The following is a 57,671-nucleotide window of genomic DNA, read 5'->3' as shown; positions in this document are numbered from 1 at the left end:
AGAGCTTGACGACATCCGCACCGGCCGCGATCTGGCGGCGAACCGCACGCACGACGTCCTCACCGCTCGCCTCTTCCGCACCTTGCGGAATGTGGACACCCGGCTCGAAGCCCTTCGGCCCATACGCGCCAGTCGCCACGATCGCGAGCGTCGCTACCAGCATGCGCGGTCCGGGCACGATGCCCTCATCGATCGCCTGCTTCAAACCGACGTCTGCATACCCAGCCCCTTCAGTCCCCAGATCGCGCACGGTCGTGAATCCGGCCAGGAGCGTTGCGCGAGCGGCTGTCACGGCACGCACGGTTCGTAAGGCGAGTGACTCCCGCAGCACCTGATCATCCCAACTGCGCTCGTTGTACGGATGCAGGAACAGATGGCTGTGGCCTTCGATCAAACCGGGCAGCAGCGTCTGATTGGCAAGGTTCACCTCACGCGCCCCGGTTGGTGCAGTCACATCGGCACCCGCGGCGACGATGCGATCCCCTTGGACGAGTACCCGCCAGCCTTCGTGCAGCGTGGTCCCGTCGAACACGCGGGCGGGTCGCAGCAGGAGGGTGGTATCGGAGGATTCAGCCGCCGCCGCGTTCAGGCAGAACATCGTGGCGACGAAAACAAAAGGCAATGTCAGCAGCTTCATAGCGGCGAATCCTGCAGCAGATACACCTCATCATGCAACGGCCGAGCCATCGATCGCTCCCGCCGATCGCACCACAGTAAATATAACGATGGGATCATCCGCACTGTTCAGGTGCGCAGGCTTCGACTGACACTTGGCGGTTTTGTAAATATACAAATCGATTGCCTGCGCACCGTTGTATACCGGCCGTTGCCAGCAAATGTTTGTTAGCTGTCGTTGACTTCCAAACGCGAAGCGGCTCACAGTTGCCGACAACGCACGGCCTGTGCGCCAACAACAAGAGAGGCAGGGAAATGTGTAAAGCGTCGCGCCAGCCTCGCCGCTGGCTGATCCCCGTATATTCAGTTTGTTTCGGGCTTGCCGCATCGACAGCACTGGCGCAGACGGCAGTCGAGCCCGTCCTGAAAGCGCCAGGCGAGCCGGCGCTGGCGGGCTTCACAGTAAAGGGCCGCGCCAACAGCGACGACGTGCCGCATCCGGCCGGCGAAAGGCGTCGCGAGATGCGCAAGGCGGGCCTGGAAGAAAAGGTCCGCTCCGAAGCGCAGTCCTCGAGTCAGATTTCGGGCCAGACGTTCGGGCAGGGCTCGCGCCGGGTGCACAAGATCGGCCGCGGCAAGTACCAGGGAAAATATATCGAGCTGGAGCGCGAGAGTGAGGACCTGATCTTCACCGTGCTGGGAGAATTCGGCACCCAGATTCATCCCGCGCTCGGCGGCCAGCCCGGCCCGCTGCACAATCAGATTCCCCAGCCCGACCGCACCGTGGATAACAGCACCATCTGGGCGCCGGATTTTTCGCGCCCCTATTTCGAAGAGCTGTTGTTTTCGGAAAAGCCGGGCGCGGTCTCGATGCGCAACTTCTACATCGAGCTGTCTTCGAACCGCTATACGGTCAACGGCGCGGTCACGGACTGGGTCACCGTGCCTTACAACGCCAACCGCTATGACGACGATGTCACTTACAACTGTTCATTCCCCGGCCTGCCAGGGGCTTATCCCTGCGCCGGCGTGTGGCTGTTCCTGCGTGACGCGCTGAACGGCTGGTACAACGCGCAGATCGCTGCGGGCAAGACGCCCGCGCAGATCAATGCCGAGCTGGCCAAGTTCGACGTGTGGGACCGCAATGACTACGACGGCGACGGCAATTTCAACGAGCCGGACGGCTACATCGATCACTTTCAGATCGTGCACGCCGGCATGGGCGAGGAAGTGGGTGGCGGTGCGCAGGGCGGCGCCGCAATCTGGAGCCACCGCTGGTTCGCGTACTACAACATGGAAGGCCTGCTCGGCCCTGACAACAACAGAGCCGGCGGCGTGCGCATCGGCAACAGCAATTACTGGGTCGGCGACTACACCGTCGAGCCGGAAAATGGCGGTGTCGGCGTGTTCGCGCACGAGTTCGGTCACGACCTCGATCTGCCCGATCTTTACGACACCAACGGCGGCGACAACTCGACCGGCTTCTGGACGCTGATGTCTTCGGGTTCTTATGGCAACGACGGCAAGACCGACATCGGCAGCAAGCCCGTGCACATGGGCGCGTGGGAAAAACTGCAACTCGGCTGGCTGAAGTATGAGGTGGCGCACGCGGGCAAGAAGTCGCAGCACAAGCTCGGCCCGGCGACCTACAACACCAAGCAAGCCCAAGCGCTGATCACCGTGCTGCCCGATAACGTGGTGGGACCGTATGCAGGCAACGCGTTCTATTACAGCGGCAGCGGCCCGCAGCTCGACACGACGATGTTACGCACCGTGACGCTGCCGACCGGCACGGCCACACTCAGCGCCCAGGTTCAATATGACATCGAGGCCGATTGGGACTACGCCTATCTGGTAGTCGTCGATGGTGGCACCACCACCCTCGTGCCCACGAGTCTGTCCACGACGACCAATCCCAACGGGCAGAACTTCGGCAATGGCATCACCGGTCACACCGGCTTCGAATGGGTGCCGCTCACCGCAAATCTTTCTGCCTTCGCGGGCAGGACGGTGCAGATCGGCTTCCGCTACTGGACCGACAGCTATACCAATGGCCTGGGCCTGCTGATCGATGACATTCAGATCACCGGACAGCAGACGGATGGCGGCGAAGTCACTGTGCCGTGGGTCTACAGCCCACCGGGCGGCGGCTTCCGTGCCGTGCAGGGCGACCTTGGCAGCTTCTTCAACGCCTATGTTGCCGAGTTCCGCCAATATAAGGGCTACGACAAGGGCCTACGCACCGGTCCCTATGTTTTCGGCGACCTGAATTCGCCGCAGCTGCAGGACTGGGTGACGCACTTCCCGTATCAGGAAGGCCTGCTCATTTCCTATTGGGACACCCGCTTGGGGGACAACAACACCAGCGCTCATCCTGGTGTGGGATTGATCCTGCCCATCGACGCGCATCCCACGCCGCTGACCCGCACGGACGGCGCCGCCTGGTCTTCGCGATATCAAAGCTTCGACTCGCCGTTCGGGCTCGAGAAAACCGACAAGCTGACACTGCGCCGGCTCGGCGTGGACTACGTGTATCGGTCACAACCCGGCACGGCGGTGTTCGACGATCGCGTGCAGTACTGGCGCGCCGCCACTCCGGCCGCCGGCGTGAAGAACCCCAACACCGAGACGCTGATCCGAGTGAAGTCGGTGACCGGGAACGGCGCCATGATGGAGGTCGAAGTCAAACCCGCTCGCTCTGGCCACCGCCCCAAGGAATGGTACTGGGACCACAAGCGCTGGAACTGGTGGGATTGATATAACGAGACGCTTCGATGACCAGACCCCGCACGAGCCAGGCCCGTGCGGGGTTTTCTTTTTAGTTGGGGATCGAACGCGAAACTAGCGCTCGGCCATGGTCGGCGCCACGTAACCGGCGCTGGCCAATTCGCGCTCCGCTTGTTTGAATCCGTAGGCCGGAACGATTTCGTCGGTGCGATCGCTGACCTGTTCCCACTGAGCGATCACGCGCTCGCCCGCATCGGCATCACCGCCCACATGCGCACCTTTCGTGAGCGTGACATACGCACGCGCGAAATTACCGGCGCCTGCGCACATGATCGCGCGATTCGGCGCCTGCTCTGCGACAAGTGCGAGCAATCCAGGACTGACGAGCTTTGGCTCCAGCCGCTGCAGAGCTTCCTCTGCGAGCACACCGTGCGTCATCTGCGTCGCGGCCGTGGGCGCGAGGCAGTTGACACGAATGTTGTGCTTCTCGCCTTCCAATCCCAACGTTTGCATCAGCCCGACCAGCGCCAGCTTGGCCGCGCCGTAGTTCGATTGACCAAAGTTTCCGTAGAGACCTGACGAGGACGTGGTCATCACCACGCGGCCGTACTGTTGCTGACGCATGATGTCCCACACCGCCTTGGTGCAGATGACCGAGCCCATCAAATGAACGTCCAGCACCAGGCGGAAGTCCGCGAGGCTCATCTTCGCGAACGTCTTGTCGCGCAGGATGCCGGCGTTATTGATGAGAATGTCGACGCGGCCCCAGTGCGACATCACCCCGCCGATCATGGCGGCCACCGCCGCCTCGTCGGTGACCGAAGCGGCCACGGGAATCGCATCGCCGCCCGCGGCGACGATTTCATCGGCAACCCGCTTTGCGGCCGACTGATCCATGTCGTTCACGACGACTTTGGCACCATAGCGCGCCAACAGCAGCGCATGTGCACGGCCCAGTCCACCGCCGGCTCCAGTAACGATCGCGACCCGCGACTCCAGTCTCATACCATTCCCCTTCAGATCATGAACTGCCACACACGGCCAGAAAGCCTCCGGCCATGAATCTGGCCATGCGTTTCTTCACGGCCTCGAAATCTTCCGACTGGCACAGGCCGCCGGACAACTTGTCGATACGCCCGGTGCGCGCCAGCGTCAGCAACAGCGCGCCGGTCACGAAGTGATATCCCCAAAAGATATCCTCATCGCGACAGTGCGGCAGCGCCCGCTTCAACAGCCCGATCAGCTTCAGCACCACCGGATCGAAGTGCTTGTCCATCAACTGGGCGCCCCACTCCGGGGTATTGGCGACCTGGGCGCCGAGCCGGCCATAGTTCTTCCAGCGCTTGCCGCCCTGGATATAGAGATCCAGGTCGGTGTCGAGGAACGCGTGCAGCGCACCCTCTACCGTCGGCTTGCCGTTGGTGGAAGCCTCGTACGCGTCGAGCGCATCCATTCGTCGGGTGCTGGTGACCACGGCACGCCGCCCGAACACCTCATCGAACAATTTCTTCTTGTCCTTGAAGTAATAGTTCATGAGCGTGTGATGCACGCCGATCTGCTTGGCCACGTCCTTGAGCGTGACGCCATACAAGCCGTGCTTGGAGAACAAATCCTCGGACACGTCCAGGATCTGCTCCATCATTTCGGCGCGCTGTTCGGCCTTGGTCGGGCGCTTGCCGCGCGCCTTGGCGGATTTGGCGCTGGGCGTCTTCGCCTTGCTCGACGGCTTACGCCGGCCATTCACTTTTTTCGAGGGCACATTTGCAGGCACTGTTCTCAAGCCTCCATCGTCTAGCGCACAGGCGAAGACGCTCCGGAGGCCCTCCGGGTTCGACGCTTCGCCTCAACCACCGCCGTATTCTAATCTGAGGCGCATCTTGTCGATCTTTCCAGTGGCTGCCAGCGGCATGCGCGGCAGGCGAAGCACGGCATCGGGAATCCACCAGGGCGCCACCTGGCCACGCAATGTCGTGAGCAGCGCCTCATCGGTGATTGCCCCAGGCTCCCGCAGCTCCACCAGCAGGATAGGGCGCTCGCCCCACTTCGGGTCGGTGCGGCCGATCACTGCTGCAAGCGCGACTTCGGGCAAGCGACCGACGATGGCCTCGATCTCGGCAGGGTTGATCCACTCGCCGCCCGACTTGATCAGATCCTTGGCCCGGCCGGTGATAATCAACTGACCGTCGCCATCGATACGCGCCAGGTCGCCCGTGTTGAACCAGCCGTTGGCGTCGGTTGCAGGGCGGTCGTCGCCAAAATAACGCTCGATGACGCTGGCACCGCGCACACGCAAGTACCCTTCCACACCGCGTTGCTCGGGCAGCGGGTGGCCATCGGCGTCGGTCAGCATCAGATCGACTCCCACCGCGGGGCGCCCCGAAACGGCTGCCGAGCGCTTCGGATCATTCGGCGCCGACACCGTGCCCGAGGGCGACAGCTCGGTCATGCCCCAGCTGGTTTGCAACGAAGCCCCAAGGCGTCGCTCGATCCGTTCCATCAATGCAGGCGGCAACGGCGCACCACCGACCAGGATGCGCTTCAGCGTTGGCACCTCGCCGCCTGTGGCTTCGAGATGTTCGACCAGTCCCAGCCAGACTGTCGGCACGCCCACGGCAATCGTTACACCCTCGGCTGCGATCAAACGCGCCAGACTCGCTCCGTCTGCATAGCGACCTGGCAGCACCAGCTTCGCCCCCGCTGCCGGCACTGCGAATGGCAAGCCCCACGCATTGGCATGAAACATCGGCACGACGGTGAGCACGCTATCGGCGCCAGTGATGCCGAAGACATCCGCCTGCAGCAGACGCAACGTATGGAGAAAGCTCGATCGATGGGTGTATGTCACACCTTTCGGTGCGCCCGTCGTACCCGAGGTGAAACACAGCCCGCAGGCGGATCGTTCGTCGAAGTGCCCCCACTCGACCGGGTCTTCGTTCGCGGCAATCTCGTCCTCGAGCGCGACCACCGACGGCCCATACCGCTCGCCTCGCCACGCATCCAACGGCCCATCGATGATGACGACCTTTGCGACCGTCGATGTGCGCTCGACGATCTGCTGTGCGAGCGGCGCGAGATCCGCGCTCACAATCATCACTCGGCAGGCCGACTGCGCCAGCATCGAAGCAAGCTGCGCAGCGGTGAGTCGAGGATTGAGCGTGTGACAGACCGCGCCCATGCCCATGATCGCGTACCAGGCCTCGACATGTGCTTGCGTATTCCACGCCAGCGTGGCCACGCGGTCGCCGAATCCGATGCCGAAATTCCGCAGCATCGCGGAGACACGCTGACTGCGTAATCGCAAATCCGCGTAGTCCACGCGATCGGACTTGCCGCCTTCGCGCGCCGTCACCACCTGCGCTCGCGGGTGCCACTTGGCGGCGTGATAGAGAAACTTGTCGAGAGTCAGGGGGAACTCTTGCATGGACCCTTCGATCATCGACAAGACTCCGCAGCCGGCGGCAGTCGCGGCGAGACGATTCCAAAGTTCCAGTTCCAGGATTGCCCACCGTCGGCTCGACGCCGGCACACGATCTCCTCGTTCAATTCATACATGCCCGGCATCAGATGCGTCGCTGCTCGCGGCTCGCCGGCAAAAGTCATGTACGCGCGAGTCGAACCGTAAGCCGGCCAGTTCGCCTGACCGGCAGCAGTCGGTTCGGCGGAGCGAATGAAGCTGGCCCAGTAGTCGATCATCGCGTCGGATAGTTTTGTCTCCACCGGCGTTGACGGCACTTTCGGCCAGAGCGGTGGCGTTCGCGCCGCCGTGCCGAACATATAGGGCAGCTCAGCCGCGTGAAAGGCGTGAAGGCCCGCAGCCTCCGCGGCCGGATAACCGTGATCGAACAGATAGAGAAAGCCCGCCTGACCCTGCGCAGTTTGTTTGCTCACCAGCCGCTCGGCCGTCCAGCCGTACAACGCGTCGCGGGTTGTTGCCAGGATGCTCTGCTCGAGCTGATTGCTCGGATAGAGCTTCAAGAAGCGGTCTGCCAGATCGGCATATTTGTCGCGAATCGACGCCTCGTACACGGCCGCATTGGCCGGCACCGGCGGCGCGAGGAAGCGCAACGAGCGGATCTCACCGCTGTTGAAGCCTGCAATGATGGGGACAGGCGCCTGATCCCCACGGTCGAACGCTTCGACCAGTTGGCGCGGCAAAACGCGGCCATCCACCGTGCCCAGCGGGAAGTAGCCAGTTTGCGCACCGGCCTCCATCAACTTCTGCGGATCGACCGCCCGCAGCGACGCCAGGTCCTTCGCCCCGAGCGCCGACACGAGCCGCGCCCCGATCGCCTCAGCCGGCTGCTCGCCGAAGCGCGACTCCTTCAGCTCGGGCGTGGAAATCATGTAGGCGCTCTGCGCGATTGCCTTGTGAAACAAGCCGCGCGCCGGCGGCGATGTCATCAAGTACATCACGCTCAGAGCACCGGCCGACTCACCTGCGATCGTCACATTCGACGCATCGCCGCCGAATGCGCCGATGTTTCGCTTCACCCAGCGCAGCGCCTCGATCTGGTCGAGCAGACCGTAGTTGCCCGAGAGGTTGCCGTTGGACTCGGCGCTCAGCAAAGGATGCGCGAGATAGCCGAGGACGCCGAGGCGATAGTTGATCGACACCACGACGACGCCGCGTTCGGCGAATTTCGAGCCGTCATACATCGGCTCGCTGCCAGAGCCGGTCGTGAGCGAGCCGCCATGAATCCAAACCATCACTGGCGCATTGCTGACGCCCGGCTTCGCCCACACGTTGAGGAACAGGCAGTCTTCACTCACTGCGCCGAGATCCCAAGCGTAGATGCTTCCCGAACGCGCCTTGGGTTGAATGCACGCCGCGCCGAACTTGGTTGCGTCACGCACGCCGCTCCACGTTGGCATCTCGACCGGCGGTTTCCAACGTGCAGCGCCCACCGGGGGCTGCGCGTATGGCAGTCCTTTGAACATGTTGATCCCGCCTTCGGCCTGCCCTTTCACTGCGCCGGCGGGCGCACGAACGACGGGATCCTGTGCAGCTGCAGGCACGGTAAACAAAGCTGCCGCACTCCACGCAACAAGGCGCAAACGAAATGACATCAAGGGTTGCCTCCAGTCGAGACCGACTCGCGCTTCAGCTTCCGGGCCAAGCTGAAAAACAGGAGCACCGCGAGCACGTAGAAAGGGACCAGCGTGTAAAAGGCAATTTGCAGCGAATTGCTCGGATGACTGTCGCGCAACAGATCGCTCATGGCGCCGAGATACGTCGGTCCGAGTCCCAGCCCGATGAGATTCATGACGAGCAACAACAGAGCTCCCGCCAGCACACGTTCCTGCGGCCGTACTTCCTCCTGCACGAGCGCGACGGCCGGCGAGAGATAGAAGTAGTTGAAGAAGGTCGGTCCGATGAGAAACAGCAGCGCCAGCTGCCAGGTCGGCGCCCACACGAAGCCGATGAAGAACGGAATTGCGAGCGCCAGCCCTACCGCTGGCACCATTGCATACGCCTGCTTGCCACGCGGCGCGAACTTGTCGACCAGACGGCCGGATGCATACATGCCGGCGCTGACACCGATGCCGATGAGCAGCGCGTAGTACACGGCGATCTCGCTCAGCGTCATTCCCTTCTCGCGCATCAGAAAGAGTGTCGTGAAGTTCAATGACGCATAGGTGACAAACTGCGTGGCGCCACTGGCGAGCGACACGAGTACCAACACGGGCCGCGAAAAGAACATTGCGATCGTCGGGTAGAAACCCGCCTTCTCCGTCGCCGCAGACGACGGCGCGACGGTCGGCTTGATGTCGAGACGACCCCGCTCAGGCTCTCTGACAAGCAGATAGACCAGCAGCGCTGTAACGATGCCAACGGTGCCGAGCACCACGAAGGCGCTTCGCCAGCTGTAGGCGGCTGCAATCGATGCACCGAATGCCACACCAAGCGCTTGCCCTAGCGGCGGACCCAGATTGAACAAGCCCAGCGCCGTGCCGCGCGTGCCCGGCCCGAAGTAGTCGGAAATGATTGCGTACGACGGCGGCACGCCGCCCGCCTCGCCTACGCCGACGGCCATGCGGGCGGCGACGAGCTGCGGATACGTCGAAGAGAATCCGCAGGCAACGGTCGCCGCACTCCAAAGCGCACACGCGAACGACAGCACTCGCACCCTATTGGTCCGATCCGCCAGCCAACCGACGGGGATCGAGATCAGGCAATAGAACAGCGCGAAATACAGCCCGCTGATCAGCCCGAGCTGACCATCGGTGACTCCCAGATCGTCCTGGATGGGCTTGGCCAGGATCGACAGCAACTGCCGATCCAGGAAGTTCAGCACATAGACGAAGCACAACATGCCGAGCACGAACCAGGCTCGTGCGTCGGGCCGCGCAGCTACCGTGGTCGCTACCACATTATCTCCTTAGAGATCGTAGTTGATGCGCAAGCCGATCGTCCGCGGCCGCATGGTGCCAAAGCGATTCGCCAGGAACGCCTCGGGATGGATGTACGTGACCGAATCGTCGTTCAACAGGTTCTCGACGTACGTCGTCACGATCAACTTCCCGAAGATTGCACCCAGCGTGAGATTCACGTTGCTGTAGCTATCCGTGTACCCATACGTCGCCAGGGTTTGATTCGGCGCGCCCGGGACGCGTGGGAACGAGCTCGGGAACGAGTCGACATGCTGGAACGCTGCCGAGAAGAAGCCTCGCGCGCTGTCTGTGACATCGAAGCCGTAGTTCAGATACGCCGCGCCCTGGAACTTCGGCGCCGCCAATCTGGCATCGGGCACCGCGCCGGAGATCGCCGCTTCCTGCGGAGTCAGCTTGGTTACATGCGCTCGATTGAACGAGCCACTCACGCCGATCTGCAGGTCGCGGACCGGCAGCGCCACGATCTCGAATTCGAGGCCCTTGCTGCGCGCTTCACCGATGTTGGTCGCGAACTGCACCGAGTCCGACACTCGGTTCGCCTGCACCTGAATGTCGCTCCAATCGATCAAGTAGGCAGCGAGATTGGAGGTCAGTCGGCCACCGAACCACGTCGCCTTCATGCCCAGCTCATAGTTCTGCAGCTTGTCCGTGGCGGCGCCATTCGGAATGATCAGGTCGTTGGGATCGACCAGGCTGGCACGGCCGGCAAAGCCATTGACCACCGGCGCGCGAAAACCGGTCGACACCGTCGCATAGGTAGTCACTTCCGGAATCGGCTGGAACGACGCGCTCAGCTTGTACGAGGGCCGGCGCTCCTGCGCTTTGACACCTTTGACGGGCGCAATCGGAATCATCGCCAATGGACCGGAGATGCCCAGCAGCGCATTCGTGAGATACGCGCTGTTATAGCCGCCTTCAACGTAGGCTCGAGAATCCAGGCTGGCGTAACGCAGGCCGGCGGTCAGCCAGAAACGATCATTGACGTGATAGGTCAGCTCGCCGAAGCCGGCGATTTCGTGCGAGAGCGTGTGGTTGTACTGCCGCTGATAGTACTCATCCGGCAGCCCGGTGATGCCGCGCGCCGCCAGGAACTCGGGCGACGAACGATAGAAATAATCGACATCCAGGCGCCGGTCGAGGAAGAAGCCGCCGATCACCCAGTCGAACTTGCCGCCGCCCTCCGAAGCAAGCCGCAGCTCCTCGACGAACGTGTCCTGATAGGCGTACGCATCCAGGCCGAACGCGATCGCACTGTTGAACGTGCCCGCCAGATCGACAAAGAACTTTTGATCGAACGTCGAATAGGTCGAGGAGCTGGTGAGCAAGGCACCGTCGAACTGGTACTCGATGGTGGCATTGAACGTGGTGAGCTCGCCGACGAACAGATCCGGACGATCCGAGTTGCGCTTGAAGTCGCCCAGCCTCGGATCGATCAGCGCCGAATCCTTCGGAGTGCTGTCTTCGTACGAAGCCAGCACTCGCACCGACAATGCATCGGTAGGCTTCCACAACAGGATGGCGCGACCGCCCCAATCGATCAGTGTGTTGGAGTCCTTGATGCCGGTGCCGATGTTGTCGACATAACCCTCTTCATCGCGATAGAAACCGACCAGGCGCAACGCCAGCTTGTCGTCGACCAGCGGCGTGTTGAGCATGCCGTTATAACGCTGCCGCAGCCCCCCGCCGTCGGTCACGCCAGTATCGGTCATGACCGCAGCGTCGAACGCATTCAGATCCGGACTCTTGGTGAGAATTCGCAGCGCGCCGGACAACGAGCCCGACCCGAACAGCGTGCCCTGCGGCCCGCGCAGGAACTCGATGCGCTCTACGTCGAACAGATTTGGATCGAGCACGGTGGTGTTGCCGATGGTGGAGATCGGCAACTCGTCGATGTAAATCGCCACCGTATTCTGCAGATTCGCGCCGTAGCCATTGGTGGCGATACCGCGCGCGGTGAAATTGTTGAAATTGGCCGTGGGCTTGTTGAGCACGATACCCGGCGTTTCACGCGCCAACCCTTCGTAACCGACGATGCCCTTGGCGGTCAGATCGTCCTGCGAGAACGCGGTGATGCTGAGCGGAACGTCCTGCAGCCGTTCACTACGGCGCGTAGCACTGACGATGATTTCTTCGAGCTGGGCATTGCCCTCCCCCGAAGCCTGAGCCGCCGCAATGGTGGGTAACACGAACAGTGCGACCGCCGAGGCGGACGCCAGCAAACCAGACGCCATAACTCCTCCCCCTGCAAGAAACGCCGGTCTTGGAGCCAGCGCGTGGCCGGATCATGCTATCGGCCGTGCCCCGCGTCAATACTCACTCACTTGCGTGTGAATATCTTAGAGGACAATGAGCATCCGGTGCGACCGGTGACTATCATTGGAGGATATTTACCGGGACGCCAGGGCCGGCGTCGGGCTGACGATTATTTGCCAGCTGGCTGCAGCCAGAACAAAGCTGACATCTACTTCTCAACAAGCCGCCGGGCAACCGCCTTCGCCAACGTTGCCTGATCGTCGCCCATCTCCATTCGCACTTGGATCAAATCCCCACCTTGCAAGCACAAGAGCTTCAGATCGATGTTCTTGATCTCGGACACTTCCTCCCAGCGGGAAAATTGCCGCCGCTGCAGCGTGATCCAATTCTCCTGCAAACGGCTCAGTGCAGTCATCGCGTCCTGCTCGAGTTGCAAAGGCCCAGCATCGGCAACGAGGCGGGCGATTTCTTCGTTGATAGGCTCGTACAGATCTCGCATTCTGGCCGGGTCGCAAGCAACGGCCGGCGATGCGCCACGTACCTCGATGGCATCTCTCAGTGAGTCGAGGCGAGTGATGTATGCGGTCATTCGCGTTTGCGTATCGACCAGCTTCTGGAACCAAAGACCTAGGTCCGGCTCCGCAGCCTGCGCAAACGGGGCAGAACTGATGAGTGCGGCAGCGACGAGCATCGAGCCCCCCAACAACCTCATTCTTTGCATGCTCAGCATCCTGTTATGGCCGATCGAGAATCTGGTTTACAGCGTTCCTGAACGAATTCTGATGGCCGGGGTCTCTCGAATACATGCCCGGCGTAAGATGGATGGCCTCATGTAGCATCACTCCGGACTGCGTGCGGTTATGCGCTGGCGTATCCGGCAGATTCAACGCCCTGTTCACTACACTGATCATCGCCAGGTTCAAATATTCGACCCCGTAATCATTGCGCAGATAGGCGCCAGCGTACCCTCCGGCAGTCTCTGTGGATTGGTAAGGTTTGCCATCGGACGCGTTTCCCTCCCTTGTTTCGATGTTGACTTTGGTTTCGCGCATCTTCTGCGCGAGCCGGTTACCCGACACTTCCCGCTCCGGTGCGTTCGCGAACGCTTTGACCTTGACGGTGTCGTCTCCCATTTTCATCGCTTTTTTATAGCCTTCCGTTGCGCTCTTGTCATACCTGTCGATCTTCCCCTGCATCCGATTGGAAATCATGCCGGCTTCTTTCGCCTTATCCATTGGGATACCGTTGAAATAATCGGAGGTACATCGGGCATCCACCTGCGTGTCGCCGGTGCAGATCGTGCCGGTCGGATCCGACTTGTTGACCGGATCGTTGCGCACATAGGCATACATGTTCAGATCGTCCTGCGCCCCCACCGGATCGGTCTGTAAGAAACGCCCGAAAACGGGGTCATAAACGCGAGCCTTGTAATAGTACAGCTTGGCCTCGGGCAGGATGAGTTGGCCGGTGTAACGCAAGCGGAAGCCATCCCACGATTCGTTGTTGCTCGCATCCTTGGGCTCGCCGTACGGGCCGTATTTGTAAACGGCCTGGCGGTTCCCTGCCGCATCGGCGTATGCGATCACACTGCCCTGATGGTTGGCGTACAGATAGCGTCGATCGCTATTGCCCGCCCCCTCCAGCCACAGAATCGGATCATCGGTGCCCGAACCGTGCACATATCGGCGCAGCATGACGCCACCGCTGCTGTACTCGGCCACCAGATCGGCGCCATCATAGACGAATGTGATTTCGTTCGTGCCAGAGCGATACTTGGAGATGCGCCCCTCCGGATCATAGGTCAGCGTCAGATTTGCCGACCCTCCGGTTGCGGTGAGAAGCTTGTTCTCGATGTCGTATGTAAACGAACGCACTCCGTCATTGCGCAAGTTGCCGCGCGCGTCGTAGCCATTGGCAAGCGCGGCAATCGCAGCGTCACGATTCAAACCATCGTAGCTTTTGCCGGTCGTGAGCACCGCGGACTCGACGTAGTCATATAGATCTGACGAGGTGTTCTGAGCAACCATCTGTCCAACGGGGTTATACGTCGGGAATAACCATGTGATGTCGTTCACGCTGCCCGCAAAGTTATTGACCATGCTGGACACGTAGCCGACCGGGTGATAGTCGAAGCTCGTGGTGCCGCTGCCCTTGGTCATGGTCGACAGACGCCCGAGAGCGTCAAAGCTTTGGGAATACAAGCCGGTGAGAGCATTCCAGCCGAAATTGGTAATGCGATTGGCATAATCGAGCTGATAACCAATGTAGTTGTTATCTGGATAGGTCACGCGCACCCGTCCGGATGCCTCGTTATATCCGTAGCCGAGCGTGCGACCGTTCATATCGGTGGTCGACGTTACCCGCCCCATGGCATCAGTAACGTAGGTGATGCCCGGCCCGCTGCGCGACGTGAAGCGCCGTGATGTGACGTTGCCGAGCAAATCGTAGTCAGTGTAAACGTCCTGGTCGGAGCCGCCCGGTAGATCTCTGGAAATTTGCCGGTTCTGCCCATCGTAGGCGTAGCCGATCACAGCACCATCGCGGCGGCGCCAGGTGCGACGATTGCCGCCGGGGTAGTACTCGAACTTCTCGTAGTCACCGGTGTTGTAGGCATTGGCGCTGGCGAGGGCGGATTCAGGAGTTGCTGGATTGAACGCCGAGGCCCGAGTGGGCGACGGAAAATACGTCGTATCGAGGCGATCGAAACCATCGTAGGTCAGATGCGTGCGATTGCCATTGGCATCAACCCAATCCTGCGGCAGGCCGTTATCGGTGTATTTGTACGTGGCATACGTGCGCCGCAATGGAGTGCCGACACCTTGAATGACCTGTGTCAGTTCACCCGCCGCGTTGTAAACGTTCTGGGTAATCCGATCCGGCCCATAGACTCCTGCAATCGACGGTGCGCATGCATCGGTCGGCAGCGAACCATAGACCGACGGATTCATTCGAACAGCCGTGCAAAGGACCTTGCCGCGAAAGTCATGGCTGTACTGGGTGATACGCTGAGTCACGCCACCCGCGACTACAGTCTCAATGTTGGCGCGGCCGAGGTCATCGTATTGCGTGTGGATATAGCGAACGACACTCATCGCATTGAGATCCGCGAGCGTCGTGCCATTCGTCGTGCCCGCATAGACGTAGGTTGGCTGCCCATCGTCGTTATAGCTCGTCCTGGTTGCCGGACGCGGCAGGGGGCCGGCGCCGTCCGGATCGATGCCAATTTCACCGATTTTCTGACGCGCATCGTCATAGAACGAGTAAACCTTGTCGACCGCCCCAGGCAACGGCCCGTCGACTTCGATGAGGTTGCCGACCGAATCGTAGGTTTTAGTGTTCGACGAGAACACCGCTCCGGCGCCGTCTCTGATCGTCTCGGTAGTGAGCAGCAGGTTGTCATCGTACCCGTAGGTCACGATGACCTCATTGGCGGTGCCTGCGCAGCTCGTCCCCTGCTTGCATCGGGAGAATCTTGTGAGCTTCCAGATCGGCGCACCGTTGATGAAAGTGCTCGGCCCATTCTTGTATCGAGCCGATTTTTGCTCGTATGTATAGGTGAGCACTGCACGCACGCCGTCCACATCGGGAGGCAGCGTCTTGGTGTTCACGCCACCATGCTCGGCGTAGTACGTGTAATCGGTGCGATTGCCATTGGCATCGATCGTATATTCGGGTTGGTTGCAGATCTTGGTCGTGGTCGCCGTGCAAGCCGAAGTAGGCCCGTAAACTGCCCGGGCCAAGATCGTGTCGCCGCCGGATTTGGCCGTTGCGGTCGTCTGCGTCAGATTCCGGCGCTCATCGCGACCGAAAGCAAACCGATTGCCTTCCGGCTTGACGATGGTGCCGACGTCGAGTTCGATAGGACCGAAGATCGTATTGACCGACCCGGTCACATACGAGGTATCACGCCCCAGCTGATCTGTATGCAGGCCGGTCTGGAAGCGTTCGGACGCACCGTCCGGACTCGTCGAAACCACGCCGTAAACCCGCGTGTAATGACAGTCGTCGCTGCCGGGGAATGTGTAATTCCACTGCCCTGCGGCTGTTTTCGCCCACTGCAAAACGCTGCGCGTCGAGCAAGTCGTCCCGTCGGAAGTCGGAAATCTATAGGACGTAACCAGGCGCTGAAATTCGACCCAGCGGCCTTGAGGCGTCACAAAGCGAGACATCGTCGTGAATCTGTCGATGCCAGCGCCCGACGGCACCGTAGTGGTGGTCTCCGCGCTGGAAGACTCGCGATTCAAGTTATCTTTGGCTACGGTGGTCCTGGTGTTGTTGCTACTGGTGGTCGTAAATGTCGCCGACGGCCAGTTAACGGTCAGCCCCGTGCAGCTGGCGGCAAGCGGCGCGCAGTAATCCGTCTTCAGATTGATGAGCGTGACCTTGGACGGCATTCCACCGAGGTAGGGCTTGAAACTCTGAAAATGAATCATGTAGCCGGCATTGCTGGTGACGGAGCGCAACTCTCCATTGGAATAGTTGTGGGTCAACTTTTCGCCATTGGGGTAAGTCACGGATGCCACTACGCCTGTCACCCCCGGGGGCAGCGTCGCACCGCCGCCATCGCCAAACGCCCAGACCGTACCGTCCTGACGTATCAGACTCGTGCCCGACACCTTGGAGCCCTGCTCGGTATAAGGCCGCGGTGCGGTCGTCGAGGCCGGCGAGAGGAGGAAGGTTTCCGATTTGCCCTGCATCGTCCAGGTTTGGTTGTGATAAGCGCAGTTCGGCGTGCCCGCGCACTGACTGGAACTGACGCCGTAGACAGGCGTCGAACCGGAGAAAATAAAAGACGTCGACAGGATCGGAAAATCGAGCTTAGGCGCATCGACCGGACCGAGGGTCACTGTCCCGATCTGTCGAACGATCGAGCCACTCTTCAGATCGACGCCCACGTGGTCGAGCACGCTCACGGCGGGGCTCGGAGCCATATCGAGCACTTGTGCGTACGCACCGGCCGGACAGACGGCAATCACGCTCAGAGCGACCAGCACATACCGTTTCGAGGAAGCGAAATAGCGCGCCATAGAAATGCTCGCGAAGGATGAAAGACAGAGGGTTGAACGAACGACGAGCGAGTCGTGTTATCGCAGGATCAGATCCAGCACTGCCGGCAACCAGGACAGGTTCAGAATCTTGACGTTGAACTCGCTCGTGGCCGAGTCATAGTGGCCGTCGCTGTCGTAAACGGCGCGCACCGTATAAGAACCGAGCTGCATGCCCTGGAACACGATTTGCGCCATGCCGTTGATGACCGGCGCGCTGCCGGCGTACTGGCCATTGAAATAGAACGAGATCATCCCGCCAGCGAGCGGCCCTCCGACGCTGACACTGAGTGTCACGCTGTCGCCGACCTTGTTCAGGCTGGTTCCGACCGGAATGATGCCGGCGGATGCCGTGACGGTGGAGCGTTTCGTGCCGATGCGATTGTCAGCCGCATCATACTGATAAGACTGCCGCATGCTCGTTTGAGCGTTGACCACATCGACTCTGACGAGCCGACCGAGCGCATCGTAAGAGTAGTTGGTGGATGCAGCTTGCACGACACCAACGAACAGCAAAGGCATCGCCAAAAGACGTTTTCTATTGCTCAACTTGACCCCCAGAATTCCGTTTTCCTGCTTCCGGCGCGCGCAACAATTCTGCCAACGCGACCGTGCTCGGCTCACTCAAAAATATGGATGGCTAAAGGCGAAGTGCACGCGCTGCGAAAAACCGCAGATGCACTATCTCGCTCCTCGAGGGCTGTTTGTTATTTTCGCCGCTAAGCTACTCCCTGTGTCCCATCCGTGTAGGCTCGTTGCAAACGCAGGTTGCCGTTGCGCTGCAGATTCGTCAACTGTCTACAAATCCGGCGATCGTGAATCAGGGTTTTGCTGTATCCGCCGAGCAGCAGTAATGTATGCGTACGGAGTTCCGCATGGCTAAAGTCTTCATCACCGGCTCGTCTCAAGGCCTCGGCCTGATGACCGGCCAGCTGTTGGCCGAGCAAGGACACTCGGTCGTACTACACGCGCGTAATGAAGTGCGGGCGAAAGACGCACAGGCCAAGGTGCCACGGGCAGCGGGAGTTGTGATTGGCGACGTTGCGACGCTAGATGCGATGCGCGACGTTGCGGATCAGGCGAACAAACTCGGCCCGTTCGATGCAGTGATCCACAATGTCGGTATCGGCTATCGCGAACCGCGTCGGGTCGAAACGGTCGATGGGCTTTCTCAGCTGTGGGCGGTTAACGTGCTCGCCCCGTATGTGCTTACTGCGCTCATGCCGAAACCGCAGCGCCTGGTGTATCTCAGCTCAGGCATGCATCTGGGTGCCAATTCCAGTCTTGATGATATTCAATGGGCGAAGCGCCGCTGGGATGGCAGCCAGGCGTATGCCGACACCAAGCTTCAAGATGTATTGCTCACGTTCGCAGTGGCGCGGCACTGGCCCGATGTTTTTACGAACGCGGTGTCACCGGGATGGGTGCAGACGCGCATGGGCGGGCCCGGCGCAAACGATGATCTCGATCAGGCGCATCTCACTCAAGCGTGGCTCGCCGTCAGCGACGATAAAGATGCGCGCGTCAGCGGCGGATTCTTCTATCACAAGCAGCCAGGACGGTTGAATCCGGCGACGAAGGACCTCTCACTTCAAGATCGACTGCTCGAGTACTGCCGCGACGTTTCCAATGTGACTCTGCAATAGCCTCACTCGGAATCGGGCGGCCCTGGCGGAGGTTGGTCCGGAGCGCTGTCATCTGCGTACGGACGCTCCTTATCCGGGGTCGTCTCGGGCAACCGTTTGCGCTCGGACGAACTCGAGTCCATCGGGCGCCCTTCTGCGGGGCCTTCGTTATTTTTCGTCGGCTCATCCCCGGTCAGATGTCCGCCTTTGTTGCATGCAGCGAGAGCGAGGAATGCGACGGAGATGCAAAGAACCTTACGCATGCAACTGCTCTCGAGTTGGATGCGTATTCAACCGCGTGCATCAACACAAGTTCCGTGCGTTCTACGGCCGGCGCGTAGGACAGCGCCACTGCTCCGCGGCCTGAGTCTCCAACTCGATCAACGGCTCACCCGTCGCGGTCCACTTGAGTTCATCAATATGCATCGCCCGGCAGCGATCGCGATGCCCGTCCGGCAGCACATTCCAAGCGTGATATGCGATGACCATGCGGCCCTTGAATTCCAGAATCGACTGATGCCCTGGCCCAAACCAGCCAACGGGCTGCGCAGGTGTCCGCAGCAGCGGCTGCGTGCTTGCATCCTTGCACGGTCCAAGCGGGCCCTCGCAACGCGCGTAGCCGACTGAATAGCTCGGCTTGTCATAGGCATTGGCGGAATAAAACAAATAATACTTGCCGTCGCGTTTGATCATGGTCGGCGCTTCGATCACATCGCCTTCCCAAGGTTGATCGTTGCTCACGCCGAGTCGTTTCGTCTCGCCGACGGTGGCGAGTCCCGTCGAGTCCAACTCACGCGCGAAGATCCACGTGGTTCGTTTGCAGCAATTGCCGTCGTTCTTGTAGTAGAGATAAAGACGCTCGCCATCGCGAAAGGGACTCACGTCGATCACGCCTTCCGCGAACTCATCGCAGATCAGCGGCGTGTCGCTCGGAACAAAATCGCGATCGGGCCGTTCACTGACGGCTGTGCCGATGCACAAGCGGCCGGCGCCATCCGGACGCGTAACCGACGCGGAACGAGCGCTGAAGTACAGCACGTAACGCGCATTGACCTGCAGGACTTCGGGCGCCCAGACATCGGGCTTGTTGCGATCTACCCACATCGGCAGGCGCGCAAGAGCTTCGGTCGGCGATGACCAGCGCTGCAGATCGTCCGATGACGACACCTGCACACGCAGGCCGTTGGAATTGGTCGCGTACGCATAGACGCGGCCTTCGGCCTCCAACAGGAACGGATCCGGAAAGTTCTGGCGCAGCACGGGGTTACGTGCGGTCGGCGCGTCTGCGGCGGCGTTCAGCCAGAGCCCCAGCGAAATCAGGCCGGTCAGCAGCGCGGCGCCTGACCGGCGGCGATTGTATGCTCTATCCATCTTATTGATACTATAAATACGCTAAACCCGTTCTCTTTTATCATACTAATCATTATATTCACGCTAGCAGTCACCGTAGCTGCGAATAGACGGATTCAAGGGGGGCATAGTGAAACGGAAACTGGCTTTTTACACGGCGTCGGCGCTTGGTTTGCTTGGAGCGCAACTCGCGCACGCGCAATCCACCGGACCTGCACAGACCGGCGAACTGGAAGAAATCGTCGTGACGGGTATCCGCGCCAGTCTCGAGGCCGCGGCTGATATCAAGCGTTCGGCGGTACAAGTCGTCGACTCCATCGTCGCCGAGGACATCGGCAAGTTTCCTGATCCCACCACGGCCGCCGCGCTCCAGCGCGTGCCTGGCGTGCAGGTCTCGATCGGCAACAACAACGAAATCATTGGCGTGCTGATCCGCGGCCTGAACGACATCCAAACCACGCTCGACGGCCGCGAGCTGTTCTCGACCACCAGCCGCAACTTCCAGTTCCAGGATCTGCCGGCGGACGCGCTCGCGCGTGTCGACGTGATCAAGTCCACGACCGCGGATCTGATCGAAGGCGGCATCGCAGGCGTCACCGATCTGCGACTCCACAAGCCGTTCGACTTCAATGAGCCGGCAGTCGTGATCGGCGCGCGCGCCAACTACGCGACCAACGCTGAAGAAGTGAATCCGCAGCTGAGCGTGCTGCTGACGAATCGCTGGAACACGGGCATCGGCGAGCTCGGCGCGCTGCTCAACGTGTCGTGGAGCGAGACCGACTACAGCCGTCCGGTGACTTATGCGCCGATTCGCCGTTCCACCGAATTCCGCTTCAATCAGCCGGGCTTCATGGTTCAGAACGTCGCGGGCGGCGTGAACCACTATGGTCAGTTCGAACGTCCGCAGGCCAACGCGGCGTTCCAGCTGCAGGCAACCGACGAGCTGCAGTTCTACGCGGATGCAGTGTTCACCGGCTACCGTTCCAAGAATCAGTCGGCATTCGTCGAAACGCAGTTCTTCAATCCCGGCACGGGGCTGTCCGACCTGGGCGATCCAAGCGACTGCTTCCTCGCGCGCGTTTCACCGAGCGGCCTCAACCCGAATGCGGTCGAGCTCGCCAACGGCAACTTCACCGTTCAGAACCTTTGCAATGTCACGAACGCGACGTTCACCAACGCCACCGCGTTCGCCAGCGCGCAATCGCGGGATCAGGAGACCAACAACTATCTTGGCGCGCTGGGCACTCGCTATGAGGGCGAGCGCCTGAGCCTGAAAGGCGAAGTGTCGTTCCAGGACTCGACGTATGAGGAGGAAGTTTTCATCGTCGACATCGGCAAGCGGATTCCTGTCACGAACGCGAACTCCAACTTCAACCAGGGCGGCCTTTACGACGCGCCGGGCAATCCGCTGGGCTCGGCGGACGGCATGTACCTGCGCAACGGCTTGAACCAGAACTTCAACAAGTCCAATGGTGATCTGCTCGCGGTGGCACTCGACGGCGCTTACCAGCTCGATTCGTTCATCACCAAGTTGCAGGCCGGTGTGCGCTATGCGGACCGCGGCGCCGAGTACGATCAAGCACAAGTCAACCGCGCGGCTCCCGGCGGCGATCTGGCGACCTTGGTCAGCGCCACAGGTCTCGGTAACGAGTTCTATGCATCGATGCCGGGCATTCCGCGCATCAACGGTGGCCAATCGGTGTTGATCCCGAACCCGGACTATTTGCGCACGGCGGCCGGCCGCGACCGGCTGCGACAGATCTATGGCTTCGGCCCCGGCGACCCGGCGTATGCTCCGGAGCGTCACTTCGAGGCGACCGAAAAAACTTATGCGGCCTATGTGCAAGCCACCTACGAAGCTCACATCGGCGGCGCGCTCATCGATGGCGTGTTCGGCGCCCGTCCGACGCGTACGGAACGTACGATCAGCGGCGCAGGCGTCATCAGCAGCGTGCTCACGCCGGTGACCGCAGACACGACCGACACCGAAGTGTTGCCGAACTTCAGTGCGCGCTGGGTGATCAGCGAGGACTGGCAGGCTCGCTTCAACTATGCGAAGACCATGCGGCGCCCGGGCTTCGATGCGCTCAACCCCGGCATCAACTACATCGTCTCGACCAACCCGAACGTCATCAACTCGGGCAACGCCGGCAATCCGAACCTGAAGCCGCAGATCTCCGACAGCTTCGATGCCACGCTGGAGTACTACTTCAAATCGGGCTTCCTGTCGGGCGGCGTGTACTACCGCGACATCAAGGACCGTGTCATCAACGGCGTGACCGCCGAAGTGATCGACGGCATCACCTACAACATCTCGCGTCCCCGCAACGTGTCGGCAGCCCAGCTGCAGGGCGTCGAGCTGAGCGGACAGATGTTCTTCGACTTCCTGCCGGGCGCCTGGGCCGGCTTCGGCATGTTCGGCAACTACACATGGGCCGACACGGAAGTGCAAGGGTCGGATCCGCTCAAGGGCTATGCGCTGCAGGGTGTTTCCGAACACAACTTCAACGCGGGACTGTTGTATGAGCGTTCTGGCCTGTCGGCGCGCATGGTGTACACGTATCGCTCGAAGTACTACGACGAAGACATCACTGGCGGCAACGCGCTTCGCCCCATCGAAGCGGATCGAGTGAACGATCTGACTTACAACCCGGTGTGGCTCAGCTATGTCCGCGCCGCGGGCCGCCTCGATCTCAGCGTCGGCTACGACATCACCGACACGGTGCGCGTGGATGTTGGCGGCACCAACGTGCTGGGCTCGAAGTACCGAAGCTACATGGGCGCGTCGTTCTTCAACCGCGACTACCGGTATGATGATTCGATCTACACGGTCGGCATGAGGGTGCGCTTCTGAAGCACGCTCGCTAGGAGAGAGTCCTTGGCCCTCCTCCGCTCGCGCGGCGGAGGGCTTTTTCGTTTGTGAGATGTATCCATGATTGACAACGTTTCAGCGCTTGCGCGGCGCGCTTTTGCCCTCGCCGCGCTGTTTGTTTGCAGTGTCGCTGCCGCACAGGACCGCCCGAACGTGGTGCTGTTCATCGCCGACGACCTCGGCTGGCATGACATGGGCACCTATGGGAATCGCGACGTTCGCACGCCAAACATCGACAAGTTGGCCACCGAAGGCACCAAATTCAATCGAGCTTTCGCGGCATCGCCGACCTGCGCCCCCTCTCGTTCGGCGCTGTTCACCGGCCTGTACCCGATGCGCAACGGCGCACATGCCAACCACAGCATCATCGAACCGAACGTTCGCACCTGGCCGCAGTATTTGTCCGAGCTCGGCTACCGGACCGTGATCGCCGGTAAGACGCATATCGGCCCGCGTGAGCAGTACCCATTCGAATATCTGCCGAACTCCAACGTCAGTCCCCCAGGCAAGCCGGAGGAGCTGTACACCGATCTCGGCGTGCCGGCTATCGAGAACCTGCTGAAGACGCACGATCGCAAGAAACCGCTGGCGCTGATAGTCGCTGCGCATTCACCGCACGTGTATTGGCTCGAAAACCAGGGCTACGATCCTGCGAGCTTCACGGTGCCGCCGTATCTCGTCGACACGCCGGCCACGCGCGAGGCGATGGCGCGCTACTACACCGATGTCTCGCAGGCCGACAAGGAAGTTGGGCAAGTGCGCGCCGCCCTCGAACGTTATGGATATGCGAAGAACACGCTCTTCATGTTCACCTCCGATCAGGGCCCGCAGTTCCCGTTCGGCAAGTGGTCGCTCTATGACGCAGGCATGGGCGTACCGCTGATCGCGGTGTGGCCAGGCAAGACGCCGCGCAACGCCACCAACGACGCCATTGTGTCGCTGGTCGATGTGCTACCGACAGTGATCGAGGTGGCCGGCGGCACAGCCCCGGACAACATTGACGGTCGCAGCTTCGTAGGAGTACTGCAGGGTCGCGCCACGCGTCATCTCGATGCGGCGTTCGCGGCTCACACGGGCGACGGCAAGATGAATCGTGCGCCGATGCGTGCGATCCGCACCGAGCGATTCAAGTACATCGTCAACCTCAGCCCCGAGATTCCCTACGGCAATCACATCAGCAATGCGAACGGCAAGGACGGCCGTGATTACTGGGATACCTGGGTCGAGCTCGCCAAGACCGATCCGGCGGCCGCGCGCACGGTCCAGCGCTTCCGCGAACATCCGGCAGAGGAGTTATACGATCTCGCGCACGATCCGTTCGAGCTCGTCAATCTGGCAAGCGATCACAACTACGCTCGCACACTGCTGGATCTGCGCGGCAAGCTCGACACCTGGCGCGTGCAGCAGAGCGAACGTCTGGATTTCGTGCCGATGCCAGAAAACGCTCGCAAGGGTGAGCTGAAGTATCGGGAATGACGAATCGGGCGCGGAGCGGAATATCCCGCTCCGCGCCGGTTACTCATTGCGGCAGTGTCTTGCGCCAGCGCACCACCTTTTCGGTGAGCGACTCGGCGATCTGTGGATTGTCCTGCGCGACGTTGCGCGACTCCGACGGGTCTGTCGCGAGATTGTAGAGCTCGGCATTCGTTCCATCGCCGCGCGCCAGCAACTTCCACTCACCCGAGCGAACCGCAAACGGCGGGCTCACATCACGGTCCAGATACGGACGCGGTGACTTACCGGGCACGCCAAAACCGCCATACGCATAGTAAATATCAGGCCGGGACGCGAGCGGCTGGCCGCTCCAGGCCGACGCGAGACTGACGCCATCGATCGCTTCCGGCAGTTTCGCGCCACCGAGCTGCGCGAGTGTTGGAAACAGATCGACGCCATTCGCGATGGTCGTCGCATCTTGTTGGCCCGGCGCGATGCGCTTCGGCCAATGCACGATCAACGGCTCTCGCACACCGCCTTCGTAAAGACTGCCTTTTCGGCCGCGGAAGTGGATTGCATCGCCCGGCGGCGTAGCACCGTTCTGATAGTACTGCCCCGCTCCACTCGGGCCATTGTCGCCGGTCAGCACGATCAGCGTGTCATCCAGCTTTCCGGTTGCGCGCAATCTCTCGATGAGGCGGCCGATCTGCGCGTCCATACCCACCAGTACGGCGAAGAAACGCTCCTCATCCGCGTCGTCGCCCTTGCCAGGCGCCGCCTGCAACTGCGCTTCGTCGGGATGCCATGGATCGTGCACGTCGTCGAGCCACAGCTGCACGAACCAGGGACGGTCGGCGCTACGCTCGATGAAATCGAGCGTCTTCGAGACGTAGCGCTCGGTCAGACTGGACTTCGGCAGCCACTCGATCGGACCACGCCCGAGCGCGGCGCTCTGGGACGCGAGCTTGGCGGTGTCCTCTTTCATCAGCACGCGCGGGCCGAGCCCCTCGAACTGCGTGTAGCTTTCATCGAAGCCGTACTCGGCGGGCAGCGGTGCCTCGCCGATGTCGCGACCTCCGCCGAGATGCCATTTGCCGATGTGGGCTGTCGCATACCCCGCATCGTGAAGCGCGCGAGGCAGCGTCGGCAGCTTTGGATCGAGCCAGTTCGCCTGACCCATCTGCTCATTGTGCTTGCGGTTGCTGATGAAGCTGACGATGCGCGTCTCGGCGGAGAACTTACCGGTCATCAATGCGGCGCGCGATGCCGAACAGATCGGCGACGCCACCGTGAACTGCGTCATGAGCATGCCTTGCTGCGCGAGGCTGTCGATGTTCGGTGTCTGGACTTTTCGGTTGCCAGTGACGGAAAAATCCGCATAGCCCAGATCATCGACCAGGATGAACAGGATGTTCTTGGGCCGCTGTGCCTGCGAACTCGCCTCGGGCGTGGCGCAACTGGCCAACACCAGGCAACAGCACGCCAGCAGCGTGCCGGCCAGCGCGGATTTTCGTCCAATCATCTACGTCCCCCAGTGAATGCCAGGAACTTATCCTTGCACATTCCGGTCTTAATTATAAGATAAATACGTCTTATCAGCGGTCAGAAGGGTCGAGCGATGCCAGGGTGTAGTTGGTCCAAGGTTGCGGGCGTCGTTGCGCTATCAGCCGTCTTCGCGGGTTGCTCAGAGCCCAAAGGTGCAGCTTCCGCGCAGAGCGCGCCCACGTATACGAATCCGCTGCTGCCTTCCGGTCCCGATCCGTGGATCACGCAGGTCGATGGCGTTTATTACTACACGCACACGCTGGGCGATCGCATCGCTCTGTGGCGGACGGACAATATCGCCAAGCTGGCGCAAGCCGAGCGAGTCGATGTCTGGACCGCGCCGGAGACGGGCCCCAACGGCCATTCCATCTGGGCGCCCGAGCTCCATCGCATCGACGGCAAGTGGTTCCTCTACTACTCCGCCACCGCGAGCGGCTTCACCGATGACGCCCATCGCGGCGTGTTCGTGCTGGAGAACGCGGGCCCCGATCCCTTGCAGGGCGAGTGGATCGATCGTGGCCGCATCAACACGGCTCACGCGGGAATCGACGGCACCGTGTTCGCTTACGGCGGCAAGCGCTATTTCGCCTATTCGCCGTACACCGAAACGGATACCTCATTGGCCATCGCGCAGATGCAGGATCCCTGGACGCTGACCGGCGACGAAACGGTGATAGCACGCCCCGATCAACCCTGGGAGCAGCAAGGCGGCCGCAAAATCGTCGAAGGCCCGGAATTTCTTGCGGGACCGAAAGGCGATTTGTTTCTGACCTATTCGGCCAGCGCCTGCTGGTCGGACGACTATTCGCTCGGGCTGCTGCATGCGGCACCCGGTGCGGACCCGCTGGACGCATCAGCCTGGAAGAAATCTCCACAGCCCGTGCTCAAGAGCGCCAACGGCGTCTATGCGACTGGACACAATGGATTCTTCGTGTCGCCCGACGGCAAGGAGAATTGGATCATCTATCACGCCAATTCGGGCCCCGACATGAAATGCACCCAGAAGCGCGCGCCGCGTATTCAACGCTTCGACTGGAGCGAAGATGGCTGGCCGCAGTTCGGGGAGCCGGTGGCCACTGGGGTCGAGCTGCCCGTGCCGTCGGGCTCCCGGTAACGCGAATTACATCTGACGAAACAGGTGGAGGTAGCTGCGGCTGACTGGCAGCACCTCCTCGCGTCCCTTCAAATGAATGTCGGCGGTTTCGTTCGGGCCGCGTGTGACATGACTGATGGCGCGCAGGTTGACGACAACCGAGCGATGCACCTGCGCAAACTGCTCTGAATCGAGCTGCGTAATCAACTCCCTGAGCGGCGTGCGGATCACGGCATCACGAGGCTGCCCCGCATCGTCGCGCCACGCGACCTGCGTGTACTTCTCTTCCGAACGCAGATAGTCGATATCGTCCACCGCGATCAAGCGGACGGTCTGGCCCACGGAGGCTCGAACCCACCGCAGAGCCACCGACTGTTTGTTTCGATCGAGGCTCGCGGCGAGCTGCTGAAGCAATGCTTCGGTGTTCATTGCAGGTTGTGCGGCTCGCAGCCGTTCCTTCAGGCGAGCGACAGTTTCGGCCAGACGCGCCGGCTCGACCGGCTTCACCAGATAATCGAGCACTCCCTGCGCGAATGCCTGCACGGCGTACTGATCGTAAGCAGTAACAAACACCAGATGCGCGCGACGGCCGATATGTTGAGCAGCTTCCACGCCAGTCTTTCCCGGCATCTGCACGTCCAGAAAACAGATGTCCGGGTGATGCGCTTCGAACTGATCGATCGCTTCGCGGCCATTGCGCGCCTGAGCCACGATCTTCAGCTCGGACCATAGTTGCAAGAGCATGCGTTCGAGCGCTTCCCGCAGCAGTGGCTCGTCATCGGCAATGAGCGCCGTTGGTTGCTGAGTGCTCATGCAGACCGGCCCGGGAAGCTCAGTTCAACGCAGACGCCCTGCGGCTCGATCTCGGCAAGATTCAATTGCACGTCTCCGCCGAACGCGAGCTGCATTCGCTCGCGCAGCGTGGAAAGACCTGTACCCAGGCCGCTACCTGGCGTCTTCAGACCAACGCCCGTATCGATGACGCGCACGAGACAGCGTCCGTCACGCATCCAAACATCGACATCGATGCGTCCGCCCTGCTCACTCGGATCGATGCCATGATGTACGGCGTTCTCGACGAGTGTGAGCAGCGTCATCGGCGGACATTGCAGCTTCGCGGCAGCTGGATCGATACGCAAAGCAAACTGCAATCGATCGGGCATGCGCATCTGCATGAGTTCCAGATAGGCACGCACCAGCTCCAATTCCTGATCCAACGTCGCGGTCGCCGTCTGCATGCGTGGCACGGCGGCGCGAAGATACGCAATCAGATTTGTCAGCACCTGCGATGCCCGAGGCGAACCCGCATTCACCAGCGCCTGCACATTGGCCAGCGTGTTGAACAGGAAGTGAGGTTTCACCTGGGCTTGCAACAGACGCAGCCGCGCGTCGAGCGCCTTGCGCTCGAACTCACTGCGCTCCAGCTCGAAGGCGAGCGCCTGATCGCGGGCAAAGATATCCCGCTGTTGAAGCATTGCGCCAACCGCGATCCATGGAGCAACCAACAGGCCCTCGACCATGAGGATCATGAGCCCCCTCATTTGGGGATCCTCGTGCGCCGAGTGGATATCGATCGCCATCGAGACCGAGTGTGCGAGCAGCGCCCCGACCGGAACAGCGATCATGACCCCGATCACCTGCAACACCCACCGCGGCAGCCAAGGCGGCAACCGTACCGGCCGCTGTTCAAACAACCCGAAGGCAAGCACGGCCGTCAAAGCCACGACCACCGCATGACCGATCGTGACAAGCACCGGCGGCGACGAGGACGGCAGGCTGTTCGCCGCACCAAACACGATCGACACACTTAGCGCCAGCAGCAATCGCCGCCAGCCGAATGCGAGCGCCACGCCTCGCGGCCGAGCCTGCATGATGTGTTGCTGTCCTAGCGCTGAAGACATGGGACCACTATAGATCTTGATCGCGGCGCTCGCCCGCACTTTTCCCCGCCCGGGCACCCCACCGTCTGCCATTCGTCCGCACAGATCGTCACTCGCCGGCTCCGAATCGTCGCCCGTCGCATGCGACTCGTTTTATCTCCAGTCCGCTTTCATAGTCCGCCCGAAATCGACAGGGAGAACTCTCGTGACGACAAGAAAGCGGATCCTCCTCGGCCTGGCCGGCCTGCTCACAGTGACCATCGTATCGTTCGCAATCGTGCTGAGCCACAACGCCGCCTGCCCCGCCCCGGCGCCTTCCGTCCGAGGCACGGAAGCTACGATGCAAGCGGTCCTGCAGCGTTGTTATGGCTCGCCCGAGGTGCTCACCCTCGAAGAAATAGCCAAGCCGACCCCAGCCGATAACGAAGTGCTCGTCCGAGTGCACGCGGCCGCGGTCAATCCGCTGGACTGGCACAGCGTCGCCGGGTGGCCTTACATCATGCGCCTTGGCAGCGGAGTGGGATCGCCCAACGACCCGAGCACGGGCGTCGACTTCGCGGGAACAGTCGAATCCGTGGGCAAGCAGGTCACGCGCTTCAAGCCCGGCGATGAAGTATTCGGCGGACGCGGCGGCGCTTTTGCCGAGTACGTCGTTGTTCGAGAAGACCGCGCCATCGCACTCAAGCCCACCAATCTCACTTTCGACCAGGCAGCCGCGATTCCCCTCGCTGCCGTGACCGCCTTGCAGGCGCTTCGAAATCAAGGACACATTCAGGCGGGCCAAAAGGTACTGATCAACGGCGCCTCGGGCGGTGTCGGCACCTTCGCGGTACAGATCGCGAAATCACTGGGTGCAGAAGTCACCGGTGTTTGCAGCACGCGAAATGTGGATCTCGTGCGCTCGCTCGGCGCGGATCATGTCGTCGACTACAAGGAGGAGGACTTCACGACCTCGGACCGGCGTTATGCCGTCATCATCGACAACGTCGGCAATCATTCCCCCCTGGCGCTACGCCAGGTTCTCGAACCAAACGGCATCGTGGTCATCGTGGGCGCCCCGAAACGCGGCCCTTGGATCGGCATGCTCGGGGGCGTCATCAAAGGCATGGTGTTGTCCCGGCTGGTCGACGAGCAATTCGTGTTCTTCGTCGCGCATCTGAACCCGGACGATCTGACGTTCCTCGCCACGCTCGCCAGCGAAGGCAAGATGACACCCGTGCTCGATCGGATCTTTACGCTGCCCGAAGTGCCGGCGGCAATCGAGTATCTGGCGGGATGGCACGCTCGAGGCAAAGTCGTCGTGCGCGTCCCACCAGACCTCACTCACTCTCAGAACTTGAAGCCGACGCCGAACGTGGTCTCGAACGTGTTCAACGAATCGTCAAAGCGATCGATGACCTTGTCCAGATAGCGATAGCGCGCGTCCAGGCGCAGCGAGACAGTGTCGGTGAGGAAATATTTCGCACCGACGCCAGCGTTCAGCGTGAAGCCGCTGTCGTCATCGATGCGCGCCGGGCCCACCCCACTGACCGTTCCGACGATCGGCCGATCGAGATCTGCACTGGCGTAACCAACGCCCGCGAGCACATACGGCACGAAGCGGCTGCCGGGATTGAAGTGATAGACCGCATCGACGTCGAACGTAGTCAGGTCGAGGTCGACATCGCGCCCGGGCAAGCCCGTGACCGCGGTATTGGTCCGACCCAGCGACAATTCAAGGCCCCACGCCTCGGTAAAGTTGTAGCCATAGCGCAGGCCATAGGTCACATCGTCATCGAGCTTGGGAGTGCGCCCATTGATGCGCCGATCGCTCAAATCATCGCCGAACGCCTCACCGACATACGCATGAACTTCCTGGCTGCCCGCAGTTACCTGCGCCATCGCCGGTACGGCGGTAACAGCAAGTGCGCCCACGGTGGTCCAGCCAATCAGACTCTTCTTCAACATCATCATCTCCTGAACTCTTGTTCACCATCGCATCGTTGCGACGTGCGAGAAGAGTGCGCCCACGTGCAGGCGCGATAAATCACCCGACGCTGCACAACGTGTTGCTCGGGATTCAGCAATCTGTGGGGAACTTGCACCAGGATTCGCACTCCGCGACTGGCGCATGCAAAAACGACACGGAAGGTCGCTGGCAAGGCGCGCACGACTCTCGTGCGCGCCGAACCTCAGCCTGCCTGCTTGCCGTCCAAGGCAAGATTCAACAACAACACATTCACGCGAGGCTCGCCGAGAATTCCAAGCGTCCGGCCTTCCGTCGCCTGCTTCACCAGCGCGCGGATCTCGCTCTCCGGCCGATCGCGCACCCGAGCGACGCGAGGGACCTGATATTCAGCAGCGGCTGGAGAAATGTGAGGATCGAGGCCGCTGCCCGAGGCGGTCACCAGATCGATCGGCACGGGCGCCTCGTTGCCCGGATCCAAGGCACGCAGCGCCGTGACTCGATGGGTGATCGCCGTCGCCAGCGCCGGATTGGTTGGACCCTGATTCGAACCGCTCGACGCTGCGCCGTTATATGGCTGCGGCACGGTGGCCGAAGGACGGCCAAAGAAGTATTTCGGATCTGAGAATGGCTGGCCGATGAGACGCGAGCCGATCAAGCTATCCCCGTCGTGAATCAGACTGCCGTTGGCAGCGTTTGAGAACACGGCCTGACCAATCCCAGTGACGACCAGTGGATACACCACACCCGTCACGATCGTCAGCAACAGGAACAAAACCAATGCAGGACGAAGCTCGCTCATAGCTGCCTCAAACCAAACGGAACGCAACCAGCAGCAGATCGATGATCTTGATGCCGATGAACGGCACGACCAGACCACCGGCGCCGTAGATCAACAGATTCCGCCGCAGCAACTGCGCTGCGGACGTTGCGCGAGTCTTCACGCCTCGCAAAGCCAGCGGCACGAGAAAGACGATGACGATGGCGTTGAAGATCACTGCCGACAGAATCGCGCTTTCGGGACTTTCCAAGCGCATGACGTTGAGCGTATTCAACGCCGGATATGTCGCCGCGAACGCCGCCGGAATGATGGCGAAATACTTGGCGACGTCGTTGGCGATGGAGAACGTCGTCAACGCGCCGCGCGTGACCAGCATCTGTTTGCCGACATCGACGATCTCGATCAGCTTGGTCGGATTCGAGTCCAGATCGACCATGTTGCCCGCCTCTTTCGCGGCCTGCGTGCCCGTGTTCATGGCCACCGCCACGTCGGCCTGCGCCAGCGCGGGAGCATCGTTGGTGCCGTCGCCGCACATCGCGACCAGCCGGCCCTCGCTTTGATTGCTGCGAATCAGCGCGAGCTTGTTCTCCGGCGTCGCCTCAGCCAGAAAATCGTCGACGCCCGCTTCAGCGGCAATCGCAGCGGCCGTGAGTCGATTGTCGCCGGTCACCATGATGGTCTTGATACCCATCTGGCGCAGCTCGGCGAAGCGCTCCCGAATGCCGCCCTTCACCACGTCTCGCAGCTCGATGACGACCAACACTCGCGGCCCATCGGCCACTACGATCGGAGTAGCGCCCAGACGCGCAATCGAATCCACCGATTCGCTCAGCTTGGTCGGCCACGTGCCGCCCTGTTCTTCGACAACCTTGCGAATGGCGTCCGCTGCGCCTTTGCGCAAGGTGCGTCCTTCGATGTCGACGCCGCTCATGCGCGTTTGCGCCGAGAACTTGTGAAAGTTGTGTGAGACGGTCGCAAGATCCCGTGCACGCAACTGAAACCTCTGCTTTGCGAGCACCACGATAGAACGACCTTCCGGTGTCTCATCCGCGAGCGAGGCCAGCTGGGCCACATCCGCCAACTCTTGCTCCGTGACTCCGGGTGCCGGCACGAACGCCGACGCTTGCCGATCGCCCAAGGTGATCGTGCCCGTCTTGTCCAACAGCAGCACATCGACATCGCCGGCTGCTTCCACCGCGCGACCTGACGTCGCGATCACGTTCGCACGCACCATGCGATCCATGCCGGCAATGCCGATTGCAGACAGCAGTGCGCCAATCGTCGTCGGGATCAAGCACACCAACAGTGCGACCAGCACAGTGAGTGTCACGACCGAGCCTTTCCCGGCAGCATCCACGGCGAACTGCGAGAACGGCGCGAGCGTGCCGGTCGCAAGCAGAAACACCAAGGTGAGCATCGCCAGCAGAATCGAGAGTGCGATCTCGTTCGGCGTCTTGCCGCGCTTCGCACCTTCGACCATCGCGATCATACGATCGAGAAAGCCCTCACCTTCCCGTGCCGTGACGCGCACGATGATCCAATCGGACAGCACGCGCGTGCCGCCCGTCACCGAGGAAAAGTCGCCGCCCGCCTCGCGAAGCACGGGCGCGGATTCACCCGTGACCGCGCTCTCGTTCACCGAGGCGACGCCTTCGATGATTTCGCCGTCGGCGGGAATCGTGTCGCCAGTCTCGACCAACACCAGATCGCCACGACCCAACGTGCTCGCCTCTACTGATTTGTAGTCGGTGCGATGGGCGGCCGTGATCTTTTTGGCGTAGGTGTTCCTGCGCATCGATCGCAACGTCGCGGCCTGAGCCTTGCCGCGTCCCTCCGCCAGCGCTTCGGCGAAGTTCGCGAACAGCACGGTCAACCACAACCACACCGCGATCGCCAGCACGAATGCCGGACGCCCGGCGCCTTCGATCTGTCCAGCGGCTGCGCCGATGCCGATGATGGTCGTGAAGATGCTGCCGATGAACACCACGAACATCACAGGATTTCGTATCTGCACCCGCGGATCGAGCTTGCGAAACGAATCGATGATGGCCGAGCGCAAGATCGCACGCCGCGCGTACTTTGCCGCTGGCCGCGGCACGCCGCCACTGACTTCCCCCGCCGCTGCAGTGGCGACTGGATCCGATTTCTTTTCAGCAACGCTTGCTTGCGTAACCATGCGGCTCAACCCTTGCCAATCATCTGCAAGTGCTCGACGATGGGACCGAGCGCGAGCGAAGGCAGGAACGTCAATGCGCCAACCATCAACACCACGCCGATCAGCATCGCGACGAATAGCGGCGTGTGAGTCGGCAACGTGCCAGCGGTAATGGCTACATGGCGTTTGGCTGCGAGACTGCCGGCAATGGCGAGCACCGGAATCATCAGCCAGAAGCGCGAGATCCACATCGCCACACCGAGTGCGATGTTGTAGAACGGCGTGTTCGCGGACAACCCGCCGAACGCACTGCCGTTGTTATTTCCAGCCGAGCTGAACGCATACAGAATCTCTGAGAAGCCATGCGCACCGGGGTTGGCGACACTGCCAGTGCCCGCCGGAATCGCGCTTCCTATCGCCGTGCCGATCAGGACCACCACACAAGGCACCAGCAGCACGAGCGAAGCCATCTTCACTTCGTAGGCTTCGATCTTCTTGCCCAGATACTCCGGCGTGCGCCCCACCATCAATCCGGCGATGAACACTGCGACGATGGCGAACATCAACATTCCATACAAACCACTTCCAGCGCCGCCGAACACGACTTCACCCAATTGCATGAGCCACATCGGCACGAGGCCGCCGAGCGGCGTGTAGGAGTCATGCATCGAGTTCACGGAGCCGTTTGACGCCGCCGTGGTAGCAGCTGCCCATAACGCGGAGCTCGCGATGCCGAAGCGCGCCTCCTTGCCTTCCATGTTTCCGCCGGAGTGTGTCTCCGTGCTCACTTGATCCACACCCAAGGCGTCGAAGCGCGGATTTCCGGCCTGCTCGGCACTGAACACACCCAACGCGAGTGGTAGGAATATAATCATCATCGCCGCGTATACCGCCCATCCCTGGCGCGTATCCTTCACCATGCGGCCAAACGTATAACAGAGCGCGGCCGGAATCAGCAGGATGGCCAGGACCTCGAGGAAGTTCGTCAGCGGGGTCGGGTTCTCGAAAGGGTGCGCCGAATTCACATTGAAGAATCCGCCGCCATTGGTGCCCAATTGCTTGATCGCAATCTGGCTCGCGGCCGGGCCCAGCGGAATGGTCTGCTGCGTGACCGGCTCTTTCGCTGGCGTTTGAATGGTGAGCGGCTCGACCAGCTCCGCCGTCTTGTACTCGGAGAAATTCTGCACGACGCCCTGCGACACGAGCACCAGCGCCAACAACAGTGACAGCGGCAACAGCACGTACAGCGTGCCGCGAGTCATATCGACGTAGAAGTTACCGATCTGCTGCGCCTGACGACGTGCGAAGCCGCGAATCAATGCCACCAGCACCGCCATGCCGGATGCGGCAGATAAAAAGTTCTGCACGGTCAACGCCAGCATTTGGGTGAAGTAGCTCAGCGTCGACTCGCCGCCATAGCCCTGCCAGTTGGTGTTGCTGACAAAGCTGACGGCAGTGTTGAACGCCGACTTCGCTTCCACACCGGCGAACCCCTGGGGATTCAACGGCAGCACGCCTTGCGCAAGCTGGATGACATACACCGCGAGCAAGCCAATCAGATTGAACAGCAGCACGGCGAGCGCATAACGTTGCCACGAGGTCTCCGAGCCGGCATCGATACCGCACAACCGGTAGATGCCGTGCTCCATCGGCCCGAGCACGGGCGTGAGCCAGACGCGCTCGCCCTGAAACACTTTCGCCATGAAATTGCCCAGCGGCTTGACCAGCGCAGTGAGCAAGATCGCAAAGATCACGATCTGGATGGCGCCAGGCAGGTTCATTCGAACTTCTCCGGAAACAACAGCGCCAGGATCAGGTACACGCCCAGCGCGGCGACCAGGATCAGACCGATCCCGCTCATGACGCTCACTTGCGCAACCTCTCGTGAATCAGCTTGTGATGGACGTTGCCGCCGGCCGGTGCCGGAGCTGCAGGCTTATCGCCACGTGGCTCGAGGAATACGATCAGTTTGTAGAGCAGCCAGGTGAAGCCGACCAGCAGCAACACGGTGAGAGCGACGACTCTGTCCATGGGTGTCTCCGGGTGTTCTTGTGCAAAGGTGAACACCACGTTGCCCAGGTTAGTCAGGGCCGTGTGAGCATGACGTTAGGATTTAGGTCCGGAATCAGCGGATGGGGAAAGCGAGGTGACTTTCGCTGGCGGTTGAGCGCAGGATAGGCCTTTCACCGCGCAGCGACGGGAGACCGCCATGATCAAAGTCAGCGTGATGTACCCGAACCGGCCAGGCGCTCGTTTCGACCATGCATACTACAAAGACAAGCACATGCCTTTGGTGCAGGCCCGCATGGGGGCTGCGTGTCGGTTCTATACCGTGGACAAAGGGCTGGGCGGTGGCGCTCCCGGCGAGCCGCCAACCTACATCGGCATGTGCCACATCTATTGCGATTCGGTCGAAGCATTCCAGTCGGGCTTCGGTCCGCATGCCGAGGAAATCCTGGCGGATATTCCCAATTACACCGATCTGCAGCCGATCGTGCAGCTCAGCGAGGTCGTGGTCGGCCAGCCCTGAGCTGAGCTGGCCGCCTCGCTTCGACGATTACCAGCCCCGCACCTTGGTCCGCACGCGCACCAGGTTCTTATCCGCGGTGATATACAACGTGCTGCCGTCGTCGCCGAATGTGAGATTCGCAGTCGGCACGCCGGTAGCGAGCGTACCGAGGTGTTTGCCGGCCGGCGAATAAACGAGTATGCCGCCCGGCGCAGTGGCCCACAGCGTGCCATCACGACTGACCTTCATGCCGTCGGGCAGTCCGGGCTTCTTTTCCTTGGCCGCCTGGGTGGCGTCGAAGAACACTTTGCCCGCGCCGAGCGTGCCATCGCTCTTCACCGGATACGCCATCACGATCGCCTTGTCTGGATCGGAGTTCGCCACGTAGAGCGTCTGCTCGTCCGGTGAGAACGCGAGTCCGTTGGGCCGACTCAACTCACGCGTCAGCAGCGTAAGCTCGCCGCGGGCGTTCAATCGATACACACCCTGAAAATCCAGCTCTTTCGCCGGATCGTCCGCGCCCTTCGGCAAGCCATACGGCGGATCGGTGAAATAAAGATCGCCGTTCGACTTGAACACCAGGTCGTTCGGGCTGTTGAGCCGCTTGCCCTGATACTTGTCCGCGAGCGTGACGAACTTGTCGCCACTGAGCTTGGCGATACGACGATCGCCGTGCTGACACATGACGAGCTCGCCGGCTTTGCTGAACGTCAATCCATTCGAGCCGGGCTCGCGGCCCGTGAATGGCACGCTGCCGGTATAGCCCGACGGCTGCAGGAATTTCTTCAGCCCGCCGCTCTCCGACCATTCCCAGATCATGTTGCGTGGGATATCGGAGAACAGCAGTCGCTTGTGGGGTGCGTCCCAGATCGGGCCTTCCGACCACTCGAACTTTTTCTCGGCCAGCAGCTCGATGACGGCATTCGGCTCCAGCAGCGCGTCCAGCGCCGGATCGAGGCGCTCGATCTTGCCGAGCACTGCAACCTCTTTTGCCATCACCCCTCCTGCCGACACCAAGACGCCCAGCGCCAAGGGTAACGCAAGCCACATGCGACGGATCATCGGATCGCCCCCTCCTGGTTTGAACGGCAATGATACCGCTACCTGGAGTACTCGGTGCAATGTTAATTGCGGCCGTCAGTGCAGATTGATCGCCGGCCACTCCTGCGGCGCTGTTGGCCGGAGCGCTCCGCTGAACAGCCTGAAAAATGGTCGGCCCGTGCTGATTTCACGTAACGAGCGTCGGAACCGCGGCGACTCTGCGTCGTTTCGAATGCGGAGGTGCGCGTTTAGCAGTGAAGACCACCGTCTGGACCCTCGGTCATTCCACTCATTCATGGGATGAGTTCGTCAGCCTGTTGCACTCGTATGAGCTGCAAGCAGTTGCGGACGTGCGCCGTTTGCCTGGCTCACGGCGGCTGCCGCAATTCGACCAGGACACGATGGCGGATCAGCTGGAGCAGCTCGGCATTGCCTATCGCTGGTTTCCGAAGCTGGGCGGACGACGACGCGCTCAGAAAGATTCGCCCAACACCGGCTGGCGCAACGCCTCGTTCCGCGGCTACGCGGATCACCTGGCATCCGAGGAATTTGCAGAAGGACTCGAAGCGCTGATCGACCTCGCAAAACAAGAGCGTACGACGCTGATGTGTGCGGAAGCTGTCTGGTGGCGCTGTCACCGCCGACTCATTGCCGATGTATTGATCCTGCGCGGCTTCGAGGTCATTCACATCCTCGACGCAACGCATGCAACGCCTCACAGCCTCACGCCGCCCGCGCGCGTCGTGAATGGCAAGCTCACTTACCCAGGCTAACTGGCTTTATCCCACTGCATCGAAGTGGAGCTACCCCGCGAGCGGCTCGCGTATGCAAACTTTGCGCGCGCCAGGAATGGATACCATCGGAGGTTGCTCATGAAGAAGTCAGGAGAATGGTCGCGCCGCTATCTCATCCAGGTAGCGGCGGGAATCTGTATGGGGCTTGCGAGTTTTGCATCAGCTCGCGCGCAGACTGCCGACACAGCGACGGCGGATTTCGGCGGCCCGCAATGGATCGCGACGTGGAGTGCTCCGCCGATGCCGCAGGGCTCGACCGGAGGCAGCTCACGGTCATTCGATAACCAGACGGTCCGGCAGATTATTCCAATCACGGTCGGCGGCAGCCGGGTGCGGATCAAACTATCGAACGAATACGGTGTCGGCGCGCTCATCGTGGGTGCCGCGCACGTTGCGGTTCAGTCCACTGGAGCTTCGATCGTACGGGGGACGGATCGAACGCTTACCTTCCGTGGCCAGGCATCCGTCGTTATTCCACAAGGCGCGGTCGCACTGAGCGATCCCGTCAACTTCGCGGTGCCATCCAATACACGTCTGGCAATCAGCCTGTATCTCCCGCAGAACACCGGCTTCGCGACTTATCACGAGAACGGCAATCAAACTGTGTATACCTCCACGCCGGGCAACTTCAGCGATGCAGCCGATCTGCCGATCCTGGATACCGATTCGACGTCACGCTACTGGCTGACGTTCGTCGAAGTCCTGGCGCCGCGTAAGATCGACTCCCTGGCCATCTTCGGCGACTCCATCAGTGAAGGCGCGACTACGACGCTGAACGCAAATCGCCGCGTCAGCGATGTTCTGTCCCGCTGGTTCAACCCGCCAGTGGGCCCGGGACGCCTGGCCGTGCTGAATCAAGCCACCGGCTGCGGTCGACTGCTGTTCGATGTTTGCGGCCCGAAAGGCCTGTCGCGCTTCGACCGTGAGGTCCTGAATGCCACGGGCGTCAATCAAGTGCTGATCGAGCTCGGTTACGTCGATATCATCTTTCCGACGGCCACCGGCGCCCTCGATCAGATCGTCAGCGCCGACCAGATCATCAACGGTTTGAAACAACTGATCCGCCGCGCGCGAGCGGCCGGTCTGCGCGTTTATGGCGCGACGCTTCAGCCCAACGGCAGCAGCCCCTTCCCCGGCGTTTACACGCCCGAGAACGAAGCCAAGCGTCAGGCCGTCAATCGCTGGATCAGAACCAGCCGGCAATACGACGCCGTGGTCGATTACGATCTGGCACTGCGCGATCCGAGCAATCCCTTGCAACTGCTGCCTGCGTATGACGCGGGCGACGGCATTCACCCGAACGACGCGGGACACGAAGCACTGGCGCGGGCGATTGCGCTTTCCCTGCGCTGATTTCAAGATGGCCGCATAGCAAACGCACCAGCTCCCCGAACGGAGCCGGTGCGCCTGTGTGAGCCAACGCCAAGGAAAGCGCGTCATGGTCAAGACGGTCACACTGCCCATCCGCATCGAGCCGTCTGCCGGCCAGACGCTGCAAGAACAGATCTATTTCTGCATTCGTCGCTCCATCATCGAGGGGCTCATTCCCGCCGACAGCCGCCTGCCTTCGACCCGGGCGCTGGCGGTCGACCTGGGCGTCTCACGCACCACCGTACTGCTCGCGTTCGAGCAACTGAAGGCCGAGGGCTACATCGTGCCGAGGCAAGGCTCCGGCATTTACATTGCGAAGGAGCTGCCGGACCGGCGACCCGATCTGCGCGTCGTAACGACGGCGTCGACAATGAAACATCCACTGCTTTCAACGCGCGGCCGGTCACTGGCGCGCACCCGTTCTCTCGATCGACGTTCGCTCTTTCCGCCTCGGCCCTTTCGAGTCGGCACGCCGGCCGTCGATTTGTTTCCTGTGCGACTCTGGTCGCAGATCGCGCGTCAGTGCATACGTTCGTTGTCGCCCGCGCGACTGGATTACTCGCGCCTCGCCGGCTTGCGCCGGTTGCGCGAAGCCATCGCCGAACAAATGCGCTCGCGAGGGACGAGCTGCGATCCGGATCAAGTGCTGGTCGTCGCCGGCGCTCAACGCGGCATCGATCTGGTGTTTCACCTGCTGCTCGACGTTGGCGACGCCGTGTGGCTCGAAGACCCGGGCTACCCAGGCGCACACAGCGCCCTGCTCTCCGCCGGCGGCAAAGCCGTGTGCATGCCGGTAGATGGCGAGGGCATGATCGTCGATCGCTCAACGGCTGACAGTGGCCGCGTCCGCCTGGCGTATGTGACACCCTCGCATCAATTTCCGCTCGGCATGCCGATGAGCCTCGCGCGACGCCATGCCCTGCTCGCCTGGGCCAGCGAGTCGCTCGCGTGGATCGTGGAGGACGACTACGACTGCGTCTTCCACTACGACACTCGGCCTTTGCCCTGCCTGCACGCACTCGATCCCGACGGTCGCGTCATCTACGCGGGCTCGTTCAGCAAGACTTTGTTTCCAGCGCTGCGGCTCGGCTTCCTGATCGTGCCGAGCGATGTGGTGGACGGATTCACGACGGCGCGAGTGGCGAGCGATGTCCACCCGCCGCTGCTGGAACAGTTGATCCTCTCGGAGTTCATCACCCGCGGCCACTATCAGCGACATGTCCGTCGCATGCAGCAGGAGTACGCGGAGCGATTGCACGCACTGCGCACGTCGATCGATCGCACTGGGGCGGCTCTGCGTCTTCGACCGGTGCACTCCGGGTTGCACGCCGTTGCGGATCTGGACGGAGTGGATGCCGAGCGCGTCTGCACTGAAGCGGCCGCACGCAAGGTTGAGGTCATGCCGCTTTCCGCTTACCACTACGGCGGTGGCCCGCGTCAGAACGGATTGCTTCTGGGCTTCGGCGCATGCCGGCCCGCGGCCATTCGAGCGAGCATGTGGCAACTTGCCGCTGCGATCGACGCGGCTCAACGAGCGTGACCGCAGCGGCCCCCGACTTCAACGGGTCTTACTTGCGAATGAATTCCAGCAGGTCCGGGTTGACGATCTCCGGATGGGTCGTGCACATGCCGTGCGGCAGGCCCGGGTACACCTTCAGGGTGCCGTTCTTCACCAGCTTGGATGACAACATCGCCGAGTCCGCGATCGGCACGATCTGGTCATCGTCACCGTGCAAGATGAGCACGGGACACTCGATCTTGCGCAGGTCCTCGGTGAAGTCCGTCTCCGAGAATGCTTTGATGCAGTCATACTGCGGCTTGATGCCGCCTATCATGCCCTGACGCCACCAGTTGCCGATCACGCCCTCAATCGCTTTGACGCCGGGGCGATTGAAACCGTAGAACGGCCCGGACGGCAGTTCTCGATAGTACTGCGCACGATTCGCCGCGAGGGCGGTGCGAAAACCATCGAACACTTCCATCGGCAGTCCGCCCGGATTCTTGTCCGACTTCAGCATGACCGGCGGAACTGCACCGATCAGAACTGCCTTCGCCACCCGTCCGCCGCCGCCATAGCGCGCCACGTAGCGCGTGACTTCGCCACCGCCAGTCGAGTGGCCGATATGAATCGCACCTTTGATGCCGAGATGATCGATCAACGCAGCAACGTCGGCTGCGTATGTATCCATCTCGTTGCCTTCGTCAGTTTGCGATGACCGTCCATGACCGCGCCGGTCGTGCGCAATCACTCGATATCCCTTGTCGAGAAAGAACATCATCTGGTTGTCCCAGTCGTCCGCGCTCAGCGGCCAGCCGTGATGGAAGACCAGAGGCTGTCCTTTGCCCCAGTCCTTGTAAAAAATCGTCGTGCCGTCTTTGACCGTGAAAGTGCTCATGACGTGACTACCTTGGGCAGTGGATGGGAATAGAGGAAGCGGCGTTAGTCTGACGACCCCACCTGTGGAATTTCTTCCGATTCAGCGCAGTGCCAGCGTCGCCGCGCCAGCGACCGCGCCCTGATTCTTACGCTGCAGAATCACGGCCACCACATTAGCATCGCGTGGCAGCTCCGCGAGCGACGCGACCATCCGTTGCGGCTTCCCATTCCACGTACCCAGGCGCTGGAATGAACGAACTACATTGAAGTGCTTGAGCGTGCGATGCGCGTTCTCGCCGCCCTCGATGGTGGCAGTCGCTTCCTTCAGGTAGCTGACCAGATACACGTCCATGGATTCGCGCCAGGCCTCCAGGAAATAAATGTGCAGACTGCCGCCTTCGCGGGACAGTGACATTCGCAAGGCATCCCGATCGCCTGCCAGCGCCTGCTCCACTTTTGCTCGATTCGAGCCGACCAGACTGGTGTCGCCACTGATGACCATTTGCGGCGTGAACGCGCCCGACTTCTCCAGGCGCCGCACGTAGCCGCGCTGTCGTTGCGTGGCCTCAGGGATCGAGAACCGATCTTTCCAGCCCTGGTCGTCCCAGTAGTCCACGTGATAAGCCAACGCGATGATGTTCGGCCTGCGAGCCAGCTCGCCGAGCAGCGCCTCCGCAGGCGGACAGGAACTACAGCCTTCGGAGGTGAACAGCTCAACCACCACGGGCTGCGCGGGCACGCCGGCCGACGCGAACAGGCTCAGAAGTGCCAACCATTTGATTGCGACCTTCATGGCTCCAGTCCTACCGTTCCCAGGGCGCTCAATCGACGGCCCGGTGCCGTCGAGTACTCTACAATGCGCAGCTTGTCACCAATCGTGGCAGTTGTCCGCAGATGGCGACGGGGAACTTATCTGCCACGCCGACAACTTAAACTACTGCCTGAAATTTCGCGGAGCGCGCTGCGCGTGAAGTCGACCCAGCATCAATACAGTGCACTAGCCTCGAGGTCCGTGGAGCCTGCATCGAGCAAGCTCATTCTGGCCGCAGCGGCACTGGTAGCGTTCGGCTACGCACTGCTGGTCAGCTATCTCGACCCCGCCCTGCCCTGGCCGGTCACGTTCTCCCGCTCCGAGCCCTGGGCGTTGGTACTGCTCAATCTGGTCCCGGTCCTCATCCTGCATGTGGCGCTGCTGCTGGTGACGAGGCGGCTGCTGCTGTCGTGCTGGCTCACGGTGCTCGCGCTCGCCGCGCTGTACTTCATCAACTATATAAAGCTTCGGGAGCTGGCGACGCCGCTGCTGCCGGATGACTTTCACTTCCTGAAGGCCATCGGCGTCCACTACGCCTTTTTTGCTCAGTACCTCGCGTCGTCGCGCTTGCAGTTGCTGTTCGCGATCGGTGCCCTCGCGATCACGTTGCTGTTGTACCGCGAGCGGCCGATCGGCTCGATCAAGGGCGGCATTCGCTGGGGCGCCGCCGTGTGCACGATCGCCCTGTGGAGCACCCTGGTTCAAGGCAGCGCTCCTTGGAAAACGGTCTACTACCCCGGACAGGCGCAATTCGAGCCGTGGGCACCTCGCGATAGCGCGGCGCGCACCGGCCTGATCGCGAACATGATTCTGTTGCACTGGGAGCTGCGCGGTGGCCCGCGTCTCGAGCCAAGCATCGACACCTCGATGCAGATGCTTCGTGACTACAACCTGACTTCGCCTCGTCCAGCCGCGCCAGCGCGCGCACCGCTGCCCGACATCATCGTCGTGCAAAGCGAATCGCTGTTCGATGTCACGCGCTTGAAAGGCATCGACATCGATGTCATGCCAGTGTGGCGTGCCGCCGCAAGCCGCGGCTGGTCCGGCGAGCTGCACGTGCCGACCTTCGGCGGCGGCACGATCCGCACTGAGTTCGAGTTTCTCACGGGGTTGCCGCTCGCCGCGTTTCCGCAGATCCGATATCCCTATCTGCAGCTCGCGCATGCCCAGATCCCGAGCATCGTGCGGGAGCTGCGCTCCAACGGCTATCGCACCGTCGCCATCCATCCCAACGGCGGCGCCTTCTGGAATCGCAATCATGCATTTCGCGCCGTGGGCTTCGATCAGTTCCTCGATGCCGACGCCTTCGACGATGCACCACGCTACGGCTGGTATGTCAGCGATGCGTCGCTGGTGGATCGTGTGATCGCCGAGCTCCGCGACGACGATCAACCGCAGATGATCATGGCGATCAGCATCCAGAATCACGGCCCGTATGACACCGTGCCGCTGCCGGCATCGGATAACGCGAGATTCCTGCAAGCCAATCTGGATGCAGCGGGCACGCGCGATTTAGAAACCTACATGACGATGGTGCGAGCCTCCGATGAGGCACTCGGCCGGCTGCTCGAGTTCGTGGAAACCCGGCCGCGCGACACACTCCTGCTCGTTTACGGCGACCATCTCCCAGCGATGAATGCCGTGTACTCACAACTTGGCTTCAAGGATGAGCGCCGGCCGGACGAACAACCCGTGCCCTGGCTGCTGGTCGACAACCGCTCCCGCGAGCCGCGCGTACAGAACGGTCCGGCGTGGTTGCTGCCTACCTTGCTGATCGAAAAGACCGGCCTGGCCACGTCGCACTATTTTTCGGCACTGGCCGATGTCGGCTTTGCCGACGCGGCAAGCCGTCTGCCAGCGGATGTGCTCAAAGTGCTGGCGCAACTTCAATTCGCCGGCCGGCTCGATACCGCCGTCGCGAACGATCCCATCTGACGATCGTTGCTTGGGATGCGCGGCCCTCCGTGGCCGCTCCTCCCGACTGCGTCAGTCCAACGCTTCCATCGGGCCGAAGAATTCGAAACGAATGCGCTCGGCCGTGACGCGCAGGTCTCGCAACATCCGATTGACGTGCACCATGAACGGCTTCGGTCCCAGGAAATAAATATCCGCATCGGCCGGCGTGTACCGCTGCAGAATTTCGGGAGTCACCAGACCGCGATAGTGTGGCTCGTCGCCAGGCAGCGGTTCGCTATAGATATAAACGTGCCGCAGATTTGGATGCTGGGTCGCCAGCGAATCGATGCGATTGCGGAAAGCATGCACGGCGCTGTTGAGCGCCGCATGCACATAGATCACCTGGCGACCTTCGGCCAGCGCGCGATCCAGCATCGGCAGCGCCGGCGTCTGGCCGACGCCCGCGGTCAGCAGCACGACCGGCTTGGAATTCTCTGCCAACGTGAACTCGCCCGCCGGAGCGAACGCATCCAGCTCGAATCCCACCTGCACTCGATCGTGCAGATAGTTCGATACCAACCCGCCCGGTTCCCGCTTCACGGAGATTCGATACGTCTGTCCGTTCGGCGCATCGGACAAACTGTAATTGCGCTGAACCGCCGTGCCGTCGACGCCGAGCCGCAGGCCCAGATACTGCCCCGGCGTGAAGTCCATCAACGGACCGCCATCCGCCGCGGCCAACCAGAACGAAGTGATCACCTCGCTTTCTTCGGCTCGCTTCACGACGCGCATGCGACGCGTGCCCCGCCAGCCGCCAGTGAGAGCCGCCTTGCGTCGATATTCATTTTCTTCAGCCGCGATCAACAGATTCGCGAGCTGCCAGTAGGCAGCGGTCCACGCAGACGCGATCTCGGGCGTCACGGCATCGCCCAGCACGCGACCGATGGCGTCGAGCAGGCACTCGCCGACGATCTGATACTGCGGCGGAGTGATATTCAACGAGACATGTTTCTGCACGATCCGTTCGACAGCACCGGTCAGCGCACCGAGGTTGTCGATGTTGCTGGCGTAAGCGACGACGGCATTCGCTAGCGCACGCGGCTGCGAGCCGCCATGCTGGTGCGCCTGGTTGAAGACTTCACGGACTTGCGGATAGCGCTCGAACATCAGCGGATAGAACACACTGGTGATGCGCTCGGCGTGCTGGGCGACGACCGGCGCGGTGGCCTTGATGATGGCAATCTGGTCTGGCGTAAGCATTGAACCTCGGCAGTGTTGTCATACGACATCGATGGACACGTTGTATGAGCAACGTCCGTGCCACCTTGTAAGCCTTTGATTCGCAGAGCGCTCAGCCGCCACCGAGTCAAAATGACTCCATCACGTGCCGAGTCGATATGACATCATTCGAGTCATTATGACCACTCCACTGACCGCCGCCTGCGAGCGGGTGTTACGCGAGGCGCTGCGCGGGAATGCTTCGCCGCCCTGGCAACTTTGGCTGGAAGCGCTGACCGAAGTGACGCACGCCGACTCGTGCTCGCTGCTGCAACTTCGTGGCGCGGACCTGGTGCCACTCGCCGTTCATGGCCTGAGTCCCGATGCACTCGGCCGACGGTTTCCATTGGCGGAGCATCCACGCTTGCAAGCCATCATGCGCAGCTCCGATGTGTTGCGCTTCCCCGCCGCGAGCCCACTGCCCGATCCGTTCGACGGCCTCATTCCCAATGCCGCCGATCATCTGCATGTCCATGACTGCGCGGGCATGCCGATCAATGGCTCCAGTGGACCGGTTGGAGTGCTGACCATCGACGCCTTGCGACGGGGCACGTTCAATCAGAAATCGCTCGACGCCCTGCGCACTTGCGCGAACCTCGCCGGCGCCTGTCTCGAGATCATCGAACGGCTGTCCCGCATGCAGGACGCAATGGAGCGTCAGAACCTGGTCAGCAGCGCGCTGCTCGAAGAATTGCGACCGGATCAGCAGCTGCTCGGGCGCAGCGCTCCGATTCGCGCGCTGCTCAAGGAAATCGACACCGTCGCAGCCAGCGATCTGACCGTGCTCATCACGGGAGAAACGGGCACTGGCAAGGAGCTGGTCGCACGCGCGATCCACTATGGCTCCCATCGCAACGATCGGCCCTTGATCTCGGTGAACTGCGCCGCGCTGCCTGAATCGCTGGTGGAAAGCGAGCTGTTCGGCCACGTCGCGGGCGCGTTCTCCGGCGCGACGTCGAATCGTCGCGGCAAGTTCGAGATCGCCGACGGCGGCACGCTGTTGCTCGATGAGATCGGCGAGCTGCCAATGACGGTGCAGCCCAAGCTGCTGCGTGTATTGCAGAGTGGCGAGATTCAGCGCGTCGGCTCCGATGCGCACATCAAAGTGAACGTGCGCATCGTGGCCGCGACCAATCGCGATCTGGCTGAAGAGGTTCGCGCCGGCCGCTTCCGCGCCGATCTCTATCATCGAATCAGCATCTATCCAGTGCAGGTGCCGCCGCTGCGTCAGCGCGGGCGAGACATTCTGCTATTGGCGGGCAACGCGCTGGAGCGCAATCGAGCGAGTCTGCACTTGAGAGGCTTGCGACTGGCACCCGCTTCACAACAGGCATTGCTGTCAGCAAGCTGGCCTGGGAACGTGCGCGAACTGGAACACACGATCAGTCGTGCCGCATTGAAGGCCGCTGCTGCCGGAACCAGCAGCGATCGCATCGTGACCATCGAGCCGCCGCACCTGGACCTGGCCAAGCCGCGCTCCGATGAATCGGCGCCGATGCTCGAACAACAGCAACCGGTGCAGACCGAGGGCCTCAGCCTTGCGCAGGCGTCAGCGAAGTTTCAGCGGGGGCTCATCGAACAGGCGCTCGCCGCTCAGCAAGGAAACTGGGCCGCGGCCGCGCGAGTGTTGGGCCTGGATCGAGGCAATCTGCGCCGCCTGGCGAAGCGACTCGGCGTCGACGCTTGAGTGCATCCGTTTCTAATGGGCTCGACCGCATAATTGATGGCCGGCCCAGCAGGCGTCCCTCTATGCTCTGGGCTCGATTCCGATAACCGTCAGGTGAGCTCGTGGCCGTAGTCGAATCAGAAGGCGCCGAATCGGGTCAGAGCACGGCCGCGACGCCGAAGTTGACGAAGGCCTCGATCCTGCGATGGGGCACGCTGGCGCTGCTGGCCGTCGCTGCTCTGATCGCGTTCGTGGATCGCATCAATATTTCGGCGGCGCTCGCGGTCGAGCCGTTCAAACAGCATTTCGAGCTGTCCAACCTCGATCGCGGCTGGGTCAACTCCGCGTTCTTCTGGTCCTACGCCGTGTTCCAGATTCCCATGGGCTGGATCGTGGATCGCTACGGCGTGAAGCGTCCCTATGCGATCTGTTTCGCGGTGTGGTGCCTGGCGTCCGCGGCCATCGGCTTGATGCCCGCGCTGTGGGGTCTGGTGCTGATGCGACTCATCATCGGTGCTGCCGAAGCGGTCGTCGTGCCGGCCACCTATCGCTGGATTCGCAACAACTTTCATCCCAACGACAGCGGCACGGCGGTGGGCTTTTATACGCTGGGCTCCAAGTTCGGCCCGGCCATCGGCGCGCCGCTCGCCGCCTGGTTGATCGTCACCTCCAGCTGGCAATGGATGTTCGTAATCACGGGCGTCGCCGGCCTGCTGTGGCTGATTCCGTGGCTATGGATGGCGAAGGACGATCTGCCGCGCGGCGAAGAATGGGCCGCGAAGAAGCAAGCCGCGTCGGCAATCTCGTTCGGCAGCATCCTGGCGAGCCCGCTGGTGTGGGGCACCTTGGTCGTCAACTTCTGCTACAACTATTTCACGTTCTTCTGCATGACCTGGATGCCGTCGTATCTGGTCGAGCAGCGCGGCCTGTCGCTCAGCCAGATGGGCCTGTACACGTTCTACAGCTTCACCGGCATCGCCATCGTCGCGCTGGCCGCCGGCTGGGCGGCCGACAAGCTCATCAAGCGTGGCGGCGATCCGGTCATTGTTCGCAAAGCGTTCGTGGTGTCCGGCTTCGCCATCGCCTGCACGGTGTTGCTTGGCGCGCGGGCCGAGACCGTCGAGACCGCATTGTTCTGGAATGTCGTGTCACTGTCGGGGCTCGGCCTCACCACAGCAAACAATCTCGCGCTGTGCAGCCTGACGCTCATTCCCGCCCCCATCGTGGGACAGGTCAAAGGCATTCAGAACGTTGCGACCGCCCTGGCGGGCATCGTTGCGCCGCTGATGACGGGTTGGCTGCTGCACGCGACCGGCTCTTACGTCGCCCCCATGACGCTGATCTTCGGTTTCCTCCTGCTCGGCGCCGCGACGGTGCTGCTGGTGCTGCGACCGGAATGGGCGCCGAAGCTTCCGGACGCCCCGCCTTTAAAATGAGGCCGACATCTTCACGCTACCGGTCTGAGTCCGCGTGTGATCCGACTCACTGTGCGAGTACATGAGCCGCAGCGTCACTCCTGCCACGCTGAGCAAATCAAAGCCAACCGCATAGTCCGTCGATTTCGTGTCCAGCGACTGCGTAAATGTCATCGGCGCCACACTCACCGGCGCGCTTTCGAGTCGTGCAGTCACGTCGATGTTCCCGCCGGACAACAGATGCGTCACGCCAGCGCGTGCCCAACCGCGCATCTTTGCGCCGCTCGGCAATCCAACCTCGCCACCAAACTCGAGCGCCGGCTGCAGCGTATAGAGCTCATCCGTTTCACCTGCAATGCTGAGATTCGTCGCACCACTGCGCTGTTCAGTGAAACCATCGCGTCGCAGCCGCGTATAACCCACATCCACGAGCGGACGCAGATACGCGCTCCGGCCTTCAAACGCGTAGCCATATCGCAAATGACTCGCGAGCGCATGCGTCGCGTAAATGCTGGTCGCCTCGGTGAATCCGTCACCGTTGAAGCTGCCGCGGCGGACTTCGAACTCCGTGTGACCGGCCGACAGGCTCGCAGAAAGTGTGCTTGCGCCGAAGTTACCTTTGAGCACCGCGCCAAGTTGCACGCCATCGCCGGTCGCATGTTGAACGGCGCTGAAGGTGCGATCGCGGCCCACATTGATCTCCGTATCGTCGAGCGAGAAGCCGACGCCGAGATGCCAACGATCGGTCAGCGCACGCTGCAAGCCACCACTGACGCTTTGGGTTTTTTGATTCGCGCCCAGACGCTTGCGGCTCGCCTCTTCCCTGCGATCGGTCGTGGCCAGGTTCATCCAGCCGCACTCGCCTTCATCGACGAAGCGATGTTCGCCATCGAACTGCTTGCAGCTCAACATCGCATCGCTGAATCGCAGACTGTCATAGACCGGTGCCGCTTGCGCCACGATGTATGAGTCAGCTGTCAGCATGTCGTACGCCTGCGCCAGCATCGCATCCGTCGGCAAGGACGCAATCGTGAGGACAGTGTCGTAGAGCTCCGCCGACCCACCCGCGCTCTGCACCGCGTTCAGATACCTCGCCGCTTCGTACTGATTGTGGGTAAGCGCGGCGGTGTTTGCCGGCATGAAGTTCGTGATCATCTGGAGCATCAGAGCAGCCTCGCCGCTGGGCGTCGAGCCGTGCACCAGCGAGTACTTCGTCACCGCCGAGTCCTGCAAATCGAGACCGAGCGCGGAGATATCGAACGCGTTCGGCGCCGTGAACAAGACTGTCCAGGTGGTGCCCGGCGTGAACGGATTGGCCGTGATGGCATTGATCGAAACTGTTCCTCGCAGAGTAGCCTCGCCGCCCTCGACCGATACGCGGTCCGACGTGAGCGCGGCCGGATCGAAATCCATCAGCAAACGACCGGTAGAGGTTTGCGAGTAGTTGCCATTCAGTGTCGTGTTCGCGATGACGCCAACATCTCCCGGCGACCAGGTACCGCTGTTGGTCAGCGTGCCGCCCGCACCGACATTCAACGTCGCGCCAGAGATCATCAACGACTGTTCGCGATTGAAGAACGAGTTGCTGCCGCCGCCCAGATCGAATGTGCCTGCGAAGGTGCCGTAGTTATCGACGGTTTCGTTGTGATCGCCACCGGCAATCGTTTGCAAGTGGAGCAACGTCGCATCGCCGAGCACGCCGCGATTGACGAGCGTGTTGTTCGCGCCGTCGATGAATCGAACCGCCGCGCCCTCAGCGCCGCCGCGCACACCGCCGCCTTCGATCGTGATCGAGATGTTGCCGTTGCCTCGATCGCCCTGACTGTGCGCGAAGATGCCATCGGCATCGTCGGCGAGCGCTTGGATCACACCATTGATGCTGATCGTCACATCGCGCCCGAAGTCTTCACCGGCAGCGCTTTGCGCAACGATGGCGTGCGCATTCTCGCCCCAAGTCGTGATGTTGCCTGTTTGATTGATCGTGACCGTGCCCGCCGTGCCGCTCGCGCCGGTGCTGCCGGAGAACAGACGCTGAGAAATGCCGCCACCAGGAATGAAGTCGTTGCCGTCGCCGCCCGCGTAACCGCCGCCACCGGCGACGCTTTGCGCGTAGATGCCGTAAGCGCCGGCGCCGTCTGTCGTGATATTCGAGGTGTTAGTGACGGTTACGTTGCCGCCGTCGCCACCACCTCCACCGTCGCGGACGAAGGCAAAGCCGATGCCCACATTCAACTTCGGCGTCCCGTAGCTACCGCTCGAAAAGCCGCGGTCCACATTGCCGGAGACGCCGCCACCGCCGCCGATGCTTTGTGCAAAGATGCCGATGGCATCGTCACCGTGCGTGATCAACTCGCCCGAGTTCGTCACGTCAACGGCCGCGCCATGACCCGCCGCGCCACCGGCGCCGCCGATGCCGGCCTTCGCTTTCAAGCCAGTCTTCGCGCGGCCACCGTCACCGGTGCCTTCTGCGAAGTTCTGCGCTTCGCCACCGCCGCCGCCGACGCTCTGCGCGAAGATCGCGGTCGATGCGAATCCAGACGTTTCGATTCGGCCGCTGTTTGTGACTTCGACCGCGCGTCCGTCGCCGCTCGCACCACCGTCGCCGCCCACCAGCACCGACCAGTCGCGCATCGCCTTCACTTTGTTGAGTACGGTGAGCGCGTCGACGGCCTCGTTGTTGAATCCTTTGACGCCTTGACCGCCGCTGCCGCCGCCACCACCGATACTTTGCGCAACGATGCCGCGCGACAGTGCGCCAGTCGTGGTGATTGCACCGGTATTAGTAACCGTAACTTCGCCACCATTGTTCGCGGTGCCGCCGAAGCCACCGATGGCTGTCTGAACACTCGTATTCGGCGGCTGGTCGATCCCACCGCTGCCTCCACCTTGCTTCAGCAAGAGCGAGAACGAGCGCGCATTGCCACCGTCGCCGCCACCACCGCCAACGCTGTGCGCGTAGATGCCGTCGGAGCGGTCGCCATAGGTATCGATCGTGCTTTGGTTGTCGACAATCACATTGCCGCCGTCGTCGCCATCGCCGCCGTGACCACCGACCGCGACGGCGAGATTGACCGTACCTCCCCTGCTCGAAGCACCAAGGCCGACATCGATGGAGGTGGCCATACCCCCATCGCCACCACCGCCGCCGACGCTGTATGCATAGATGCCGCGCGATTCGTCACCGCGCGTCACGATTGCATTCGTGTTCGTGACGGAGACACGGCCGCCGATATCGCCTTCGCCGCCGAAGCCGCCCACGGAGACGGAGATGTTTGCGCTTCCGCTCTGTTGCTGACCGCTGCCGAGACTCAACGCGCCTGCTGCTGCGAACCCGCCGTCACCACCGCCGCCGCCGACGCTGTGTGCGACGATTGCATGCGCGCCAATGCCGCTCGTATCGATACGACCCGAGTTCGTCACATCGACATCGCCACCGGCATCGCCGGTGCCGCCTTGGCCACCGACGGAGAAATCGAGATTCTTCGTAGCGTTCGGCCCCGCCGGACGGCTCGCGGGTTTCGAGAAGGAGCCAGCGACACTGAAACCACCACTGCCGCCGCCACCGCCAATGCTCCCCGCAAAGATGCCGTACGCGGAGTCACCGAACGTCATGAGCGTTCCGTCGTTCGTCACTTTCACGTGCTCGCCATGGCCGCCTCCGCCGCCGAAGCCACCGATGCTCGCGCTCATAGCTACCACGTCAGTCGTGGCCGAGCCCGCGATGCTGAATCCACCATTGCCACCGCCGCCGCCGAGACTCTGCGCCATGATGGCGTGCGCATTCGCGCCACGCGTCGTGATGTCAGCCGCGGTGAAAACATCGACGAGATTGCCGTGACTCGCGGTTCCACCGCCGCCACCGAGCGATAAGCTCACAGACGGCGACTTCGTGAATCCGCCCGCGACGCTGAATCCGCCGTTACCACCGCCGCCGCCCATGCTCTGCGCAAAGATGCCGTAGGAACGATCGCCGCTCGTGTTGATCGTTCCTTCGACATGGGCATCCTCGGTGCCGACGCTCACGGCGCCTGCGTTGCCGCCGCCATCGCCGAAGCCGCCGATGCTCACATTCACCGCGGGATTTGCCTGGTCATTGGAGAACAGCGAACCCGCGATGCTGAAACCACCATCGCCACCGCCACCGCCCAGGCTCTGCGCGAAGATGGCATGCGAATCGGCACCGAGCGTGGTGATGTCGCTGGTGCTGCCGACGGTCACGCTTCCTGCGTTGCCGCCGCGATCACCGAAACCGCCAATGCTCAGCTGTACGGAGTTCGTTCTATTGATGCCGCCGGCGACGCTGAAGCCACCGTTGCCGCCACCGCCGCCGAGCGACTGAGCGAAGATGCCGTGAGCACGCTCGCCGCCGGTGATGAGCGTTGCGTTCGCGCTCGACACCGTGACGTTATTCGCGTTGCCGCCACCCTCACCGGAGCCGCCAATGCTCAAGCCGACCGAGCCGTTCTGCGTCGAAATGCCACCGGCCACACTGAAGCCACCGGATCCGCCGCCACCGCCAACGCTCTGCGCGAAGATGGCGTGTGACTCGGCGCCGCGCGTCGTGATGGAGTTTTCGCTGACGACATCTACAGTCTGACCGTCCGCGCCCTCATCACCCGAACCGCCGAGACTGAAACGACCGGAAGCGCCGCGGGAAATGCTGCCGGCGACGCTGAAGCCGCCATCGCCACCACCGCCGCCAACACTCTGCGCGAGAATGCCGTAAGAACGAGCGCCGAATGTGTTGATGTCGCCGGTCAATGCGTCGTCGCTCATACCCGCCACTACTCGACCTGCGCCGCCACCACTGCCACCGCTGCCGCCGACGGAAGCATTCACCGCGCCGTCAACCGCCATCGAGCCCGCGACGCTGAAGCCACCCGAGCCGCCGCCTCCACCGATGCTTTGCACGAACATGCCGTGCGCGTCATTGCCTCGCGTGGTGATGGCGGTCGAACTCAATACGGTTACGTTGCGACCGATGCCTCCGCCGTCGCCGCTGCCGCCCATGCTGAAAGTTGCAGACGGCGCATTCGTGATGCTGCCGCCGACGCTGAAACCGCCGTCGCCACCACCTCCGCCGACACTCTGCGCGACGAGACCGTAAGAGCGATTGCCACTCGTCTCGACAAAGGCGCCGCGACTCGTGAGATCCACGGTTTGCGCATCACCCCCGCCCGCACCATCGCCGCCGAGACTGGCACCGATGCTGCCGCTGTTCGTGGAAATAGAGCCGGCGACGCTGAAGCCGCCATTGCCCCCACCACCGCCCAAGCTTTGCGCAAAGATGCCGTGCGCGTCGTTGCCTCCGGTGACGACCGTGTTCGCCGTGTTCACATGCACGGCGCCGGCATTACCACCGGTGCTACCGCCGCCACCCATCGAGAACTGTGCAGACGCGGACTGCGTGATGCTGCCCGCGACACTGAATCCGCCCGAACCACCACCGCCGCCGACACTCTGCACGAGCAAGCCGTAGGCTCCGTCGCCACTCGTGCGAATCGCGCCGGTCGTCGCGCGATCAGTGCCGACATTCACGTTGCCTGCACTGCCACCACCCGCGCCGTCGCCGCCGAGACTCACATTGATCGCAGCGCCCGCGGAGATCGAACCCGCGACAGCAAAACCGCCCGAGCCGCCGCCACCGCCGAGACTTTGCGCGAACAAGCCGTGAGATTCGCTGCCGAACGTTGTAATCGACGTCGAGCTTTCGACGTGGACGTCGCGGCCCATGCCGCCGCCGTCACCATTGCCGCCCATCGCGAAGGTAGCCGTCGCACCTTGCGTGATGCTGCCAGCGACCGCGAAGCCACCGTCGCCACCGCCGCCGCCCACGCTTTGCGCAACGAGACCGTACGAGCGACGGCCCATTGTTTGTATTTGCGTGCCGCTGCTTTCGACAGTGACATTTTGCGCGCTGCCGCCGCCTGCGCCGTCACCACCGATTGCCGCGCCGACGTTGCCGTTCGTACCGCCGACCGAGATCGAGCCGGACACCGCGAAGCCGCCGTTACCGCCGCCACCACCGAGGCTCTGCGCGAAGATGCCATGCGAGTCATTGCCACCGGTATAAACATCGTTGCCGGTTCGCACGGTGACGATGCCACTATTGCCACCGCCACCACTTCCGCCTCCGAGCGCAAGTGTCGCCGACGATCCCATCGAGACGTTTCCCGCAACACTGAAACCGCCGGAACCACCGCCACCACCTACGCTCTGCGCGAGCAAACCGTATGAGTTGTTGCCGCTTGTGCGGATCGTTCCACTGGTCGCACGATCGACGCCGACTGTGACATTGCCGGAACTGCCGCCCCCATCACCGGAGCCGCCGAGTGCGAGTTGTGCGGTCGAGCCGAGGCTGAGACTGCCGGCGACGCTGAATCCTCCCGATCCGCCGCCGCCACCGAGACTCTGCGCAAACAGGCCGTGCGAGTCGACGCCGCGCGTTGTGATGTTGCTGGAGCTATCGACTGTGACATCGCGCGCGATACCGCCGGTGTCGCCGTTACCACCAACCGCGAGCGCTGCGCCGAGCCCACTCGACGCAGATACGGATACTGCGAAGCCGCCGTTCCCGCCGCCACCACCGACGCTTTGCGCAAGCACGCCGTACGAACGATCACCGTACGTGCTGAGATTGGCGCCGGACGTCGTGACATCGACTGTGTTTGCTTCACCGCCACCCGCGCCGCCACCGCCCACCGCAGCGGCCAAAGCGACAGAGTCACTCCCACTTACAGCAATCGCGAATCCGCCGTTGCCACCACCGCCGCCAATGCTTTCCGCGAAAATGGCATGCGCATCGTTACCGTGCGTAGTGATGCTGCTTGCGTTGTCGACCGTGACCGATTGACCGTCACCGCCTTCGTCGGCTTCGCCGCCCACAGCAATCGCCGCCGAGACACCCACACCAATCGCACCCGAGAACGCGAAGCCACCGTTACCACCGCCACCGCCGATGCTCTGCGCATAGATGCCGCTGGAGCCGTGACCCGTCACCGCGCCCGTCGTGGCGTCGATCGTTCCCGTTGTGATCGCGCCCGTGTCACTCAGAACGTAGACAGTGCTGCCATCGCCACCGTGCTCGCCGCTGCCACCAATTGCGACGCTGCCGAACGCACCGGCCGCCACACTCGCGCCACCGTTACCACCACCACCGCCGACGCTGTGCGCAAAGATTGCGCTGGCATTGTCTTCGGTCGTCGTCAGAGCCGCGTGATTGCGAACGATGACGGCATCAGCATTGCCGCCAGAGCCGCCGCCACCACCAACAGCGAACCAACCTGTGCTGCTGCCACCATTACCACCACCGCCGCCCACACTCTCGGCATAGATGGCGTGCGACCTGCTGAAGATGTTGGCGGAGTTGTCGACCGTGACTGTGCCGCCGTCGCTCGTGCCGCTACCGGCACCACCCACGGCAACGATCGCGCCGGCGTTGCCACCATCACCGCCGCCACCGCCGATGCTCTGAGCAAAAATGCCGCGTGCACCGACGCCCGTTGCAGTGATCGCGCCACCGTTCGTAACAGCGACCGCGTTGCCATTACCGCCTGAAGCGCCGCCGCCACCAACTGAAACGATACCGCCGCCATTGCCACCACCGCCGCCACCACCACCGATACTCTGCGCAACGATGCCGTGCGAGTACCAACCCCTCGTGTCGATGTTTCCGAGGCTCGTTACATGGACCTCACCGCCGTAACCCGCGCTCTGGCCTGAACCACCATAACCGACGACGCCATAGCTATTACCACCGCCACCGGCAAAGCCGCCGACGCTGTGCGCGAAGATGCCGTAGGAATAATCGCCGCCAGTGAAAATGTTGCCGCGACTGATGACCGTGACTGTGCTGCCATTGCCGCTGCCGCCGCCATCGCCACCGCTGCCGAACGTATAGCCTCGACCGCCCTGACCACCTTCACCGCCGAGGCTCTCCGCGTAGATGCCGGAGGAGTTGAAGTAGCCGGTGTAGATGTTCCAGCTGCCGTCGACCGTTACGGTACCGGCGCTGCCGCCGAACACGCCATTACCGGCGTTCGCAACCCAACCGTCACCGCCGCTACCACCGATACCCCCGCGGCTGATCGCTAGAATCGCGTGCGAATCCATGCCACTGGTCGACAACCTGCCGGAGCCTTGGACAAGCACATTGCCGCCGGCGCCGCCGGGAACACCACTGCTGCCGCCCAAGCCACTGCTACCGTTGGCGCCGTAGCCGCCTTCGCTCAGCGCCCAGATCGCATGCGCCAGGGACAGACCGGCAATGTCCACGTTGGCATTGCTGACGACGTTCACGTTGCCGCCAAGGCCCGAATACGTCGCCCAGCTGTGCGCGAAGATGCCGTTGCCGTAGAACGAGTTATTGGCGATGTTCGAGCGATTGTTGACGAACACATCGCCACCACTCACCGGCAGATCGAGCGCGGACTCCTGTCCATAGCTCTCGGCGAAGATGCTGTCGTAGCGACCGCCGCCCTCCGTAATGATCTCGCCGCCGAGCGTCGTCACATTGACGTCGCCGGCCCGGCCATTGAGAAACGGCTCGATGAAGTTGCGCAGGTACAGGCTGTGCGCATTATCGGTCCAGATACTCTGACTGCCGTCCCAAAAGATGGTGAGCGGGTTGGAGTCGTTGGTCCGATGCAGGACGATGCCGATGTTTCCTTGTGCTGGCCGGATCTGGTGCGTCAGGCCGTACACATAGAGATACCGATCCCACTCGTTGTAGATGCCTTCGGATTGATTGCCCGTGCAGTAGACGATGCCGAAGACGTTGGAGCACGGATCGGGTGCGGCC

At 62.0% G+C, this 57,671-nt stretch carries 38 protein-coding genes (2 of these 38 cut by a window edge); 13 read left to right on the top strand and 25 right to left on the bottom strand.

Annotation, left to right across the window (positions count from 1 at the left end):
• Positions 1-637: the 5' portion of a metal-dependent hydrolase family protein gene (locus D0550_RS17990; protein WP_116810568.1), read on the bottom strand. It extends 629 nt beyond the left edge of the window; 637 of the gene's 1,266 nt are visible here — the first part of the coding sequence; its start codon is at positions 635-637; its stop codon lies off the left edge, out of view.
• 293 nt (positions 638-930) lie between these two features.
• Here D0550_RS17990 and D0550_RS17985 point away from each other — a divergent pair, with 293 nt between their 5' ends.
• Positions 931-3,372: an immune inhibitor A domain-containing protein gene (locus D0550_RS17985; protein WP_206606381.1), complete on the top strand. Its 2,442-nt coding sequence runs from the start codon at positions 931-933 to the stop codon at positions 3,370-3,372.
• An 84-nt stretch (positions 3,373-3,456) separates the two neighbouring features.
• Here the strand turns inward: D0550_RS17985 and D0550_RS17980 are convergent, their stop codons facing one another.
• The 9 genes from D0550_RS17980 to D0550_RS17940 form a co-directional block, all read right to left on the bottom strand.
• Entirely contained in the window at positions 3,457-4,347 is an 891-nt protein-coding gene (locus tag D0550_RS17980) for an SDR family NAD(P)-dependent oxidoreductase (RefSeq protein ID WP_116810567.1), read from the bottom strand.
• A gap of 16 nt (positions 4,348-4,363) precedes the next feature.
• Positions 4,364-4,984 (bottom strand): TetR/AcrR family transcriptional regulator, encoded by a 621-nt coding sequence (locus tag D0550_RS17975; protein WP_414717304.1) that lies wholly within the window; start codon positions 4,982-4,984, stop codon positions 4,364-4,366.
• 201 nt (positions 4,985-5,185) lie between these two features.
• Complete coding sequence (locus tag D0550_RS17970; protein ID WP_116810566.1) at positions 5,186-6,778, bottom strand: AMP-binding protein; 1,593 nt, start codon at positions 6,776-6,778, stop codon at positions 5,186-5,188.
• Positions 6,775-8,409, bottom strand: coding sequence for a carboxylesterase/lipase family protein (locus tag D0550_RS17965; protein ID WP_116810565.1), 1,635 nt, complete (start codon positions 8,407-8,409; stop codon positions 6,775-6,777). The genes D0550_RS17970 and D0550_RS17965 overlap by 4 nt, the downstream gene beginning before the upstream one ends.
• A complete protein-coding gene (locus D0550_RS17960; RefSeq protein ID WP_116810610.1) occupies positions 8,409-9,656 on the bottom strand; it encodes a spinster family MFS transporter in 1,248 nt (415 codons plus the stop codon). Before D0550_RS17960 ends, D0550_RS17965 begins: the two co-directional genes overlap by 1 nt.
• Before the next feature lie 66 nt (positions 9,657-9,722).
• A complete protein-coding gene (locus D0550_RS17955; protein ID WP_116810564.1) occupies positions 9,723-11,966 on the bottom strand; it encodes a TonB-dependent receptor in 2,244 nt (747 codons plus the stop codon).
• A 230-nt stretch (positions 11,967-12,196) separates the two neighbouring features.
• Complete coding sequence (locus D0550_RS17950; protein WP_153067220.1) at positions 12,197-12,679, bottom strand: hypothetical protein; 483 nt, start codon at positions 12,677-12,679, stop codon at positions 12,197-12,199.
• Positions 12,680-12,722: 43 nt separating this feature from the next.
• Positions 12,723-17,015, bottom strand: coding sequence for an RHS repeat domain-containing protein (locus tag D0550_RS17945; protein WP_116810562.1), 4,293 nt, complete (start codon positions 17,013-17,015; stop codon positions 12,723-12,725).
• A gap of 57 nt (positions 17,016-17,072) precedes the next feature.
• Positions 17,073-17,555, bottom strand: coding sequence for an Ig-like domain-containing protein (locus D0550_RS17940; protein ID WP_116810561.1), 483 nt, complete (start codon positions 17,553-17,555; stop codon positions 17,073-17,075).
• Between the two features lie 353 nt (positions 17,556-17,908).
• Between D0550_RS17940 and D0550_RS17935 the strand changes: the two genes are divergently transcribed.
• Positions 17,909-18,679, top strand: coding sequence for an SDR family NAD(P)-dependent oxidoreductase (locus D0550_RS17935; protein WP_116810609.1), 771 nt, complete (start codon positions 17,909-17,911; stop codon positions 18,677-18,679).
• 303 nt (positions 18,680-18,982) lie between these two features.
• Here the strand turns inward: D0550_RS17935 and D0550_RS17930 are convergent, their stop codons facing one another.
• Complete coding sequence (locus tag D0550_RS17930) at positions 18,983-20,029, bottom strand: glycoside hydrolase family 43 protein (RefSeq protein ID WP_116810560.1); 1,047 nt, start codon at positions 20,027-20,029, stop codon at positions 18,983-18,985.
• Positions 20,030-20,138: 109 nt separating this feature from the next.
• Here D0550_RS17930 and D0550_RS17925 point away from each other — a divergent pair, with 109 nt between their 5' ends.
• The gene (locus D0550_RS17925; protein ID WP_206606377.1) at positions 20,139-22,862 is read left to right on the top strand and encodes a TonB-dependent receptor; all 2,724 of its coding nucleotides are present in this window, start codon (positions 20,139-20,141) and stop codon (positions 22,860-22,862) included.
• A gap of 78 nt (positions 22,863-22,940) precedes the next feature.
• Entirely contained in the window at positions 22,941-24,356 is a 1,416-nt protein-coding gene (locus tag D0550_RS17920; RefSeq protein ID WP_116810558.1) for a sulfatase family protein, read from the top strand.
• Between the two features lie 43 nt (positions 24,357-24,399).
• Here the strand turns inward: D0550_RS17920 and D0550_RS17915 are convergent, their stop codons facing one another.
• Entirely contained in the window at positions 24,400-25,836 is a 1,437-nt protein-coding gene (locus D0550_RS17915) for a sulfatase family protein (protein ID WP_116810557.1), read from the bottom strand.
• A gap of 96 nt (positions 25,837-25,932) precedes the next feature.
• Here D0550_RS17915 and D0550_RS17910 point away from each other — a divergent pair, with 96 nt between their 5' ends.
• Positions 25,933-26,973: a glycoside hydrolase family 43 protein gene (locus D0550_RS17910; RefSeq protein WP_116810556.1), complete on the top strand. Its 1,041-nt coding sequence runs from the start codon at positions 25,933-25,935 to the stop codon at positions 26,971-26,973.
• Positions 26,974-26,979: 6 nt separating this feature from the next.
• On the opposite strand, the gene D0550_RS17905 is transcribed toward D0550_RS17910, so the two are convergent.
• Both D0550_RS17905 and D0550_RS17900 read right to left on the bottom strand, forming a co-directional pair.
• A complete protein-coding gene (locus D0550_RS17905; RefSeq protein WP_116810555.1) occupies positions 26,980-27,765 on the bottom strand; it encodes a LytR/AlgR family response regulator transcription factor in 786 nt (261 codons plus the stop codon).
• Positions 27,762-28,853, bottom strand: coding sequence for a sensor histidine kinase (locus D0550_RS17900; protein ID WP_241520834.1), 1,092 nt, complete (start codon positions 28,851-28,853; stop codon positions 27,762-27,764). Before D0550_RS17900 ends, D0550_RS17905 begins: the two co-directional genes overlap by 4 nt.
• A 319-nt stretch (positions 28,854-29,172) precedes the next feature.
• On the opposite strand from D0550_RS17900, the gene D0550_RS17895 reads away from it, so the two are divergent.
• Positions 29,173-30,243 carry an NAD(P)-dependent alcohol dehydrogenase gene (locus D0550_RS17895; protein ID WP_116810607.1) on the top strand — a complete coding sequence of 357 codons (1,071 nt, stop codon included), beginning with the start codon at positions 29,173-29,175 and terminating at the stop codon, positions 30,241-30,243.
• On the opposite strand, the gene D0550_RS17890 is transcribed toward D0550_RS17895, so the two are convergent.
• The 6 genes from D0550_RS17890 to D0550_RS34935 all read right to left on the bottom strand — a co-directional run bounded on the left by D0550_RS17890 (position 30,162) and on the right by D0550_RS34935 (position 35,744).
• Positions 30,162-30,779, bottom strand: a complete 618-nt coding sequence (locus tag D0550_RS17890; protein ID WP_161965904.1) for a porin family protein — start codon at positions 30,777-30,779, stop codon at positions 30,162-30,164. The genes D0550_RS17895 and D0550_RS17890 overlap by 82 nt on opposite strands.
• A 224-nt stretch (positions 30,780-31,003) precedes the next feature.
• Positions 31,004-31,579, bottom strand: a complete 576-nt coding sequence (gene kdpC, locus D0550_RS17885) for a potassium-transporting ATPase subunit KdpC (protein ID WP_116810553.1) — start codon at positions 31,577-31,579, stop codon at positions 31,004-31,006.
• A 7-nt stretch (positions 31,580-31,586) separates the two neighbouring features.
• The gene (gene kdpB / locus D0550_RS17880) at positions 31,587-33,734 is read right to left on the bottom strand and encodes a potassium-transporting ATPase subunit KdpB (protein ID WP_116810552.1); all 2,148 of its coding nucleotides are present in this window, start codon (positions 33,732-33,734) and stop codon (positions 31,587-31,589) included.
• Positions 33,735-33,739: 5 nt separating this feature from the next.
• Positions 33,740-35,494 (bottom strand): potassium-transporting ATPase subunit KdpA, encoded by a 1,755-nt coding sequence (gene kdpA / locus D0550_RS17875; protein WP_116810551.1) that lies wholly within the window; start codon positions 35,492-35,494, stop codon positions 33,740-33,742.
• Entirely contained in the window at positions 35,491-35,574 is an 84-nt protein-coding gene (kdpF, locus tag D0550_RS17870; RefSeq protein WP_241520837.1) for a K(+)-transporting ATPase subunit F, read from the bottom strand. The genes kdpA and kdpF overlap by 4 nt, the downstream gene beginning before the upstream one ends.
• A 5-nt stretch (positions 35,575-35,579) precedes the next feature.
• Positions 35,580-35,744 carry a hypothetical protein gene (locus tag D0550_RS34935; protein ID WP_161965903.1) on the bottom strand — a complete coding sequence of 55 codons (165 nt, stop codon included), beginning with the start codon at positions 35,742-35,744 and terminating at the stop codon, positions 35,580-35,582.
• Between the two features lie 178 nt (positions 35,745-35,922).
• On the opposite strand from D0550_RS34935, the gene D0550_RS17865 reads away from it, so the two are divergent.
• Entirely contained in the window at positions 35,923-36,243 is a 321-nt protein-coding gene (locus D0550_RS17865) for an EthD family reductase (RefSeq protein WP_116810549.1), read from the top strand.
• 27 nt (positions 36,244-36,270) lie between these two features.
• On the opposite strand, the gene D0550_RS17860 is transcribed toward D0550_RS17865, so the two are convergent.
• Positions 36,271-37,218 carry an SMP-30/gluconolactonase/LRE family protein gene (locus tag D0550_RS17860; RefSeq protein ID WP_206606375.1) on the bottom strand — a complete coding sequence of 316 codons (948 nt, stop codon included), beginning with the start codon at positions 37,216-37,218 and terminating at the stop codon, positions 36,271-36,273.
• Between the two features lie 299 nt (positions 37,219-37,517).
• Here D0550_RS17860 and D0550_RS17855 point away from each other — a divergent pair, with 299 nt between their 5' ends.
• From D0550_RS17855 to pdxR, 3 genes are all read left to right on the top strand, one after another.
• Positions 37,518-38,036 (top strand): DUF488 domain-containing protein, encoded by a 519-nt coding sequence (locus D0550_RS17855; protein WP_206606374.1) that lies wholly within the window; start codon positions 37,518-37,520, stop codon positions 38,034-38,036.
• 99 nt (positions 38,037-38,135) lie between these two features.
• Entirely contained in the window at positions 38,136-39,410 is a 1,275-nt protein-coding gene (locus D0550_RS17850; protein ID WP_116810546.1) for an SGNH/GDSL hydrolase family protein, read from the top strand.
• An 85-nt stretch (positions 39,411-39,495) separates the two neighbouring features.
• Positions 39,496-40,968 (top strand): MocR-like pyridoxine biosynthesis transcription factor PdxR, encoded by a 1,473-nt coding sequence (gene pdxR, locus D0550_RS17845; protein WP_116810545.1) that lies wholly within the window; start codon positions 39,496-39,498, stop codon positions 40,966-40,968.
• A 28-nt stretch (positions 40,969-40,996) separates the two neighbouring features.
• Here the strand turns inward: pdxR and D0550_RS17840 are convergent, their stop codons facing one another.
• Positions 40,997-41,824: an alpha/beta fold hydrolase gene (locus D0550_RS17840; protein WP_116810544.1), complete on the bottom strand. Its 828-nt coding sequence runs from the start codon at positions 41,822-41,824 to the stop codon at positions 40,997-40,999.
• Between the two features lie 81 nt (positions 41,825-41,905).
• Positions 41,906-42,598 (bottom strand): DUF1223 domain-containing protein, encoded by a 693-nt coding sequence (locus D0550_RS17835; RefSeq protein ID WP_116810543.1) that lies wholly within the window; start codon positions 42,596-42,598, stop codon positions 41,906-41,908.
• Positions 42,599-42,817: 219 nt separating this feature from the next.
• Between D0550_RS17835 and D0550_RS17830 the strand changes: the two genes are divergently transcribed.
• Positions 42,818-44,551 (top strand): LTA synthase family protein, encoded by a 1,734-nt coding sequence (locus tag D0550_RS17830; RefSeq protein ID WP_161965902.1) that lies wholly within the window; start codon positions 42,818-42,820, stop codon positions 44,549-44,551.
• 51 nt (positions 44,552-44,602) lie between these two features.
• Here the strand turns inward: D0550_RS17830 and hmpA are convergent, their stop codons facing one another.
• On the bottom strand, positions 44,603-45,772 hold the full coding sequence (gene hmpA / locus D0550_RS17825; RefSeq protein WP_116810541.1) for an NO-inducible flavohemoprotein: 1,170 nt from the start codon (positions 45,770-45,772) through the stop codon (positions 44,603-44,605).
• Between the two features lie 157 nt (positions 45,773-45,929).
• Between hmpA and norR the strand changes: the two genes are divergently transcribed.
• Together norR and D0550_RS17815 are read left to right on the top strand one after the other, a co-directional pair.
• Positions 45,930-47,477 carry a nitric oxide reductase transcriptional regulator NorR gene (gene norR, locus D0550_RS17820; RefSeq protein WP_116810540.1) on the top strand — a complete coding sequence of 516 codons (1,548 nt, stop codon included), beginning with the start codon at positions 45,930-45,932 and terminating at the stop codon, positions 47,475-47,477.
• Positions 47,478-47,638: 161 nt separating this feature from the next.
• Entirely contained in the window at positions 47,639-48,892 is a 1,254-nt protein-coding gene (locus D0550_RS17815; protein WP_116810606.1) for an MFS transporter, read from the top strand.
• Here D0550_RS17815 and D0550_RS17810 read toward each other — a convergent pair.
• Positions 48,884-57,671, bottom strand: partial view of an autotransporter outer membrane beta-barrel domain-containing protein gene (locus tag D0550_RS17810; protein ID WP_116810539.1) — the 3' portion only. It continues 134 nt past the right edge of the window; only the last 8,788 of its 8,922 coding nucleotides appear in the window; its start codon lies off the right edge, out of view; the stop codon is at positions 48,884-48,886. The two genes, D0550_RS17815 and D0550_RS17810, sit on opposite strands and share 9 nt — an antisense overlap.

It is taken from the genome of Steroidobacter cummioxidans (assembly GCF_003104955.1).
The sequence above is the reverse complement of the archived record's forward strand: the minus strand, read 5'-3'. Positions and strand labels throughout refer to the sequence as shown.

Excerpts from the sequence above, each read along its gene's own strand:
- D0550_RS17985 (WP_206606381.1), top strand. The coding sequence starts at position 931 with ATGTGTAAAGCGTCGCGCCAGCCTCGCCGCTGGCTGATCCCCGTATAT.
- D0550_RS17980 (WP_116810567.1), bottom strand. The coding sequence starts at position 4,347 with ATGAGACTGGAGTCGCGGGTCGCGATCGTTACTGGAGCCGGCGGTGGA.
- D0550_RS17975 (WP_414717304.1), bottom strand. The coding sequence starts at position 4,984 with ATGATGGAGCAGATCCTGGACGTGTCCGAGGATTTGTTCTCCAAGCAC.
- D0550_RS17970 (WP_116810566.1), bottom strand. The coding sequence starts at position 6,778 with ATGATCGAAGGGTCCATGCAAGAGTTCCCCCTGACTCTCGACAAGTTT.
- D0550_RS17965 (WP_116810565.1), bottom strand. The coding sequence starts at position 8,409 with ATGTCATTTCGTTTGCGCCTTGTTGCGTGGAGTGCGGCAGCTTTGTTT.
- D0550_RS17960 (WP_116810610.1), bottom strand. The coding sequence starts at position 9,656 with ATGTTGTGCTTCGTCTATGTGCTGAACTTCCTGGATCGGCAGTTGCTG.
- D0550_RS17955 (WP_116810564.1), bottom strand. The coding sequence starts at position 11,966 with ATGGCGTCTGGTTTGCTGGCGTCCGCCTCGGCGGTCGCACTGTTCGTG.
- D0550_RS17950 (WP_153067220.1), bottom strand. The coding sequence starts at position 12,679 with ATGCTCGTCGCTGCCGCACTCATCAGTTCTGCCCCGTTTGCGCAGGCT.
- D0550_RS17945 (WP_116810562.1), bottom strand. The coding sequence starts at position 17,015 with ATGGCGCGCTATTTCGCTTCCTCGAAACGGTATGTGCTGGTCGCTCTG.
- D0550_RS17940 (WP_116810561.1), bottom strand. The coding sequence starts at position 17,555 with ATGCCTTTGCTGTTCGTTGGTGTCGTGCAAGCTGCATCCACCAACTAC.
- D0550_RS17935 (WP_116810609.1), top strand. The coding sequence starts at position 17,909 with ATGGCTAAAGTCTTCATCACCGGCTCGTCTCAAGGCCTCGGCCTGATG.
- D0550_RS17930 (WP_116810560.1), bottom strand. The coding sequence starts at position 20,029 with ATGGATAGAGCATACAATCGCCGCCGGTCAGGCGCCGCGCTGCTGACC.
- D0550_RS17920 (WP_116810558.1), top strand. The coding sequence starts at position 22,941 with ATGATTGACAACGTTTCAGCGCTTGCGCGGCGCGCTTTTGCCCTCGCC.
- D0550_RS17915 (WP_116810557.1), bottom strand. The coding sequence starts at position 25,836 with ATGATTGGACGAAAATCCGCGCTGGCCGGCACGCTGCTGGCGTGCTGT.
- D0550_RS17910 (WP_116810556.1), top strand. The coding sequence starts at position 25,933 with ATGCCAGGGTGTAGTTGGTCCAAGGTTGCGGGCGTCGTTGCGCTATCA.
- D0550_RS17905 (WP_116810555.1), bottom strand. The coding sequence starts at position 27,765 with ATGAGCACTCAGCAACCAACGGCGCTCATTGCCGATGACGAGCCACTG.
- D0550_RS17900 (WP_241520834.1), bottom strand. The coding sequence starts at position 28,853 with ATGTCTTCAGCGCTAGGACAGCAACACATCATGCAGGCTCGGCCGCGA.
- D0550_RS17895 (WP_116810607.1), top strand. The coding sequence starts at position 29,173 with ATGCAAGCGGTCCTGCAGCGTTGTTATGGCTCGCCCGAGGTGCTCACC.
- D0550_RS17890 (WP_161965904.1), bottom strand. The coding sequence starts at position 30,779 with ATGTTGAAGAAGAGTCTGATTGGCTGGACCACCGTGGGCGCACTTGCT.
- kdpC (WP_116810553.1), bottom strand. The coding sequence starts at position 31,579 with ATGAGCGAGCTTCGTCCTGCATTGGTTTTGTTCCTGTTGCTGACGATC.
- kdpB (WP_116810552.1), bottom strand. The coding sequence starts at position 33,734 with ATGGTTACGCAAGCAAGCGTTGCTGAAAAGAAATCGGATCCAGTCGCC.
- kdpA (WP_116810551.1), bottom strand. The coding sequence starts at position 35,494 with ATGAACCTGCCTGGCGCCATCCAGATCGTGATCTTTGCGATCTTGCTC.
- kdpF (WP_241520837.1), bottom strand. The coding sequence starts at position 35,574 with ATGAGCGGGATCGGTCTGATCCTGGTCGCCGCGCTGGGCGTGTACCTG.
- D0550_RS34935 (WP_161965903.1), bottom strand. The coding sequence starts at position 35,744 with ATGGACAGAGTCGTCGCTCTCACCGTGTTGCTGCTGGTCGGCTTCACC.
- D0550_RS17865 (WP_116810549.1), top strand. The coding sequence starts at position 35,923 with ATGATCAAAGTCAGCGTGATGTACCCGAACCGGCCAGGCGCTCGTTTC.
- D0550_RS17860 (WP_206606375.1), bottom strand. The coding sequence starts at position 37,218 with ATGGCAAAAGAGGTTGCAGTGCTCGGCAAGATCGAGCGCCTCGATCCG.
- D0550_RS17850 (WP_116810546.1), top strand. The coding sequence starts at position 38,136 with ATGAAGAAGTCAGGAGAATGGTCGCGCCGCTATCTCATCCAGGTAGCG.
- pdxR (WP_116810545.1), top strand. The coding sequence starts at position 39,496 with ATGGTCAAGACGGTCACACTGCCCATCCGCATCGAGCCGTCTGCCGGC.
- D0550_RS17840 (WP_116810544.1), bottom strand. The coding sequence starts at position 41,824 with ATGAGCACTTTCACGGTCAAAGACGGCACGACGATTTTTTACAAGGAC.
- D0550_RS17835 (WP_116810543.1), bottom strand. The coding sequence starts at position 42,598 with ATGAAGGTCGCAATCAAATGGTTGGCACTTCTGAGCCTGTTCGCGTCG.
- hmpA (WP_116810541.1), bottom strand. The coding sequence starts at position 45,772 with ATGCTTACGCCAGACCAGATTGCCATCATCAAGGCCACCGCGCCGGTC.
- norR (WP_116810540.1), top strand. The coding sequence starts at position 45,930 with ATGACCACTCCACTGACCGCCGCCTGCGAGCGGGTGTTACGCGAGGCG.